The organism is Pseudoduganella sp. jia 9, from assembly GCF_055502615.1.
Genome location: NZ_JBUPWE010000011.1, coordinates 114,307 through 171,977, shown reverse-complemented (window position 1 = coordinate 171,977; position 57,671 = coordinate 114,307). Strand labels below are relative to the sequence as shown.

The following is a 57,671-nucleotide window of genomic DNA, read 5'->3' as shown; positions in this document are numbered from 1 at the left end:
GCGCTGGACGCGGCATTCCTGGCGGCCCAGGCGGAGCTCCCGATCGACATGGCGCAGATCGTGCAAGCGCTGGCGCGGCAGTACGCGAAGCAGGGCAGGATCCCGTCACCCGGCGAGTTCGGCCCTTACTATCGGCTGATCGGCGCGCGGGAGCAGCGGTGAGCGCCCAACCGGCCCGGACCATGGCTGCAGCCACGGGGAAGGAGCCTGCCGCGGGCAGGACGCCGGCCAGGACGCCGGCCGTGGCGCGGCCGGCACCGGCGGGCCACGGCGGCGGGCCGGACCTCCAGCCAGCGGGTAACCTGGCGGCGCAGGAACATCGCCGGCCTGGCGCTGCGGTACCGGGCCCCGTGCAGAGGCACTGCGCCGCCTGTGCCGGCGGCGCCGCACCGTGCCCGGCCTGCGCCGAGGAGGCCCGCCGGCACGAACAGGGCCAAGCCCAGCCGCCACCGCAGGTCCAGCAGCAGGCCGTGCAGCTGCGAACGCCGGTGGCGGGCAACCGCCTGGTGCAGCTGTGGGATTGTTCGGAGTTCGGCGAACCCACCTGCGTGCAGGCCGCCCCTGTCCAGGCCCGTTGCGATGCCTGCGAGGAGGCTGGACCGGTGCAGCGCGACGGCGATTCGCCCGGCGACCCGGACACCATCCAGCGCGAAGCGGGCAAGGGACTGGCCGGCGCCACCGGACCGCTGCCGCACGCCGAAACCCTGCAGGCGGCTTTCGGCCACCACGACCTGTCGGACGTGCGGACCGCCGTGGGCGGACCGGCGGCGACGGCCAGCCGGCGCATGGGCGCGCTGGCCTTCGCGTCCGGCAACCGCATCGGCTTTCGCGAGTCCCCCGGCCTGCACCTGGCCGCGCACGAAGCGGCGCACGTGGTCCAGCAGCGCAGCGGCTTGCGGTTGCCCGGCAATGTCGGCCGCGCCGGCGATGCCTGGGAACGCCATGCGGACAGTGTCGCCGATGCCGTGGTGCGGGGCCGTTCCGCCGAGGGCCTGCTCGACCAGGTTGCCCGGCCGGGCAAGCCGGCCAGCGGCGGCGCCAACGACGGCGCGAAGGCGGCGCCCGGGCCGGTCCAGCAGCGCCTGACCACGCCGCCGGCGCGCACCATGGAGCCGCCGGCGGCGCCGCCGCGCGTGCCGGGCGAGCGCGCGGCATCGAAGGAAGGCAAGGGTGCGGCCGGCAAGGGCGGCGCCGCACCGGGCGGCGGCGACACCGCGCCGGCGCTCGACGCGGCGGCGGACGATGGTGAAGCACCGCCCGAAGGCGTCACCACGGCCGCGACCGGGAAGCCCGGCGCTGGCGGGGGCGGCGCCGGCGCACCGCCCGGCGCGGCGGCAAAGCCGGCCGCGCCGGCCAGCGGCGGCGCGCTGGACGCGCCGTGCTACAACGTCGACCCGCCACCCAGGCCCAGCAAGACCAAGAAGCCGAAACAGGACAACGCCAAGAACGAGTCGAAGGGAGAAGAACGGGTGACCTTCGACGCCTGGCAGGATGTGCCGGACGCCTGCCCGGCGGAAGCGGCGATGGCGCAGGCCGGCACGGGCGGCATGGCTGCCGGCGCCGCGGCTGGCGTTCCGCCGGCTGGCGGCGCGCCGCCGGCGCCAGGGGGCGAAGCAGTACCTGGCGGCGCCGGCGGCAAGGCCGGCAAGGGCGGCGGCGGTGGCGGCCCAGGTGCCGGCGAGGCGGCGCCAGCGCCCGACAGTGCGTCGGCCGGTGGCCTCGACAGCGAGATCGGCCAGGCCGAAGGCCAGCGCGACGCGGCGGTCGGCGATTACGAACAGGCTGCCGCCGTGCTGGAAACGGCGCAGGCGGGCAGCGGACAGTTGCAGAGCGGCCTGGCGTTTACCGGCGGCGCACCGGGCACGCAGGACGAGGCGGCGCGCGACAGGGCGCTCGACCAGACCCGTGCGTTCCTCGACAACGCCGGGGACCAGATCGCCAACGCGGCCGCTTTCGGCCTGCAGCGCATGCCCGGGCGCATCGGCAGCCTGGCCGACGGCATCAACGCCAACACCGCGGCCGCCATCGAACTGGAGAAATCGGCCATCTCCGAGCGCATCATGGCCGCCCGCGCGCATTCGATGGGCGCCGCGCAGGCCGCGCGGGCCCACGTGCTGGCCGAACATGACGCCGGCGTGGCCACCGTCGACGCGGAGACGGACGCCGCGCTGGCCACGCTCGACGACGAGTACGGCACCGCGATCGAGCAGACCGACGAGAAGGAAACCGGCGGGCTGGAGGACGTCAACGCCCGCTTCGCCGCCGGCCGCAAGAGCCACGAACTGAAAGGCCCGCAATACGCCGGCCGTGCGCTGCGGCGCGGCCAGGAACATGTGCGGCAATACGAACGCTGCAAGACCCATCCGAAGACCGGCGTGGCCTACGACGACGACGGCTTCTGGGACGGTTGCCTGACCGTGCGGCGCGCCCGCGCCCAGCAGGACGTCGCCTGCAAGACGGCCGGCAGCTACCGCAACGCCTTCCTGCGCACCGCCAACAAGAAGGGCTACGACCTGCGCGAGCTGCGCAAGGTGTACCGCTGCGCGGTGATCGCCGGCGCCCGGCAGGTGCACCAGACGCTGGACGAGCTGTACGACAAGCTGACGTCGGGCCTGGAAAGCGCCCGCGGACAGGCGATCAAGGGCCTCGGCCTGGCGCGCGACCGCAACCTGGCCGCCATCGACGGTGCGCTGGCCGCTTCTCTGGGCGGGCTGGCCGCGCAGGAAGCGGCGCAGCGGCAGGCGGCTGCCGATACCGGCTACCTGAAGCAGCTGGCGGTCGAACAGCTGGCCCACAGCGGCGCGGCGAACCTGGTGCGCGGCGTGGCGGCCGCTTCGGCTTCGCTGCAGCAGGTGCTGGGCACGGTACGCGACCGGCTCACCGCCGGCGGCGTGCCCGACCCGGACTGGCTGACGCTGACACTGGGCACGCTGCAGACCGCGCTGGGCGGCGGCATGGAGTCGCTGCTGGGCAAGATGGAGGAAGGCGCGCTGGGCGCCGAGCGCGCGCTGGTGGACCTCGGCATGGCCTCGCTGGCGGCACTGCAGAAGGTCACGGAAGGCAACGACGCGCAGGCCGCGCAGGCCGAAGGCGGGTTCGCGGCGCAGATGCACGGCATGATGGCCGGCGCGACCGCGGCGTTCGGCCAGCTGACCGCGCGCCATGTCGAGCAGGCCCGTGACAGCGCCGCGCAGGGCAGCGAGGCGATGCAGGCGGCAGTCACCGGCTTCGCGACGGCGCTCGGCACCATCGGTGAAAAGGTGGATGCCGCGGTGGCCGCATCGCTCGCCGAACTGGTGAAGGACCTGGACGGCAAGATCGGCGAGCTGGACGACCAGATCGCCAGCGAGGCATGGAAGGCCGCGTCGAAGGAGCAGCCGGCCTGGAAGAAGGTGGTGGCGATCGTGCTGATCGTCCTGGTCATCATTGCCGCCGCCGTGATCAGCATCGTCACGCTGGGCGCCGGCGCCAGCCTGTTCGCGGTGATCCTGGTCGGCGCGCTGGTCGGCGCCGCCAGCGCGGGACTGATCCAGATCCTCAACAACTGGTCGTCCGGGGAGGCGTGGGACGAGGGCCTGGTGACGGCGATGGTGATGGGCGCGATCGGCGGCGCCATCGGCGGCGGCCTCGGTTTCGCCGGCGGCGCGCTGGCCTCGGGCGCCGGCGCGGCGGGCGCCCGGGTGGCCACCCAGCTGGCGATCCAGGTCGGCGCCGACCTGGCGGCCGAGGGCATCACGCAAACCATCGGCTACTACGCGTTCGGCCAGGAATTCAACTGGCAGGGGTTCCTGATGGCCGGTTCGATGTCCGGCGTGGGTTTTCGCGCCACTCCCGCCAAGCCGCACGTGGCGGCGCCCCATGCGCCGGCACCGCGCGGCGGCGCCCCGCATGGCCCGGCGGCACCGCATGCGGGCGGCCCGGACGCGCCGCGGCCCCATGCGCCCGACACCGCGCCGCCGCGGCCTTCGGAACCGGCGGCCGCGCGGCCGGGCGATGCCGCCGCCACGCCACGCCCTGCCGATGCCGCGCCGGGCCGGCCGGCCGATGGCGCACCGCCGGCCACCGGTAAGGCCGGCGCCGCGGCGGGCCGGCGCGCCGCCGTCGCCCAGGTGGCCGGCGGTGCCGTGCTCGGTTTCGCCGTGGAAGGCATCGCGGCCTGGCTCAGCGGGCAGAAATTCGACCTGACGCGTGCCGCCTCGGCCGCCGCCGGCGGTGCCGTCAGCGCCCGCGCGGCACGCATGGGCCATGGGAGCGCGCCGCGCGAGGCGCCCGACACCCGGCTCGGCCGTGCCGGCGACCGCCTGCGCCAGTTCGATCCGGGCGATGCCGGCGCCCGGCTGGGCAAGCGCCTGGAAGATACAGGCGCGCGGCTGTTCGGCCGCCCGGCGCCGGAAGCGCCCGGAGCCAGGCCCCAGGCCGATGGCGCGGTGCCGCGCCCGGCCGAGGCGCCCCGGACCGCCGATACGCCAGACGCGCCCACCACCAGGCCCGCCGCGCCGGGCGAAGCGCCGCGCAGTCGCCCCGGCGAAACGGAGGCGGCGCCGCCGATGCGCGAGCCGGACGCCGGCGTTAAAACGTCGCGCGTCGACGATGCCGAGCTGGCCGGACCGGCCAACCGGATGACGGATGCCGACCTGGCCGACGCCACCACCGTGAAGGCCCGCGTCGGCGATACCGATCACGATTTCCGCGTCACGCGCGAAGGTTGCGAGATCTGCACCGGCTGTACGCCGGTCAAGGCAAAGCTCGACCGGATGATGGAAGGTCTGCCGGAAGGGCCGCTGCTGGACCGGCTGGTCCAAATGCGGGCCCATGTGGATACGGTGGACGCGCGGCTGGCCGGCGGCGAATCGGGCGCGGCGATGGTCAGGGAAGCGGCGGCCATCGCGCGCGAGTTCAGGGCGCTGGCCCAGGATCATCCGGCGATGAAGCAGCGCATCGACGAACCGAGGTTGCTGCGGGAAACCGTCAACGGCGTCACCGTGACCTCGCCGCATCTGCAGGAGCTGAGAGCCACGGTCGTCAGCACGCACACGATTTCCGCGGCCGACTTCGCGTCCGTGCCGAAGGCGAAACGGGACAAGGCGATCTATATCCTGCGCGACCGCGCCAGCGGGGCGGTGCTGAAGGTGGGGATCGCCGAGAAACACCTGAAGCGCATTACCCAGTATTCGAACGCTGGCAACAAGCTCGGGCTGGACCTGGAACTGGACATCGCCATCGTCCGGCCGCATCGCGGCGTGACGATCGACGACATCGAGGTGGACCTGCGCAGACGCCTGACCCAGGAAGGCCAGATCCTGCCCTGGGACAATACCGATACCCGGCTGGGCAGGGCCGACCGGGGTACGCCGTTCGTCAACCCGTCCAACAAGGACCTGATGTGGGACATCAACGGCAATCTCGTGCGCAAGGATTCCGGCGCGGCACCGCCGCTGGTGCGCGGTGGCGTGCCCAGCGCCGATGAACTGGCCAGGCTGCTGCACGGCGGCGCCACCAACGCCGAGATCGCCCTGGCCAAGGGCGTGTCGCGGCGCACCGTGCAGCGCTGGCTCAAGGATGCGCGCCGCGAGATCCGCAAGATCATGAAGACGCTATGAGCGGCCGGGCCGCTCCCATCGACCGCCAAACGACAACCAAACGACAGCCAAACGAGGAACCCCGCATGGATACCGAAGCCTGGAAACAAGATGCCGACCCCGCCGAGTTCTGGGCGATGGTCGACCTCGCACGGCGCGACTACGGCGCCTTCACCGCCTCCCTGGAGGAGGCCGACCGGCGGCGCCTGATCCGATTCACGTGGTGGTTCGAGTATTTCCAGAGCACGCTGCGCGACCAGCCCTATGTCGACACCGGCGACCCGGCCCTTTCCGAGGATGCGCTCGACGACCTGGCGGACGACGTGGTGGGCAGGGGCAAGGCGTTCTACGACGACGTGCTCGCCCACCCGGAGCGCATGCCGGAAAACGCTGACTTCGACGATCCGGCCCACGACATGCAGTACGACGTCCACCAAGCCTACTTCGCGCGCTACGGTGAAGTCCCGCCGCCCTATGGCCACGATTACTAGGAGACCGCCATGAACGAAGCACTCGCCGAACAGCTCCTGGCCTGCACGCAAGGACACCGGACCGCGCGCAACCTGGCGCTCGGCGCAGCCGACCTGCGCGGCGCCGACCTGCAAGGCTTGCGCGCCGACGGCCTCGACCTGCACGATGCCGACCTGCGCGACAGCCGGCTGTCCAACGTGAAATGGCGTGCCTGCACGTTGCGTGACGCCAGGCTGGAGGGTGCGGACCTGGGCGCGGCGACGCTCCGGCTGTGCGTGCTGGACGACGTGCGCGGCGCCGGTGCGCACCTGGCCAATGCGCGCATCGAGAACAGCCAGGCGCGCGGGGCGCGCTTCGACCATGCCGATTTCACCGGCGCGGTGCTGACCGACACCGATTTCTCGCGGGCCAGCCTGCGCGGCGCGGTGCTGGAGAACGTGACCGCCACGGGCAGCGATTTTCGCGGCGCGGACCTGCGCGAAGCAAGGCTGCTGGGCGCGGTGCTGACCGATGCCGACCTGCGTGGCGCCGACCTGACGGGCGCGGACCTGCACGATGCCGACCTGACGGGGGCCGACCTGACCGGTGCTGACCTCACCGGTGCTGACCTGACCGGGTCCGGCCTGTCCGGTCCTGCGGGCGATTCCCTGCGCGGCGCGGCGTCGCCGGCCGACCGTGGGAAGGCGGATTTTCCCGAGGAACTGCGGCCACTGGTGGAAACGATGGCGCCGGTCGTCGCGCAGGTGCTGCGCACGGCCGGCCACCATGCGGTGATGGACCCGGAAACCGCCGTCAGGCTGGCCGGCGAGGCTGCGCGCCTGCGCGGGACCGGGCCGGAAAGCGCGATCGAAGCCGATACCCTGGCCGCCGTGGGCCGTATCCTGCCCCGGCTGGGCGGCGACCTGCTGCCGGCGTTGGCCCGGGCGCTGAAGCAGCCACCGGGGAGCGCGCCGCCGCCCGAGGCGCAGGCCGCCGTCCAGGCACTGCGCACCGAACTCGGCCTGGATGGCGCGGCATCGACCGAGGATGTCCTGGACTCCCTGGTGCGTGGCTTGCGCGGCGGACTGCACTGACAGCCGAGCGCCATGGCCGGCTTCTGGCTGTTTCCCCCTGGGCGTGGTACCCGCGCTCCGGCGCCGGCGGCGGAGCTTGACGCCTTGCTGCCGGAAGGCGAGGAACAGGCGCCGGGCAACCAGGCGCTCAGCCGGCGCGCGGCGGCGGCCGACGGCGCTGCCACGCGCGATGCCGGCCTGGCGGACGAGGAAGCCGGCAAGCCATTGCCGAACCGGCTGCGCGCGGCAATGGAAAGCCGGTTCGGCACCGATCTCGGCGCCGTGCGCATCCACGACGGCAACCGGGCGGCCGCCCAGGCAGCGGCGCTGCGGGCCCGCGCGTTCACCACCGGCGCGGCGATCCACTTCGGCACCGGCCAGTACCGGCCCGATACGGCGCCGGGCGCGCGGCTGCTGGCCCATGAGCTGAGCCACGTGATCCAGGGCCGGCTCGCCGCCGTGACGGACCGCGAAGTGAACCGCGAATTGAACCGGGAAGTGGGCAGGGAGGCGAGCGAACCGCACGATGCCGCCGAACGGGAAGCGCACCAGGTGGCCGACCGCGTGGCAGCTGGCCGCCCCGCACCCGTGATCGCCGCCCGTCCCGCGGCGCGCGTGATGCGCCAGGACGACGATCCAGACCATCCGCCGCTGCCGCCCGGCCCGGCACGCGAGCCTGACGTGGCGCTGGAACCGCTGGCGGACTGGCTGCCGGTCGTCGATCCTGCGGACCCGGCGCAGTTCCGCACGCCGGCCGGCACCACGCGCGACCAGGTTGCCACCCGCCTGTACGGCAGCACGGAGCGCCATGGCGGCTTCGACTTCGTCGGCGACCAGCTGGTGCGCATGCGCAGCTTCGAGGGCCTGGCGAACGACGTGGCCGGACCGCTGCGCACCGCGCTGGAGACACAACTGGCGGCGGACGTGGCGAGCGTGATCGGCATCCTGTCGGAACGGCTGATCGGCGACGCGGACGAGCGGCAACTACTGCAAACGACGGTGCGCTGGAGCGGCCGCTCGGGCCTGGCGGACGCCCACGGCGTCAGCTACTTCGACCGCTACCTGGATGCGCTCGACGCCAGGCGGCTGACGATGGAGCGGCCCTGGCCGTTCAGCGATATCACGCACACGGCGCTGGAATGGCTGCTCGACGAGGCGGAACGGAAGGCGTGGGAAATCCGCCGGCTGATCGCGCGCGGATCGACGCGCGCGCCGGCGGCCGGGGCAGGGCCGGACGACCGGAGAGTGACCGGGCCGATGGCGCGCGGCACGGTCGTCGGCGGCTATGCCTACCGCACCAGGCGCGCCGCGCTGGCGATCGGCGAGTGGGACTACGGCACCGGCCAGATCCGCATCAGCGAGCGCATCGTCGATGAGAACACGGCGCCACTGGCCGAAATCTCGCTGCGCAACGCGCCGCATGCGGGGCCGCGCGTGATGATCCCGGGTGGCGACGGGCATTTCTACGGCTACACGGTCGATTTCCCCCGCCTCGAACAGGGCTATGTCGAAGGAACCGACAGCTGGAACACCAACCGCCCGCCGGAACACATCGACAACTGGTGGTGGCAATACACGGGGACGGTGGCGATCGCGGGCGGCGAATTCCAGCCCGAAGCGGGCACCAGCGGCGGCGCCGCCGGTGCCGACGAGCGTACGCGCCGCGCCGAACTGCTGTCGCGGGCCCTGGCCGGCAGTCCCGCCGACCAGCGCGGACTCGATTTCGACGTGCTTGCGCTGGCCACGCTGGAGCAGCGCGTGACGCTGATCGATGCGGCCGTCGCGCGCCATGAAGACGCCGATGCGACGCTGATCGCCCGCATCCTGTACGCCACGCCCGGCGCCGATTTCCCGCTGCTGGAACGGCGCCTGTCGACCAACGGCACGATGGACCGGCTGATCCGGATGCCCGATCCGGGCGGCAGGGTGGCAATGATCGGCCGGATATTCACCGTGAAAGCGGTGGCGACGATGCAGGTGGCGGGCGAGAACCTGCAGGACCTGCCGGAACTGACGGCGGGCTTCGACGAAGACGGCTTTTTCCACGGCGCCGACTTCTCCAGCGCGACGGCGGCATCGCGCACGGTGTCGGATGCCGACTTCGCGGCGCAGGCGGGCGGCCAGGTGGCGCTCGGCCACGAGCGCACGGTCGGCGGCGCGGCGCCCGGCGCCTTCAACCGCTCCACCATCACCATCCAGCCGCAGATCATCCGCGTCGGCAGCCTGGCCGGCAACGTGTGGCGCAGTGCCCGGGGCACGATGCTGCAGAGCGGCGGCCCGCCGGTCGGCCCCTTGCTGCCGACGCAACTGGTGCGCGTGCGCATCCTCGGCAACCCCGGCGAAACGCGCGTGGTCACCGCGCTGGAGGCGGTCGGTTTGCTGACGCCGCCTTCCGGCGAGATCCTGCAGCGGGCGATTTCCTCGACGCTGCACGGCTATATGTGGATCATGGCCGGTACCGGCCTGCTGCGCGCGTTCGGGCCCGCGCTGGCCGGCGCGCTGGTGGAAGGCGGCGGCATGCGCGCCGCCGGCGCCGCGCTGGCCGAAGCCGCGGCGGGCACGGTGGGCCGCGCGGCGCTCGTCAACGCGGGCCTGATCGCCGGCATGGAAGCGGTGGAGGGCAACCGCACGGCCATCGCCGCCACGCCGGAAGGCCGCGACTTCCTGGAGATCTACGACGTGGCGGTGGCGGTCTGGATCTCGCGCGACGTGGCGCGGCTGATCGGTTCGGGCCTCGTGCCGCGGCTGGTGAGCGCCGCCGACCGGGTGGCCGCGCTGCCCGGCGCGATCCGTGAAGCCATCATGCCGCTGCGCGCCGAAGCCGAGGCGATGCGGCGCACGATCGCACGCTACGCCACGCCGGCCGAAGCCGCCGCCGCCGCCACGGCCGATGGCGCGACGATGGCGGCCAACACGGTGGCCGAAGCACGGCCTGGCTTCTTTGCGATGCTGCGTGTTTCGCGCGGCGAAGTCGCCGCCGAGCGCCTGACCGGCAAGCTTGCCGGCACCGCCGGCGAAGCCGCGGGCAGGCGGGTGCTGGGGCGGCTCGAGGGTGCCATCGGCAGGGCGGAGGGCGAGGCCGCGGCCATTACCGGCACCACTCCGGAAGCGGAGCAGGCGCGGGCGGCGGCGGCACGGCGTGCCGAGCAGGCGGCCAGCGCCCGGTTCGCGGTGGCCCAGCGCGCCGCCCAGCTGCGCCCCGACGCCCGTGAAGCGTTCCTGAACGCCGTCGACGGTGTCATCGCACGGCGCCCGAACGCGCTGGCGTCGCTGGCCGACCTGCTGACGGCCGCGGCGCAGTCGCGTTCGCCGAACCTGTTCATCGCCGAGGTGCGCCAGTTGGTCAACCGGCCCGGCGTTTCCGATGAAGCCCTGGCCGTGCTGGGCGCGAAGGCCCGCGAAGGCCGCGAAGTGCTCGACCTGGCATGGCTGAACCGCACGCGGATCGCCGACGAAACGCTCGATTTCCTCGGCCGCGACCGGCGCACGCCATGGAACCTGTACCGGCGCACCGCCGCCGATCCCGCGTCGGGCAGCCTGATCGTCAGCTTCCGCACCGCCGCGCGCGGCGCCGGCGCGGAGCTGGTGGCCGCGGAGAACGCTGCGCAGCTGGGCAGCAACGTGCGGCGGCAGGTACGCATGGGATCGAGCGAGATCGACTACGAGATCACCGTGGCCAGCAGGCGCCATGGCTTCGAGATCAAGGGCTGGACGCCGAACACATGGGACGACGCGCTGGACGCGGCGGTGCAGCGGATCAACCGCCGCGGTCTGACGGATGCGCAGAAGGAAGCGGTCAGGAAGATCGATACGATGCTGCGGCAGCTCGGCGACGCGCAGGCGGCCACCGGCAACGTGCCGTACCTGGGGCTGACCGATGCGCTGTCGGCCGAACAGCTGGCGCGGCTGCGTCGCGTACTGGGTGCCAACGGGCTGGCCGCCACGCGCGTCGTGCCGCTCTCCGAGACGCGCATCCGCGAGGCCGCCGCGGGTACAATCGGCGAAACCCTGGGAATTCCCCGGCCATAGGCGAAAGGACGATCATGACATTGCTCGACGCTTCGATCTGCTGGGCCGTACTGGCACCGTTCTCCGTCGAAGAGCTCGACCGCATCGCCGCGCGGGAATGGGCGCGCGAAGCACCCCATGCGGTCGATCCGCCGCCATGGCAGGCCGTGGCGGGGGAGGCCGACTACAACGCGCTGGTGTCGCGTTCGCCCGGGAGCGAAGGCGGCGACCGGCGTTTTGCCCGGATTCTCTCCAGCCTCGCTGCGGGCCACAATGTCTACGCGCTCTGGCTCGATCCGGAACGCCGGCATGCGTTCGTCTGGAAGGAGGGCAGCGAGGCCGGTACGCCGGTGGCGGGACCGGACGAGATCGCAACCCGTGCGGGTTTCTCGCTTGCCCCCGTTACAGTCCCGGCCGCGCCGGAGATGTCGGCGGCATATGTGGAAGGTGCGTCGATCGACGCGGTGCGCAGTGCGCTGGGCGATTTCGCCGGCGAATCGTGGCTGCAGGTGGAGCAGGGCGCTGGCGGCGTGGTGATTATCGCTAGGGAGGGGCCGCTGGGCACGCAGGCCTGGGATGTCGCCGAAGCGATTCCCGCCGCCACGGTTTATTTCGTGCAGCGCGGCGCGGACACGTTCGAGGTGCTCGTGCTGCGAGGGATGGAACAGACGGGTCTCTACCGGGTTCCCGCATTCGAAGGCGAGCCGGGCACGCTTGCCGATATCAAGGGTGAAACGGAACCGCTGGCGATCATGCGGGCACTGGGGATGCCGGGTTGACCGGCACCAGGTGCAAAACGGCGCCGGGCTCGCATTCGATCCAGCCGGATACATCGATCGGGCCGACAACATCTTTTCCATGCGTCGACGCGATGGTCTGCATGACAGGCGAGCACAACGAATAGAACGAACGCTCGTGCTTAAACTCGACATTACAGGATGTATTGTCGAGTTTGATTCAGGGCGAACGGCGGGTGGCGGGCCGACTCCCCGCTCCGGCATCCTCGCCCCTCTCCTGTCAAGCCGGGAGGGGAATAGGGCCCTGCTCAACTTTATGGGGACCCATCTTGAGATATCCGATCAGATACCTGATTCTTGCAGGCGCGCTGATTGCCAGTGGCGTGGCGCGGGGTGTCCCGGCAAGCACGGACGCGCCGGTGACCGCCGATCCCGACACACCGTCCGCATCGCGCGTCGAGGTAAAGGGAATTCGCAGCCCCGCGCGCTGGCCGTACCGTGCCTTCCTTGAAGGCCTCGATACCTTCGAAGACAAGCACAGTCTGGCACCGCACGGGGTGCTGACGTTCGTCCTGCGGCCCACCACGCCATTGCCGGAGCACGCCACCGTGGCGATCGACAGCGAGACGGGCCGCGAAATCCTGCCTCGCGACGGCATGCGCTTCGCCGTGCCGCGTATCGACCGGTTCGACCGGCGCGACGCCGAATTCACGGTTGCCGTGCGGGATACCCAGTTCTCCCAGGATCGCTCCGGCGCAAAGCCCGCGATGGTGGCCAGGCTCGTGGAGATCGGCAATCTGCGATTGGCCGACGTGCGCAGCCCCGGCCGGACAACGTCTTCCGGCTCGGCGATCTCAGGCTGGCGTGCCAGGTCTCCGTCGCCGTGTTCAAGGATCAGTCGCCCTGGTGGTTCAATACGCTGGCTACGGGATTTTTTCGCACGTCCAACTGGTGCGACGGCGCGGACTCGTCGTCGTTTTCTCCGCGTTCCGCGCAACGCTTCATCGCGCTGACGATGCGCGACGGCGCACGTGAAGAACGCTTCACCTATGATGAAGCGCGCGATGCGTTGCCGCTGCCGGCGCATCAACGGAACTGGAGCGACGAGACGTTCGTCACGATCGAGCCGGCGCCTGGTGAGCTGGGGCCGTAAAGCAGCGCATTGCTCCATGCCGACGCTGCTTGGCGGATGTAGATGGCGGCGTCGGACGATAGCGAACAAAGTTCGAGGTGAGGGAGGCTCACGGTCTGCGGCGGTTATGGGTGCTTGAAAGAAGCTGATGGACCGTGCCACAGTTCGCATTTGACATAATATAGATTATGCGAAGTACGAAAGCTCGCGGCCCTTTGCGCTTTTCCAGCCTTCGTGCTACGGCTCTCGAGCTCTCGGAAGCTTTCGAAGGTAAATCTGTAACGGAAATATTATGCGCCTTCCTTGCAAATTTCATTCGCTGGTCGACAAGACGCTCTTGCAAGTCTCTCTCATACCACCAACCGACGTATTCAGGAAGATTCGCACTTGGCGGTGCCGCAATCGGCGGTCCGAAGCTCTTCGTGATCCATGTAGAGCTGCCGGTCGCGAGCTGGACAAGCGCCATGGCATCAGACGTTGCATATTCCAGCGCGCCAGACTGGAATCTGCCGATTGAAACAGCAACGCTTTTGTATCCCGGTCGATACCAGCTTTGCATGCAGGATCTGAACGTCCTGACGCTCGGCTTTGCGCCGTTCGTGCTTGCACTCGACCACAACGAGGAAATCAGCGCCGAGCGCGCGTAACCGGGCCGGGGCATCGAAAATGTAGGATTGGTCCGGTGCCTGGATAGGCTCAAAGTGTTTCGAGGCATATCCCTGGACGCCAAGGCCGCTGTCATCCGAGATCCCTTGACCGCGAGCCCGTCTTGCTGCGGCGTCAAAGTAACGTTTCGTCGAGGAATCGCATCAAGTAATCGCAAGAGGAAAGCGTGTCCAGATTGACGAAGGGCGGCCAAGACCGCCCTTCTCTTCTAATTAGCCGTCGCCTTTCCTGAAGGCCTTGACCAGCAGGACCGATGTAGCCGCATCCGCCTTGAAGGCGGACTTGATGCCATCGTCGCAAGCCAGCGGCGCTGCAATTACCGCTGGCGCTGCGGTGGCAGCCTCATCGTGGCTGCGTGCACATCCGGCCAGTGCGGCAAGTATCGCGCCAACGATGGCCGTTGAAAGAAATGTCGTTTCTGATGTCGTCTTCGAGTTATTTGTCGTCATCCTCGTTTATGCCTTCGCCTGCACGCCGACGGTACGTTCCGTTGCCGATGCCGACCGGCCATGGCGAATCAGCGAGACCGCGATCGTCGCGACCACGGCGGGCACCGCGATCGCGGCGAAGTTCTGCTGCAGCGGCAAAGCCATGCCAACCAGCGTGCCGATCACGATGGGCGCCAGGATGGCGCCGCTGCGGCCGACGCCGGATGCCCAGCCAATGCCGGTAGCGCGCACCGTTGCCGGATAGAATTGACCCGCATAGGCATACGTGACGATCTGCGTGCCGATCGTCGACGCGCCGGCCAGCCCTACCAGCAGGAACAGCACAGGCGTAGAGACCGGGTAGCCCAGCAGCGTGATCGAGACGGCAGCCAGCGCATACATCGCCATCAGTACGTACTTGATATGGAAGCGGTCCGCAAGCCAGCCCCCGCCGACCGCCCCGATCACGGCGCCGAAGTTCAGCACCAGCACGAACGTCAGCGCCGAGCCGAGGCTGTAGCCGGCACCCGCCATCAGCTTCGTCAGCCACGAGCTCAACGCATACACCATGAACAGGCACATGAAGAACGCGACCCAGAACATCACGGTGGAGAAGCCGCGGCCCTCCTTGAACAGTTGGCTGATCGGCGTGCCCGCTGCGGCGCCGCTGGAGGCGAGCGCATAGGAATCGTCTTGCTGCGGCACGAACGACGGTTCCAGCTTGCGCGCGATTTCCTGCACTTCCTCGATGCGGCCCTTGCGGACCAGAAACGCCATCGATTCCGGCAGCGACTTCAGCACGAACGGAATCAGCACCACCGGCACGCCGGCGGCGAGGAACACCGATTGCCAGCCCCATGCTTCCAGCATGCCCTTGCCCAGCAACGCCGCCAGCATGCCACCCACCGCGTAGCCGGAAAACATCAGTGTAACAAGCGTGGCGCGGATCTTTTTCGGTGAATATTCCGTCATCTGCGCCACCACGTTCGGCATTACGCCGCCGATGCCGAGGCCGGCCAGGAAACGCATCGCGCTGAATACGTAGGGATCGTTCGTCAGGCCAGCCGCCGCGGTGAACAGGGAGAACAGCGCCAGGCAGATGGCGATGGCGGCGCGGCGGCCGATGCGATCGGCGATGGTGCCGAGGAAAATGGCCCCGAACATCATGCCGAACAGCGCCGAGCTGACCATGAAGCCGGCGCTTTGTGCCGTCACACCCATGTCCTTCATGATGGAAGGCAGCGCGATACCGGCCACGGCCAGGTCGTAGCCGTCGCAGATGATGATGATGGCGCACCAGGCCAGTACGCCGGCATGGAAGCGGTTGAAACTGGCCTTGTCCGCCAGTTGTTGAAGGTCGATTTGGCGCATGATTCGTGTCTCCTTGGTTTTAGATAGATACTGTGTCGAATCTTTGTGTGCGAATGAGTGTGTTGGTGCTCCTTATTTGCGAGTCAGCAGCACATGCGCGGCGATGCCGATCGCAATGCCCCAGAAGGCCGCGCCCAGGCCCAGGAACGTCATGCCGGAAGCGGTGGCGATGAAAGTGACCAGGCCCGCATCGCGGTCGCGCGCAGCCATCATGGCGCCCACGTTGGCTGCGATTGGCCCGAGCAAGGCGAGCCCCGCCACGGTGGCGACCAGTTCCTTCGGCAGCGCCGCGAACAGCGTGACGATCGAGCCGGCGCACAATCCGGCGAGCAGGTAGAACACGCCGTTGGCTACCCCGGCGATGTATCGTTTGCGGGGATCTTCATGCGCATCGGGGCCGGTGCACATGGCTGCCGTGATCGCGGCGATCGCAATCGTGATGCCTCCGGTGGCAGCGACCAGCAGGGAAACCAGGCTGTTGGTCACCATGACCGGCCTGGCAGAAAGGTCATAGCCGGACGTCTTCAGCAGTGCCATGCCAGGCAGGTATTGCCCGGTCAGCGTGACCAGGACCAGCGGCAGCGCGAGGCTGAAGGTGCTGCCCAGGGACCATGCCGGCGCAATCAGTTCCGGCATGGCCAGCGCAAAGCCGACGTTGCTGAAATCCGTCCTGCCCGCTGCCAGCGCCAGGGCGACGCCGACCGCCAGCACGGCGACGACCGTGTAGCGGGGCAGCATGCGCCGGCACAGCAGATAAGCCGCGATCATCCCGATCGCTACCACCGGCAGGCTGCCGACGCTGCGAAATGCATTCAAGCCGAATGGAAGAAGGATCCCGGCCATCATGCCGGCGGCGACGCCCTGCGGGATATGCCGCATGATGCGGTCAACGCTGCCGGTCAGCCCGAGCAGCAGCAGGATCACTGCTGCCGTGATGTAGGCACCGATCGCCTCGGCCACGGAGAGTGCCGGGAACAGCGTGATCAGCAGTGCCGTGCCGGGAGCCGACCAGGCGGTGATGACGGGTACCCGATAGCGGATGCTGAGAAAAATGCCGGTGACACCGGCCCCGATCGAAATGCCCCAGACCCACGAGGCAAACATCGCGGCATCGACCTGTGCCGCCTGCGCTGCCTGGTAGAAGATCGCCAGCGGTCCCGCAAACGACACCAGCACCGCCAGGAATCCCGCCACGATGGCGGGTAGCGGCAGCCCGGGTGTCGTCTCGCCGGCCTGGCCGGCTCGTGCCGTGTCTCTCATGGCGGCCTCAGGACTGGAGGAAACCCAGCACTTCACCGGCGAACGCTGCAGGTGCCTCGATGTTCGAGAGGTGCGATGCGCGCAGCACAGCCAGCCTGGAATCGGAGATTCGGGAGCACAGCGCGCCGCCGTCCTTGACTGTCGTCACCGGATCCGCGTCACCGGCAACGACCAGGACCGGCACGGTGATTGCGCCGATGTCGTCGCGCAGGTCGGCAACCGCCAGCGCGTCACAGCACGCCGCGTAGCCTTCGGGGGACTGCCTGCGCAGCGTGTCCTGCATGGTGCGTACGATGGCGTTCTCGGCAAACGCCGGCGTAAACCAGCGGCTCGGCGACGAATCGGCAATGGCCGCCAGCCCATCGGAACGAACAGACGCTGCACGGTTTCGCCAGCCTTCCTCCGTACCGATGCGGGCGGACGTATTGGCCAGTACCAGCCGCTCGACGCGTTGGGCGGCGCGGATGCCGAGCCATTGAGCGATGGCGCCGCCCATCGACAGGCCCACCACGTGCGCGCGTGCGATGTCGAGATGATCCAGCAGGGCCAACACATCGTTACCCAGCAGGTCCAGGCTGTAGGGGCCTGGCGGACTGCCGGAGCCGCCATGGCCGCGCGTGTCATACCGGACCACGAAGAAGTCCCGTGAGAGCGCCGCCACCTGCCCGTCCCACATCGTGTAGTCGGTACCCAGGGAATTCGACAGCAGCACGGCGGGACTGCGGCGGCCTCCGTCAGTTCGGTAGCGGCATGCCGCCCCATTCAGCTGAACGGTGGCGGCGCTCATCCCTGGTCTCCGCCGCCCACCGGCAGTACGCTGCCGGTGATATAGGACGCGTCATCGGATGCCAGGAACAGGATGGCGCCTACCTGCTCGTCGATGGTGCCGTAGCGATGCATCGGGCTGCTTGCAATGGTCTGGTCGACGATGCCCTGGTACCACACTTGCTCCTGCGCGCTGAGCGGCTTTGGATTGCGCGGCACCACGCGCGGCGGCGCCTCCGTGCCGCCAGTGGCCACCGCGTTGACGCGGATGCCGTCCTGCGCATGTTCGAGGGCGAGGCTGGCGGTCAGCGCGTTGATGCCGCCCTTTGCCGCCGAATAGGGGATCCGGTAAATGCCACGCGTGGCGATCGACGAGATGTTGACGATGGTGCCGCTGCGCCGTCGGATCATCGCCGGCAGCACGGCGCGGCAGCACCACAGCGTGGGGAACAGCGAGCGGCGGATCTCCGCCTCGATCTGGTCTTCCTCGTATTCCTGGTAGGGCTTGGCCCAGATCGTGCCGCCGACATTGTTGATCAACACGTCGACGCGGCCGAAATCTTCCAATGCCTTGTCGATGACGGCGACAGCGCCGGCGTAGGTCTCCAAGTCCGACTGCACGACGGACACCTGCGCCTTCAGGTCGGTACACTCCGCGGCCACCTGCTTGACCACGTCGGCGCGGTCGGCCAGCACCAGCTGCGCGCCCTCGTGCGCGGCGGCGAGCGCCACGCCGCGGCCGATCCCCTGGGCGGCACCAGTAACGATCACTACCTTGTCGCGAAAACGTTCACGTTGGTTCATCTCACACTCCTGACGACGAAAACTTCTCGTAGTGGAAACTGGCGGGGGTAACATTCGTCTCGGTCAACCAGCTCCGAACCGCTTCCACCATCGGCGGCGGGCCGCACAGGTAGGCGTCGACATCACCGCCATTCATCCAGGCAGGCTCGACGTGCGCGGTGGCATAGCCCTTGCGCGGGTGCGGGCTGTCGGCCATCGCCACCGTCGTCACATAGGTGAAGTTCGGATGCTCCGCGGCGATGCGGTCCAATTGCTCAAGTCCGACCAGGTCATGGTCGTTGGTCACCGCATAGACCAGCCGCACCGGATGAGCGAATCCTTTTACGGCAAGCACATCGAGCATCGACAGGAACGGCGCGATGCCGGTGCCGCCCGCCAGCAGAAGTACCGGGCGCACGACGGGCCGCAGGTAAAAGCTGCCATACGGTCCGGTGAAGGAAATCGTCTGTCCCGGTTGAGCGACCTGGGACAGGAACTGGCTCATCTGGCCTCCCGGCACGTTGCGCACCACGAAACGCGCCTGCGTGGAACCGGGCGGAGAACTGAACGAATACGAACGGGTCAGCGCTGTGCCGGGAATGCCGACATTGACATACTGCCCCGGCAGGAAATCCGGCCCGGTGTCGTCGAGATCGATGGCGAACGTGATCGTCGATGCCGACAGGTGATCGACTGCGGCGATCTTGCCGGTGAACGTGTGGGCCCCCGACTTGCAGGCCTCTGACGTGGCGAGAATGCGCACCACGCAGTCCGACGTCGGCTTCATCTGGCAGCCCAGGATAAATCCCTTGGCGGCATCCTCGGGCTCGAGCGCGTCCTCGATGTAGCTCGACTCAGGCATGTCGTAGCTGCCCGATTCGCAGAAGCCCCGGCAGGTGCCGCAAGCGCCATCGCGGCAATCGAGCGGAATGTTGACTTTTTGCCGATATGCGGCGTCCGAGAGCTTTTCGTTGTCGTTGCAGGTGATGAAGCGGGTTATCCCGTCTTCGAACTGCAGTGCGATGCGATGAGTGTTCATCACCTGTCTCCTTCTTGCTTGTTGAATTGACTAAATGTGATACACGTCGATTACCTGGTTGATGTAATCGTTTTTCAGCACGACGTACTTGTCGAGGATGCGCGGCTGGTCGCCGCTAAAGTCGATGACGTAGCGCGACATGCCGAAATAGGCGAAATCCGTCTTGTAGCGGTGGCTCAGCGTGTTCCAGTTGAAGCGCACGGTGACCGTATCGCCCTCCTCGCTTACCACTTCGATGTTGGCGATGTTGTGGCTGGTGCGCGTATCGGGAATCGTGGCGCTCGAGCGCTCGGTCTTGATGCGGAACACGCGGTCCTCCAGGCCCTGGCGGGTCGGGTAGTAGATCAGCGAGATCTCGCGCTGCGGGTCGGTTACCAGCGTACCGTCGTCATCCCAGGACGGCATCCAGAAGCGGGAGTCCGGGTGGTAGCATTCGAGCCAGTCGTCCCACTGCTCGTCGTCGAGCAAGCGGGCCTCGCGGTACAGGAAGGCGGCGATTCTTTCGATGGCGACGCTGCTCATGACTGGTTCTCCTTCATTGCCTTCTGCATCACATCCAGCCAGTAGCGGTGCTGCACGGTGTACAAGCCTTCATCCTCGGTGCGCACGCCGGACATCAATGGCTGCAGGCCGATTTCCTTCGCTGCATCATCCGGGCCCTTGATCCAGTGCGTGGCGCCGCGGCACATGTCGTTCCATTCCATGGCCGCGCCGGCATAGCCGGTCTGGCAGGCGCGGAACTCTTCCAGGTCATCCGGCGTGGCCATGCCGCTGACGTTGAAGAAGTCCTCGTACTGGCGGATGCGGCGGGCGCGCGCCTCGTCCGATTCGCCCTTCGGCGCGATGCAGTAGATCGTCACTTCCGTCTTGTCGACCGAGATCGGGCGCAACAGCCGGATCTGCGATCCGAACTGGTCCATCAGGTACACGTTCGGGTACAGGCACAGGTTGCGCGAGCGCTGGATCATCCAGTTCGCCGTCGCCTCGCCAAACTTCTCGGCGTACTCTGCGTGGCGCGGATAATTAGGCCGGTCCTGCGGATTCGACCATTGCGTCCACAGCAGCATGTGGCCGTAGTCGAACGCATAGAAACCGCCGCCCTGCTTGCCCCAGGTGCCAGCATCCATCGCACGGATCTTGTCCTCGCGGCCGGGCTGCGCCTGCGGTTCCTTGCGGCGGTTGGTGGTGGCCGCATAGTTCCAGTGCACGGCCGAGACGTGGTAGCCGTCCGCGCCGTTCTCGGCCTGCAGCTTCCAGTTGCCGTTGAACGTGTAGGTGGACGCGCCGCGCAGCACTTCCAGGCCATCGGCCGATTGGTCGACGATCATGTCGATGATCTTGCCGGCGCCGCCGAGGAATTCCTCCAGCGGCACCACGTCCGGATTGATGCTGCCGAACAGGAAGCCCCGGTAGCTGGCGAACTTCGGCACCTTCTTCAGGTCGTGCGAGCCTTCCTTGTTGAAGCATTCCGGATAACCGGCGCCTTCCGGGTCTTTTACCTTCAGCAGCTTGCCGTTGTTGTTGAACGTCCAGCCGTGGAACGGGCACGTGTAGGTGGCCTTGTTACCCCGCTTGTGGCGGCACAGCTGGGCACCGCGATGGCTGCACGCGTTGATGAAGGCATTGAGTTCGCCCTGCTTGTTGCGCGCGATGAACACCGGCTGACGGCCAATGTGCGTGGTGTAGTAATCGTTGTTGTTCGGGATCTGGCTTTCGTGGGCCAGATAGATCCAGTTGCCTTCGAAGATGTGCTTCATCTCCAGTTGGAACAACTCCGGATCGGTGAAAGCGCTGCGGTGGACGCGGTAATCGCCCTTTGCTTCGTCTTCGATCAGCAGACCGTCGACCGACAGCTTTGCGGGATGGATCGGGATAGTGATGCGCTGGTTCATGGCGATACTCCTTACGCGGCGGCGCGGGTGCGTTCGACTTCGGTGGCCGGCGCGACCGCGCTGTCGGCATGCAGGCGGAAATCGAAATCGATCGATGCAAACGGCTTCTGCAGGTCCTTCGCTTCGATGGCGGCCGGGTCTTCCACGCGCACCACTGGTGGCACCAGGCCTTCGCGGCTGGCGAATGCGAAGTCGTCCCACAGGTATTCATCGCCGTCGATGTTGATCTGCGTGGTCAGCTTGCGGTGCCCGTCGGCACTGATGAAGAAGTGGATGTGCGCCGGACGCTGGCCATGGCGGCCAAGCAGGTCGAGCAGCTGCTGCGTGCTGCCGCCCGGAGGACAGCCATAGCCCTTCGGCATGATGGTGCGGAACTGGTAACGCCCACGTTCATCCGCGATGATCGTACGGCGCAGATTGAAGGCCGACTGCGTCTTGTCGAAGTGCGAGTAGTTGCCCAGCAGGTTCGCGTGCCACACTTCCACCTGGGCGCCAGGGACCGGCTGGCCGTTTTCGCCATACACGGTTCCCTGCATGAACAGCACTTCGGCCTGCTCGCTCTCGGTACCGTCGTCGAGCCGCGCGCTGCCCTGGCTTACCGGGGCGCCGGCCACATACAGTGGGCCTTCGATGGTGCGCGGCGTGCCCCCTTCCAGGCCGGCTTTGGCATCGGCTTCGTCGGCGCGGATGTCCATGAAACGCTCCAGGCCCAGGCCCGGCGTCAGAAGGCCCAGTTCATTGTTCGCACCGGCGGCCGAGAAGTACTCGAGACCTTTCCAGAATTCGTTCGGGGTAATGTCCAGGTCCTCGATCGCCTTGCACAGGTCGCCCACGAGGCGCACCACAATCTGCTGCACGCGTGGGTCGGCCGGGCGGATCGCCGATTCCACGATCCAGCTGTTGACGAGTTTGTCGATGTCGTTGTGAGTCATGATTGTCTCCTGTGTTCTGTCTGCGGATTATTGATGCGGGTCGTTGGTGCGGATCGAGGACGGGTGCCGGCACAGCGGCGTGACGTCGATCTTCATGTAGGGGAACAGCGGCAGCGACATCAGCAGCGCGTGCAGCTCTTCGTTGCCGCCGACATCGAAGATGCTGACGTTGGCGTACTGGCCGGCGATGCGCCACAGGTGGCGCCACTTGCCCTCTTCCTGCAAGCGCTGCGCCAGCGCCTTTTCGTCGGCCTTCAACTGCGCGGCCTGGTCGGCCGGCATCGAGGCCGGCAGATGGACATCCATTCGGACATGGAACAACATGGGTTTCTCCTCAGTCGATTCGATTGCTTGCGCTGCCTTACTTGCGTGACATCCGATGCAGCTTGTCGGTGTCGATGGTCACGCCCAGGCCAGGCCCGGTCGGCACCTGCAGCATGAAATCGCGGTAGACCAGCGGCTCGCGGAGCACTTCCTCGGTCAGCAGCAGCGGGCCGAAGAGTTCGGTATCCCACGACAGGTCGGTGAACGTGGCGCAGAGCTGGGCGGTCGCGGCAGTGCCAATGCCACCTTCGAGCATCGTGCCGCCATACAGGCCAACGCCGGCCTGCTGCGCTATTGCTGCCACCTGCTGGGCTGGAATCAGGCCGCCGGACTGGGCGATCTTTACGGCGAACACGTCGGCGCCTTCAATGCGGGCGATGTTGTAGGCGTCGACCGGACCATGCAATGCCTCGTCGGCCATGATTGCCACATCGAAGCGGCGGGCCAGGCGGCGCATTGCTTCGCGGTTGTCTGCACGCACAGGCTGCTCGATCAGGTCGATGCCGCCATCCTGCAGCGCAGCGATGCCGCGCACCGACTGCAATTCGCTCCAGGCCTGGTTGACGTCGACGCGCACGCTGGCCTTGTCACCCAGCGCGCGCTTGATGGCCAGCACGTGGGTTACGTCTTCGCTGACGCTGCGGGCACCGATCTTGAGCTTGAAGATCCGATGGCGGCGCAGTTCCAGCATTTTTTCCGCTTCAGCGATATCCTTCGCGGTATCGCCGGAAGCCAGCGTCCATGCGACCGGCAGGCTGTCGCGTACGCGGCCACCCAATAGTTCGCTGATGGGGACACCCAGGCGACGGCCCTGCGCATCCAGCAATGCCGTCTCGATCGCGCACTTGGCGAACCGGTTTCCCTGGATGGCCTTGCGCACCTTGGCCATCGCTTTCGCGACCGCGCTTCCATCCACCCCGACCAGCAGCGGCGCGATGTGCGTGTCGACGTTGGCCTTGATGCTTTCCGGGCTTTCCTCGCCGTACGCCAGGCCGCCGATCGTCGTGGCCTCACCCCAGCCTTCAACGCCGTCGGCGCAGCGAATGCGTACCAGCACCAGCGTCTGCGTATTCATCGTGGCCACGGAGAGCTTGTGGGGACGGATCGTCGGCACATCCACGAGGTAGGTTTCAATGTTGGAAATCATATCTATTCCGTATGGGTGGCTGCGATATGAGTACAATATCCCCCACGGATTCACCCGTCCAACACCGATTTGGTATATTTACCATACCCTTTAGGTATCAAGAAATGGAATTACGGCATCTCAGATACTTTGTCGCAGTAGCCGACGAACGCAATTTCACACGTGCCGCCGCCAGGCTGAACATTGCGCAACCACCGCTCAGCCGGCAGATCCAGCAGCTCGAGGAGGAACTGGGCGTAACTCTTATCGAGAAAGGATCTCGCCCCTTGCGCCTGACCGAAGCTGGAGCGTTTTTCCATTCGCATGCGCAGGAATTGCTGAACCAGGCCGCCGACCTGACGACCATGACGCGCCGCGTCGGCAAGCTCGAGAGAAAGCTGTCAATCGGCTTTGTCGCGTCCACGCTCTATGGCTTGCTGCCGGAAATCGTGCGGCGGTTCAGGGACCAATACCAGGGCGTGGAGATCAGCTTCAACGAGCTGACGACGATGGAGCAATTGAAGGCGCTGAAGGATGGCCGCATCGACGTGGGATTCGGCCGGCTGAAGTTCGAGGACGCGGCGATCCGCCGAATTGTGCTGCGCGAAGAACCCCTCATCGTTGCGTTGCCGGTCGGGCACAGGCTGACGCGCACGGAGACGCCGCTGAAGATGTCGGACCTGCTGCAGGATCCGCTGATCGTCTACCCGAAGGCACCGCGCCCCAGCTTTGCCGATCAGGTGCTGGCGGCGTTCACGGATCGCATGCTGGTGCCACAACAGGTACTCGAGGTGCGCGAGCTGCAGATCGCCATCGGCCTGGTCGGCGCTGGCCAGGGTATCGCGATTGTGCCCGACAGCCTGCAGGGGATGGTCCGCACCGATGTCTGCTACCGGCGGATCGACGATCGCCAGGCCGTTTCGCCCATCATCTTCAGCGCTCGGGCGATGGACCGTTCGCAGGAGCTGGTCAACATGCTGGCAATCATCTACGCCATCTATGACGAACGCGGAATTCCTTACGCGGCTGAAGAACTTTGATGGAAGCGAGCAGTTGAGGTATTCATTGAAAGGACCCGGCGCGTCCGACAGAGCCGCCTCGGGCCGCGCTAACCAGCAGGTACAGCAACCCTAGCAGCCGGACATTGACTCTACTTTAGTGTCGCACTGACTCGTTCCAAACGGATGTAAGCGATGTGCCAGCCAATAGTGCGCAGGAGTGCGTCGGTACTCGCTAAGCGAGCTCTGACTATCCTGGCGACACTGCTCAATAGCCCCACCGGACAAACGCCGCCGAATCATTGGATATCGGCCGACACTTGTTAGCCATCCATCACGGGAAGGTCAAGTCATTCCCAAGCATCCTGAGCAGGCCAAAGGCGACAAGCCCCAGGGCCAGCAGCGATACCGCAAAGGCTGCGGCTACCGTGCCTCCAACCCGTAGCAATGCGCGCTTATCCTTCACGTACGCTTTGCCTTTCTTCCCTTGATCGTAATGCCACTTGATGGCGTAGAACATTCCCGTGCACAACGCGAGAACCTTGAACGTGCCGGCGACTATAGGGAACCATTCCATGATTTGGGTACTTTCTGGCTATTAATGATGCTGTCCATCGTGAGGAGCACGACTTCGAAACACTGCTGCGGCAGCTTCATTTCTTGTTCAACAATCCGGATGACAGCGGAATGTCCGGGAGGTGTGGATTTGCTGCAGGCTTCGAGGCATTCTACTCAAAAGCAATTTCCATACATTGAGACAAAATGCCCTAGATGAAAACCATGCAAGATGACAATGTTCCAATCTAGTCGCTGCGACTAGTCATATAGGACAGGCTGTATTTTCCCGAGTTGCGGGTGCCTACCAGACGTCGGTGCTGGCCGTATCAATGAAACCGAGTGACCATATATCACTGCAGCACCAGTTGACAGAATAGAAGGACGTCCACCGGACGAAGTCGCGCGCATATAACGAGCCTAGCCGGTCCAAATGTGGCTATACAACCGCACCGCCATACGCATCAGGCCGCCGCTCCAGCAACTGAAACAGGCGCTGCAGGGCTGCCTTCAAGTGTGCGCGGTCACTGACGTTGCCCAGCGAGATCCGGATCGCGTTCTCGGATTCGCCATCGGTTGCGAATGCCTCCGCCGGTGTGACCGCCAGCCCTTCGCTCTCTGCGGCTTGCGCGAGCTGGTACGACCGCCAGTAGGTCGGCAGCTCGACCCATATGTGCAGCCCATCCCCAGGCCGGGCATAGCGTTCTCCCAGGACGTCGCTGGCCATCTTGCGCCGCACGCGGGCCTCGTTTTGCACGCCTAGCATCAACGTGTTTGCCGACCCGTCGAGGATCCACTGGGTAGCCAGCGCAGCCGTCAGGGGCGCGACCATCAATGCGAAAGACCTCAGGGCCACGAGGAAGCGGTCACGCTCGACCGGGTCACGCACGAGCACGAAAGCAACGCGCAGCCCAGGCGTAAGGCATTTCGACAAAGTGGAAATGTAATAGACGTGTTCCGGCGCGTAGGTAGCAATGGGCGGCGGTGGCGACTCGGCGAGCAGCCAGTAAGGGTCGTCCTCGATGATCCGCGCGTTGCAGCGTTTTGCCACGCCGGCCAATTCCTTGCGCCGCTTCTCTGGCATCGTGACTGTTGTCGGATTCTGTAGTGTCGGGTTGAGGTAGACAACTTTGGAGCCATGCTGCCGGCAAGCTTCTTCAAGGGCCTGAGGTAGCATTCCATGCTTGTCCGTCCCGACCGGAGTGACACGGCGTCCAAACTGGGTCGCGGCTGCACGCAACCCGGGATAACTCGTCGGTTCCACGAGGATGGCATCGCCGGGCTCGGTCAGTACCAGGATCAGTGCTGCAATCGCTGCCTGTGCGCCAGGACAGACAACTACCTGGTCCGGATGCATGCTTCCAAACATCGGCTCTATCCACTTGGTCGCGGCTTCGCGGTCGGCGGCGCTGCCGCCGCCCAGATGGTACGTCATCAGCAGTTCGTTATCCGCCCGCATCAGCACTTGCGCGAGACCTTGTTTCAGCAGATCGCCGAAGTCGACGCCTTCCGGCGACGGCGGTGTGTTCATGCTCAGGTCAAGTACCGACGTCAGATCCGCCTTTGGCGCCGCAACATAGGTACCGCGAGCGCCACGACCTTCCAGCAGATTCCTGCGCCGGGCTTCATCGTATGCCCGGGTGATCGTCGTCAGGTCCACGTCTAGCTGCGCAGCCAACTCGCGCTGTGGAGGCAGCCGATTGCCCGGCTTGAGCAAACCATCGGCCACAGCCTGCTGCAAGGCATCGGCGATCTGGAGAAAACGGGGACCAGCGCCCCGTTGCAATTGCGGCAGCCATGATGGTTCAGGTTGATCTTGCACGGTTTTCAACTGGGACATTTTGCCCTAATGTATGGATTTTGTTTCGACGTAGTATGGCGCAGAAGTCGGGGAAGAACCAATGATACACGGCTCCCAACACGTACTTTCCCCTCCTTATCCGTAAGTACTTGGTGAACCTCGACAGGTTTGCCATGTTTATCTCAAAGGCAGACCAAATGAAAGACGTAAACATTTTGCAGGGCATGACAGGCCTTCCAGCTCATGTGGAACAGGCTAGGTCACACGACCTCATGAAATCGGTTAAACGTATCGGTATGTATGCGATGCTGGTTATGCTGATCGGTTACGCCGTACAACTGATGAATTCTGTAAGCACTATTAGTGTCCAGGAAAAGAATCTGATCTTCTTCGCCTGCGCTGTGACGCTGCTAATGGCCCTCCCGATAATTGTGCTGAACATATATTTCATCTCGCGCCGCCGTGCATCCAATGCAATGAGCGAGTATGCGTCATCACGTTTGCACTGGATCAAACAGGAAGCTGCTGCATGGGCTAGTCCGCTCATCACCATCGCCGTATTCATCTTTCTGGGTTGGGGTGTAACCCACTAGATCAACCTATACAAGCCAGTCGAGTCACAGGTAACGCCTCACGCGTCGCAGGTGTGGCAAGCACCTGAAACGGTGCGGGTGGACACTGGTGGCATAGTAAGTAAGAACAATATGCAGCATGCGTTCAGATAGATCGCGCGGGCGCTACGGAGCACGTCCGTTGGCACGCCAGGGAACCCTCCGGATCGGCGCAGTGGCGGTTGCCGCCATGAACGCAGGTCGGCTACTATGGACCGCCGCTTCGCCTGGCCGATGCAAGTGGTGCCAGCGCGTCACGGGGCCCCTGCAGTCCGATCGCAAACACCGCTCCGTTGTGCAGCACGCAGCGCGCAGGAGCGAGGGCGCGGCAGTCCGCTCTGCCCTCGAGCACTCCCGAAGGATCTGCGCTTACATGCATCAGCAGGAACCGCAACGGCCCGGCTGCGAAGTCGCGCGCTACCCAGTACGTGCATCGGGAGCGGTAAAGCGACAGGCTGGCGGGAAGAGCATGCACGATGAAGGCGAGGAGGAACGATCAGCCCCCAGCCTAAAGGAGGCTGCGACAACTGGTGTCGCGTGCGATGCGACACGGGTGATGCGGTCGCCCTGGCATACACGGCGACCTTGCTGCCATGCGGTCCGCATTCTTTGTCGCGTATAACATGAACCAAGCCCTCTTTCGCGCGATGTCGCCATGAATAACGCGCTTCGAGCTGAGTACTCGAATAGAAAGAGTAATCGGCCAGCAAGTCCTAGCGGGCCGCCCCCGCCCCCGCCCGCGCCTTGTGCAATTTCCTGTAGCTGTCGATCAGCCGCTCATGCCGGTCGAGTCCCTCCAGTTTCATGCTCGTCGGCGTGAGGCCGAAGAAGCGCACGCTGCCGTCGACCGAGCCGAGCACCGCGTCCATGCGAGTATTGCCGAACATCCGGCGGAAGTTCACCACGTAATCATCCAGTTCCAGGTCCTCGTCGAGCACCACTTCCAGCACCACGTTCATGGCCTGGTAGAACAGCCGGCGCTCGGCCGTGTTGTCGTTGTACTGCAGGAATGCTCCCACCAGTTCATGGGCTGGTTCGAACTGTTTCAGGGCGAGATGGATCAGCAGCTTCAATTCCTGGATCGTCAGCTGGCCCCAGTCGGTGTTCTCGTCGAAATCGATGCCGATCAGCGTGGCGATGTCGGTGTAATCGTCCAGTTCGCTCTCTTCGAGGCGCTCGAGCAGGGCTTCCAGTCCAGCGTCGTCCAGCCGGTGCAGGTTCAGGATATCGGCGCGGAACTGCAGCGCGACGTTGGTGTTATCCCAGACCAGGTCGTCGACCGGATACACTTCCGAATAACCGGGTACCAGGATGCGGCACGCGGTGGCGCCCAGGTGATCGTAGACCGCCGTGTAGACCTCCTTGCCCATGCCTTCGAGAATGCCGAACAGTGCGGCGGCTTCCTCGGCGTTGGAATTTTCGCCCTGCCCGGAAAAATCCCACTCGACAAACTGGTAATCCGACCTGGCACTGAAGAAGCGCCACGACACGATGCCGCTGGAGTCGATGAAGTGCTCGACGAAGTTATTCGGCTCCTTCACGGCGTGACTGGCGAAGGTGGGCTGTGGCAGGTCGTTCAGGCCTTCGAAACTGCGGCCCTGCAGCAATTCCGTCAGGCTGCGTTCGAGCGCGACCTGCAGGCTCGGATGTGCACCGAACGAGGCGAACACGCCACCGGTGCGCGGATTCATCAGGGTGACGCACATCACCGGGTATTGTCCGCCCAGCGACGCATCCTTCACCAGCACAGGGAAGCCCTGCTCTTCCAGCCCCTTGATGCCGGCCACGATCCCGGGATACTTCGCCAGCACGTCGTCGGGCACGTCGGGCAAGGCGATCTCGCCCTCGATGATTTCGCGCTTGACCGCCCTTTCGAAAATCTCCGACAGGCATTGCACCTGCGCTTCGACCAACGTATTCCCGGCGCTCATGCCATTGCTGACGTACAGGTTCTCAATCAGGTTGGACGGGAAATACACGGTCTCCCGGTCCGAGTGGCGCACATAGGGCAGCGAGCAGATGCCGCGCTCCACGTTGCCGGAATTGGTGTCGACCAGGTGGGAGCCGCGCAGTTCGCCGTCCGGATCGTAGATATCCAGGCAGTATTCATCGAGGATTTCCGCCGGCAGCTTGTCGCCGCGGCCCGGCTTGAACCAGCGTTCCTCGGGATAATGCACGAAGTCCGCATTGGCGATGTCTTCGCCCCAGAAGACGCCGGCATAGAAGTGATTGCAGCTCAGGCGCTCGATATATTCGCCCAGTGCCGACGCGAGCGCGCTTTCCTTCGTCGATCCCTTGCCATTGGTAAAGCACATCGGCGAGTGTGCATCGCGGATATGCAGCGACCACACATTCGGCACGATATTGCGCCAGGAAGCGATTTCGATCTTGATGCCCAGGTTCGCCAGCACGCCGGACATGTTGGCGATGGTCTGTTCCAGCGGCAGATCCTTGCCGGGGATGTAGGTGCTCGCCGAGGCATCCGGATTCACGGTCAACAGCGCCTGGGCGTCGGCATCCAGGTTTTCCACTTCTTCGATGACGAATTCCGGCCCGGCCTGCACTACTTTCTTGACGGTGCAACGGTCGATGGAGCGCAGGATGCCCTCGCGGTCCTTGGCGGAAATATCGGCAGGCAACTCGACCTGGATCTTGAAGATCTGCTGGTAACGGTTCTCCGGGTCGACGATATTGTTCTGCGACAGTCGGATATTTTCGGTGGGGATATTGCGAGTCGAGCAATACAACTTCACGAAATACGCTGCGCAAAGGGCCGATGAGGCCAGAAAATAGTCGAACGGACCGGGCGCCGAGCCATCGCCCTTGTAGCGAATCGGCTGGTCGGCAATGACCGTGAAATCATCGAACTTGGCTTCGAGGCGAAGCTTGTCGAGAAAGTTGACCTTGATTTCCATGGGAGTGTTCCAGATAGTGCTCAATTGAGTAGGCCGCCATTATCCGTTGTTTCAGCCGTATGGCATAGGTCGTCGGCGTTCCCGCTCCACTCCCGCAAGCATGGCGCTTCACTATTGCTCGGGCCTCTGCCCTGTAGACATATTGCTTGATGTGTCAGCGGCTATGGCGTTATGTTTGAGATCGCATCTTTCGGTTAGTTGCAAACTTATTCCTCAGCACACACCGGTTACCTGTCAGGATTCGACTTCTTATTGTTGAGTACGCCGTATGGTACAGAACTTTCATTGCCTGTATGGACAAGAGTATTGGTTCGGGGTGGCCATTCCCTGTCGCGCGCCGTCCATGGGCAGGAGCTGTTTCTTTCACACGTTCAGGTCCCTGAAAGGACGGTTCTACAACGCCAGCAATTGTACGAAGGCCACCGTTTCGATTGGATAACCGCCCTGCTTCCCTTCTTAGTCCCTTGACTCGGAAATACCGATGCGTAGCCAGAAATCCCGGAGCCGTGAAGGCCACCGCTCCCATGTTTGCCCGCGTTCGCGGAGCATGGCTGGATGGGCGTCGACCTGTTCTTCGTCCTCAGCGGTTACCTGATCGGCTGGCAAGTCCTGCGTGAGTACGCACGGGGCGGTACGCCAGACTGGCGCCGCTTCATGCTCTCCCGGGCGTTCAGGATACTGCCGGCGTACTATGCGGTGCTTGCACTCTATATATTGCTGCCGGGATGGCGCGAAGGCAGAGCGCTGCAGCCGGCATGGAAGTTCATCACCTTTACACTGAACCTGTCACCCGACTGGGAACGCGGAACCGCGTACTCGCACGCCTGGTCGCTCTGCGTCGAGGAACATTTTTACCTGCTGTTCCCGCTGGTTGCCTGGCTGCTGGCGCGCACATCGGGCATACCGCGCGGCACACTGGTTGGCGCGCTGGCGGTCGGCATCGTTGCTGCGGGAATGGCGCTGCGCGGATGGCTGTGGCACCACCAAGTGGCGCCCCTCTTCGACACCGGCGACACCGCCATGGCCATGCGCCGGTTTGTCGCGGCGATCTACAACCCGACGTGGGCGCGCCTGGACGGCTTGCTGGCGGGTGTGATGCTGGCGGCGGTGCGCGCTTTCCGGCCCGCATGGTGGTCGCGGCTCATGCGGCACGGGTGGCTGCTTCTGCTGCTCGGCGCCACGATCGTGGTGGGCAGCACCCGCGTGCAAGCGATGAGCGCCCCAGGCGCCGTATTCCTGTTTCCGCTGGTCGCACTGGGCGGCGCCTGCCTGCTGGCGGGTGCCGCCAGCCCGCGCACGTGGCCTGGCCGCTGGAAGCTGCCCGGCGCGCAAACGCTGGCAACGCTTGCCTTCAGCCTTTACCTGACGCACAAGGGCGTGTACGGATGGCTCGATGCCGCGCTACCCGGCCTGGGCCGGCAGGCGCCGGTGCTCGCCCTGGCGATCTATGCAGGTGCTTCGGTAGCGGCCGCCGCCGTGCTGTACCTGGCGGTCGAGCGGCCCGGGCTGCGCCTGCGCGAGCGCTGGCTGCGCGGCGGAATCGCGCCACCGGGGCACGCAGCCCGGCCACGCGCAGCCCAGTGGCCCGCTACGGCGTCCGCGCCTTGCCCACCGGTTGCAGGATCGCCTCGGCCTGCGCCAGCTGATCGCCCGACAGCAACGGACGAATCTCCCTGAGCGCCGCGTCGGCCTTCGCATGGCCACGGGTCTTCGCCAGGCTGCACCACACATAGGCCGCCGGCAGGTCCTTCGGACCGCCCTCGCCGTTCATCGACATCACGCCCAGGTTGAACATGGCGTCGGGCTGGGCCTGCAATGCGGCCGCGTTGAACAGCTTGCGGGCGGTCTGCAGGTTCTTCTCCACCACCTCGCCCTGGTAGAAATAGGTGGCCAGCGCATTCTGCGCGTCGGCCACGCCTTTCACCGCGGCTTCCTTGTACAGGCCGATTGCCCTGTGCTGGTCCGCCGGCACGCTTTCGCCCAGGTCGTACATGCGGCCGGCCGCATACTGGGCCAGCGGGTGCCCTTCCTTCGCCGCGGCGGCGAAATACGCGCCGGCCATGTTCAGGTCTTCCGCCACGCCTTCGCCTGTGTAGTACAGCTTGCCCAGCTGGTACATCGCCGCCACGTAGCCTTCCTCGGCTGCTTCCTTCAGGTACTGCACCGCCTTCGCCGGGTTGCGCTCGCCGGCGAAGCCGGACAGGTAGCCCAGGCCCAGCGCGCTGGTGGCGGGCGCGTAGCCCGATTCGGACGCCACCTCGTACCACCTGCGCGCCTCGCGCGCATCCTTCGGCACGCCATGGCCCACCAGGTGGATCTTCGCCAGTGTCATCGCCGCCTCGGCGCGCTCGCTCATGACGCCCGGTGCCCTGGCGTCGAAACGCATGCGGTCTCCCGGCCCGAAACGCGCATCCACCACCTTGCGCAGCCAGACGATCGCCTGCGCGGTATCGGCGGGAACGCCCTGGCCCAGCAGGTACTGCTTGCCGACCATCAGCGCGGAGATGTCGTAGCCCAGCTTTTTATAGTTTTCCTTGAACTTGGCCATTGCCATGCCGAAGTCGCCACGGTCGAAGGCGGCGAAGCCCTCGCCCAATGTCTTGTCCTTGCGGGCGATGCGGTGCGTGCCTGCGGCAAAGCGCAGGTCGTTCGGCGAACAGGCCACCATCGGTGCCATCGGATCCGCCGCGGCGCCTCTCAATTCATTGGCCAGGGCGCCCAGTTCGGCATTGCTGGCCGAGGACACATCGCCCAGCGGCGCGGTGTCGCGCACGACCTGCACGGGCGCGCCGCTCAGCGAACTGATGGCGCTGCCCTCGAGCGAATGATTGAAATGCCGCATGTAGTCCAGCACCAGGTCGTCTTCGTTCGGGTTGTAGCCAGACATGAAGTTGCACGACGAAGCGCGCTTGCGGCTCAGTATCCGGTTCTCGGCGCCGAGGAATTCGGCGGGATCGGCGCCCTGGCGGCTGCCCTTGACGGTCACCGCCGGCGTGGCGGCCTCGCCCTTCTGCTGCTGCGCCATGGCTGCCGGCAACGCCATCGCCGCAGCCGCGGCAAGCACGATACAGGCCCGCACTCCGCGTAGTCCTGGCTGGCGATGGCGTGCAAACATGGTTTCTCCTGAAATAAAGGTAAAACCGTCTTTATAAACGCTCGGGCCGCCCGGCATTGAACGCTCCGACGAACAATCACGCGGATGATCGGACGCCGAAACCGACTATCGAAAGAGAATTCGGCCCCGCGACAGCGGCTGCGCACCGGCCTATCGATCCGGGTCGCAGCGCTGCTTCAATCCGGCCCGCTTTCCGGCTGCCCGCCCAGCGTCACGGCCGTCAGCCGGGCCCGCGCGAACGTGAGCACCACGGTTTCCATCATCGCTGCCTCGCGGCGCGGACCGCTGGCCACGTTGGCGACCGTCACGTTCTCCAGTTCGATCTCGTAGCACTTGACCGATGCGCCATCGGCCGCCTGGCGCAGAAAATCGAAACGCGCCCCGGCCAGCATGGTGGCGCTGATACAAAGCCGTGCCAGCACGGGCGAGGCCGCATCTTCCGGCTTGACGAAGCGGATCTCGGCCAGGCCATGCCCGGCGCCGGCGTGGCGCAGCGACCAGCTGACCGAATCGCAGGCGATCCATCCCTCATACCCGCTGCTGGTCGAACCGCCCGCGACGCCGTCGATCCGCAGGTAAGAGTGCATATTCATCCACGCCTCCAGAAGTAAAGATAATTCCTATCGTCTGTAAGGAAATTCCTACATGACACGATGATATCGTTATTCAAGCCACAAGATACGAAAACTTCACCGCATTGTCGGCCAACGTCCCGCGCACCAATCACCAAGTTGATTGGTCTGTCCACTCACGTCAACTGGTCTTGCCACATAGATCGATTGGACCTACCATCGGCGTAGCCGCCGCCAACGTTGAACTCTCTCCAGAGGAGTGATGGCGCGGCGCCCCACCACTACCAATGGAGACACTTTGATGAGCGAAAACAATGCCGGTCCGTTCGATCGCCGCACCGTCCTGAAGGCCGCGGGCGCGGCCGGAATCATGATGGCGACGAGCGCCTTTGCCGCCACCCCGCGCAAGCGCTATGCGGTGGTGGGCGTGGGATCGCGCGCGCGCATGTTCACTGGCGCCATCACCGGCAAGTACCGCGACGGCAACGAGATCGTGGCGGTATGCGACAACAACCCGGGCCGCGCCGCGCTCGCGGTACGCACGATCGCCGCCACCGGCGCCAGCCAGCCGAAGGCCTACAAGGCCGCCGATTTCGACCAGATGATCCGCGAGACGAAGCCGCAGTACGTGATCGTCACCACGCCCGATGCGAAGCACGACGAATACATCGTGCGCGCGCTGGAAGCGGGCTGCGATGTGATCACCGAAAAACCGATGACGACGACGGCGGAAAAGGCGCAGCGCATCCTCGACGCCGTCAAGCGCACCGGCCGCCATATCCGGGTGACGTTCAACTATCGCTATACACCGCCGCGCTCGCAGGTGAAGGATATCCTGATGAGCGGCGAGATCGGCGACGTCATGTCGGTCGATTTCACCTGGCTGCTCAATACCGTGCACGGCGCCGACTACTTCCGCCGCTGGCACAGCAAGAAGGCCATGTCCGGCGGCCTGATGATCCACAAGTCGACCCACCACTTCGACCTGGTCAACTGGTGGCTGGGCGCGCAACCGGAACTGGTGCACGCCTTCGGCTCGCGCCAGTTCTATACGCCGGCGACCGCTAAACGCATGGGGCTGACGGGGGCGCACGAACGCTGCCTGACCTGCCCCGAGAAGCAGAAATGCACCTTCTACTTCGACCTGGCGGCCGACCCCGGCCTGAAGGCGCTGTACCTGGACAACGAGAAGCACGACGGCTATTACCGCGACCAGTGCGTGTGGCGCCCGGAAATCGATATCGAAGACACAATGAACGTGATGGTCCGCTACGACAATGGCGCGCAGCTGAACTATGCATTGTCGGCCTACGATGCGTGGGAGGGCTACCACGTGGCGTTCAACGGCACCAAGGGCCGTCTGGAACACCGGATCGTCGAGCAGGTGGGCGCGGCCGGGGCCAGCGAGGTGCAGAGCAAGAGCAATGTGGTGGAAACCCGCGTGATCCCGCTGCGCGGCGCGGTACGCGACATCGAACCCTGGACCGGCACGGGCGGCCACGGCGGCGGCGATGCCGTAATGCTCGAAGAGATCTTCGGCACCGCCCCGGCCGACAAGTACAAGCGCCTGGCAGACGAACGTTCCGGCGCCTACTCGATCCTGATCGGCGTGGCCGCCAACCAGTGCTTCGAAACGGGCCAGTCGGTGAAGATCGCCGATCTCGTCACCGGCCTGAATCCGCCGGACCGCGCGCCGATGCCGACGCGCGAAACACCGGTGCCGATGCCGCTGCGGCGCAAGATCCCCTGAGCGGCTCCATCGCGCAACCACGGAAGGAGACGCTCAGGCGTCTCCTTCTGCGTCGATACGGCTGATCAGCACCGAGGTAATGCGGCGTTCGCGCACTTCCGCCACCTCCAGCCGCAAGTCGTCCAGCGCCAGCACCTGGCCCACGTGCGGCAGCGTGCCGAAACGTTCGAGCATGAAGCCGGCCAGCGACGTGTAGTCGTCGGTGGCGATGCCCAGCGCGTCCGATTCCAGCACCTGCTGCAGATGATGCAGGTCGGCGCCGCCATCGACGCGCCAGCGCCCCTCGCCCAGCGCCTGCACCACCGGCTGCTCGTCCTCGTCCGGGAACTCGCCGGCGATCGCCTCGAGGATGTCGATCGGCGTCACCAGCCCCTGGATGGTGCCGTATTCGTCGGCGATCAGCACCAGCTGGCCATGCGAGCGTTTCAGCGTTTCCATGACCTGCAAGACGCCGGCCGTATCGGGCATCACGATGGGCGGGCGGATACTGCGCGCCGGGTCGATGTGGCCGCCGTCCATCAGGTCGGCGATCACGTCCTTGGCGCGGGCCACCCCGACGATATTGTCCAACTGGCCGCGGCCGGCCGGGTAGAAACTGTGCGGCGCGTCGAGCAGCTGGGCGCGGACCGAGGCGGCATCGTCATCCAGGTCGACCCACGAGATATCGGAACGCGGCGTCATGATCGAACGTACCGGCCGCTGGGACAGGCTCAGCACGCCGCTGACCATGTGGCGCTCGGCCGACTCGAACGCGGGCGGCTCCGCGGGCTCGCCTCCGGCAGCCGGCGCCTCGGCGGCGCCATCGGCGGTGGTCTCCCCCATCATGCGCAGCACGGCGTTGGCGGTGCGTTCGCGCAGCGGCAGGTGTTCCTGCTGGCGGACGAAATTGCGCCGCGCCAGCTGGTTCAGTGCCTCGATCACCACCGAGAAACCGATTGCCGCGTACAGGTAGCCCTTCGGGATGTGGAAGCCGAAGCCTTCGGCGATCAGGGACAGGCCGATCATCAGCAGGAACGACAGGCACAGCACGACCACCGTCGGGTGGGCATTGACGAAGCGCGTCAGCGGCTTCGAGGAAAACATCATCACGGCCATCGAGACAATGACCGCCACGATCATCACCGCCAGTTCGTCGACCATGCCGACCGCCGTGATGACGGAATCAAGCGAGAACACGGCGTCGAGCACGATGATCTGGCCGACCACGGCGGCAAAGCTGGCATACGCGACCGGCCCGCTCTTGACGTGGGCCTGCCCTTCCACCCGCTCATGCAGCTCGATCGTGGCCTTGAATAACAGGAATATGCCGCCCAGCAGCAGGATCAGGTCGCGGCCGGAGAATGCCATCGTACCGACGGTAAACAGCGGTTCGGTCAGGGTAACGATCCAGGAAATCACGCTCAGCAGGCCGAGGCGCATCAGCAGCGCCAGCGACAGCCCCAGCAACCGGGCCTTGTCGCGCTGGTGGGGCGGCACTTTCTCGGCAATGATCGCAATGAAGATCAGGTTGTCGATGCCGAGCACGATCTCCAGTACGATCAGCGTCAGCAAACCAATCCAGATATTGGGGTCGGCCAGCCATTCCATGTTATCTCCGGTGAATGACGCCGATTGTAGGGGAAGCCCGTCCAGCGCCGCTGTTCATTAGACATGGCAAGCCGTTGCCATTTCAACACAATTCACGCTTCGGCGATGGTGATTTCCGTGCACCAGGGAGGCAGGCGGCATACCATCGGCGTATTGCCAGCACGCATTGTTCAAAGCGGAGGAACCGTGGACAAGGAAAAGGTTGCCGTCATCGCCGTGCACGGAGTCGGCGATCCCTCCGCCGGGGACACATCGCTCCGTATCATCCGGCAACTCCAGCATTTCCATCCCCAGCGCTTCGGCCAGTTTTCCTGCACGCCGGTGCATATCGCAGTCGATACCCGGGAACTGTATTTCCCGCCGCAGCCCGACACCGCGGCGCCGGCAGTCCAGCCCACTCTGCCGTATGGCATGCGCGCGCGGGCCCGTACCGCGACGCCGGAGCGCGAGGGCACACGCAGCGCCGACCTGGCGTTTACGGCGATGACGCTGGCGGGCGGCGAGGATTACCGCGGCAGTTACACCACCACCCGGCTACGGAAGGAAGGCCACGCAGGCGGCCATACCGACGTCTATGAAATGTTCTGGGCCGATCTGTCGCATGTCGGCACCAGTGGCTGGAAGGTGCTGCAGCAGATGATGCAGCTGTTCCTGCATATGGCCAGCCTCGGCCGGACCGCCCTCGCCACACAACTGGCCAACTGGCCGAAGCCCGGCGCCCCGCGGGCGCTCTCGGCGGCATATGGTGCCGCGGCGGCGTCCTACTGGCTGCTGGCGGTACCAATCATGCTCGGCAACCTGCTTCTGCTGTGCTATGGCGTTGCCTTCCTGGGGCTGCTCGTCCCCCCGACCGGCGCGGGACAGGATGGTACTGCGCTTGCATTCGCCGCCGCCGTGGGTGCGCTCCTCGGCTGGGCCGTGCGCACGCAGATGCGCCGCCCGGCGCCGCCCGCATGGATCGACCGTGGCGGCCTGCCGTTGGCCTGGCTTGGCGCTACCGGCACGGCGGTTGCGGGGCTATCGTCATGGCCCGATGGCCTGGCGCCATCGACAGTCGCGTTTGCCATGGCACTCGCGCTGGCGCTCGCCGCTGCGACCTGGTTCGTTCACGGCCACGAGCGCGTGCGCCCGGGTGTCATCGGCTGCTGGCGCGCCATGCTGGCGGCGGCGTTCTTGTGGGGCATGGCGATCTGGTTCGGGCCGGCAGGGTTCGGACCGCCGACAAGCCTGGCGGGCTGGTTCATCTATTTAGTGGAAGGTACTTTCCTGCTCCTGATCGTCGCATGGACCGTGCTCGCACTGAGCAATCTCTGCCTGCTCGCAGCGGGAACCCTGGCGACCAGGGGCCGTGATGGAGCGACCGCGCAGCCCCCGGTCACGACCGCGCTCATCGCCGCAGCCCTGCCTGCGCCGCTGCTGCTGTTCGCGGTGCTGGCCGTGTGGCTTGCCGCTCTGCATGCGATCAAGTCGACCGGAGCGCCGTTGCTGGACACCCCGGCGTTGCCAGGCCTGTTCGGCGACGACCCGATGAGCCTGGCAGCGCGCTTCAAGCTCCTGATCGACCTGTCCGCGAGTCCAGCGGCGGTGCCGTACCTGGTGCTGCTGATCCTGGCGTTTGCCTGCGCCGTGCTCGCCATCGTGCCCTCCGTACTGGCCGAAGTCGCGCCGCCGGACCGACCGGGCGACCCGGCGGCATCGCGCGGCCTGTGGCGCTGGCTGGACGGTGGTTTTCGGCTGATGGGACTGGCCAAATGGCTCGTCGTTGCCGGCTTCTTCATCGTGCTGCCGTCCGCCGCCGTGTTGCAGTACATCGAGACGCCGACGGCGCTCGACGGATTCCGTGCATCGTTCGTGGCGCGCTTTCCCGGCGCACTCCGTAATGTGTCGGACCTGGCCCAGTACCTGAACTTCACCGTCGGTGGCGGCGCGCTGGCCCTGGCGATCCTGCCACGGTTGCTTGGCGCGATCTCGTTCGGCAAGGTCAGCCAGACATTCGCCCGCCTGCGCGTCGTGGTCGACACGGCGATCGACGTCGACAACTGGCTGCGCGAGCGCCCGGTGGGCGATACGCCACGGCTGCACATCATGGCACGCTATGTCTCGCTGCTGAGGTACGTGCGCGACCTTGGTTACGACCGCGTGGTGCTGGTTTGCCACAGCCAGGGCGCGGTGATCACGCTGGACCTGCTGCGTTACCTGAAAGGCAACGACAGCACCCTGCTGCAGGACCTGAAACGGATCGACCTGCTCACGGTAGGCGCGCCGATACGCCAGCTGTATGCGGCGCGGTTCCCCGCCATTTACGGGTGGGCGAACCTGCCGGACCCGGCGGCGGCCGGCCTCGCCAGCTGGCGAAACGGCTATGGCAGCGGCGATTACGTCGGGCGGAACCTGTGGCCCGATACTGCCCAGGACCCGTGGACACCGGGCCCGGTCGGCGCGCAGGAGTTCTGCACCGGAGCCCTGGCGCACACGCGCTATTTCGACCGGTATTCGCGCGACGTGGCCGATGCGATCGCCGGACTTGCCGAGGGTCAGGGCGGCGAACCGTATCCGATAGCGGATCAGATGCGGGACCAAGAACAGGCGGGCGCCAGTCCGCTGCATGACAGCGGCCGCCCCGGCGGCTATAATCTCCGCCTTCGCCCAGGCTTACCCAGGATCCCGCCATGTCTCTCCTCGCCCACGAACTCGAACTGCTGTCGCCGGCCAAAACCGCCGAGATCGGCCGCGAAGCCATCCTGCATGGCGCCGACGCCGTCTATATCGGCGGCCCCGCGTTCGGTGCGCGCCACAATGCGAGCAATCCGCTGGAAGACATCGCCGCGCTGACCGCGTTCGCGCACCGCTACCGTTCGCGCATCTTCGTGACGATGAACACCATCATGCACGATAGCGAGCTCGACCTGGCCCGCAAGCAGATCTGGCAACTGTACGAAGCCGGCGTGGATGCGCTGATCATCCAGGACATGGGCCTGCTGGAACTGGACTTACCGCCGATCCAGCTGCATGCCAGCACGCAGTGCGACATCCGCACCGTCGAGCGGGCGAAATTCCTCGGCGACGTGGGCTTCTCCCAGCTGGTGCTGGCGCGCGAACTGACGATCGAGCAGATCCGCAAGATCCGCGCGGAGGTCGACACGCCGCTCGAATACTTCATCCATGGCGCGCTGTGCGTGGCATTCTCGGGCCAGTGCTACATCTCGCACGCGGACACGGGCCGCAGCGCCAACCGCGGCGACTGCTCGCAGGCTTGCCGACTGCCCTACACGCTGTCCGACGGCCAGGGCCGGGTGGTGGCGTACGACAAGCACCTGCTGTCGATGAAGGACAACGACCAGAGCCGCAACCTGGAGGCGCTGGTCGATGCCGGCATCCGCTCATTCAAGATCGAGGGCCGCTACAAGGACATGGGTTATGTCAAGAACATCACGGCCCACTACCGCCTGCTGCTGGACGAGATCCTGGAACGGCGCACCGAATTCGTGCGCGCATCGAGCGGCCGCACGCAGGTGATGTTCACCCCCGACGTCGACAAGAACTTCCACCGCGGCCATACCGATTATTTCGCCGGCGGCCGGCAGGACGATATCGGCGCCTTCGATTCGCCGAAATACCTGGGCGTCAAGCTCGGAACCGTGACCCGGCTGGGCGGCGACCACTTCGACCTGCTGACCGACGCGCCGATGGCCAATGGCGACGGCCTGAACTACATGGTCAAGCGCAACTCGGCCGGCGTGCAGGCCAATACGGTGGAAAAGCTCGGCGAGAACGAGGAAGGCCAGCGCTGGCGCGTGTTCCCCAACGAGCCGATGGCCAGCCTGGCCGGCCTGAAGGTCGGCACCGAGATCCACCGCAACCGCGACAATCAGTGGGAATCGGCGCTGGCCAAGAAATCGTCGGATCGCAAGGTGGCCGTGCAATTGGTGCTGTCCGAGCATGCCGGGGGCTTGACGCTGGCGGTCACCGACGAGGATGGCATCATGAGCTCGACGTCCACGGCGCTGGCGCTGCAGCCTGCCCAGCAGGCCGCGCAGGCCGAAGCGGCGCTGCGCACCAGCCTGGGGAAGCTGGGCAACACGATGTTCCAGGCAGGCAGTGTCGAGCTGAACCTGTCGCAGCCGTGGTTCGTGCCGTCCGGCGCGATCAACGCGCTGCGGCGCGATGCCATCGCCGCCCATGAGGCGGCCCGCCTGGCGGCATGGCAGCGCCCACCCCGCAAGGCGCCGGCCGAACCGCCGGCGATCTATCCGGATACGCAGCTGACGTACCTGGCCAACGTCTACAACGAGAAGGCGCGCGCGTTCTACCACAAGCACGGCGTGCAGATGATCGCCGCCGCCTACGAGGCGCATGAGGAAGCGGGCGAAGTGCCGCTGATGATCACCAAGCACTGCCTGCGCTTCTCGTTCAACCTGTGCCCGAAGCAGGCCAAGGGCGTGCAGGGGGTGCAGGGCCAGGTCAAGGCGGAGCCGATGACCCTTGTCTCGGGCAGCGAAACCTACACGCTGCGATTCGACTGCAAGCCGTGCGAGATGCATGTGGTCGGCGCGATGAAGCCGGGCATCCTGAATTCGCCGCCGCCGTCGGCCGTACCGTACAGCCCGATGGTGTTCCACAAGCAGCGGCCGCGCGCTTGATCCGCGATGCCCGGCCGGGCGATGCCGCGGCCATCGCCGCGATCTACAACCCGTATATCGTCGACAGCACTGTCAGCTTCGAGGAGGTGGCGCTGTCCGCCACGGACATGCAGGGCCGGATCGCCACCGTCCAGGATGGCGGCCTGCCATGGCTGGTGCTGGAAGGCGCGGACGGCACCATCGCCGGCTATGCCTATGCCACGCAGTGGCGGGTGCGGCATGCCTACCGCTTTTCGGTGGAGACGTCGGTCTACCTGGCGCGGGGCAGCGAACGCAAGGGTTTCGGCACGGCGTTGTACCAGGCGCTGCTGGAGCGGCTGCGTTGCCAGGGCTGCCATCTTGCCATCGCTGGCATCGCCCAGCCGAACGATGCCAGCGTCGCTCTGCATGAAAGAATGGGATACAGGAAAGTAGCCCACTTCGCAGAGGTGGGCTACAAGTTCGGCCGGTGGCTCGACGTGGGGTACTGGGAACTGCGGCTATAGTGCGCCGCTGACCTGCCGGCCTACTTCTTCACCGCCACCTGGTACAGCGGCGTCACCTTTGGCAGCATCCCGGTCAGGTCGGCGATCCGCGTTTCGTTCGACGGATGGGTGGACGTGAATTCGGCCGACTTCTGCTCGCCCGACTTCCTGTCCAGCGCCTGCATCTTCTTCCAGACGGCCACCGAGGCTTCCGGCTTGTAGCCGGCGCGCGCCGCCAGTTCCAGGCCCATCGCGTCGGCTTCCGATTCGTTCTGGCGCGAGTTCGGCAGCATGTACAGGTAATGCGCGACCGTGTTCGCCGCCTCCACCTGCGCCTGGCTGTTCGGCGCCGCCATCAGCGCCGTCGTGGTCAGCGCATTTTGCGCGTAGGCGCGCGAAACGCGCTCGCGGCCGTGTTCGCGCAGTGCATGGGCGATCTCGTGGCCCATGATGATCGCAATCTCGTCGTCGTTCAGCTTCAGCTGGCGCAACAGGCCCGTATAGAACGTGATCTTGCCGCCCGGCGCACAGGTGGCGTTGATCACCGGCGCGTCGATCAGCGCGAGCTGCCACTGCCATTTCGCCGCATCGTCGCGGAAAGTTGTCACCTGTGACTGCAGGCGGGCGGCAATCTTCTTCAGCCGCTCGTACTCGGCGCCCTTGGTCACCAGCTTGCCCTTCACCTGGGCTTCGCGGTTCTGCTGCGTGTAGTTCACCAGCGCCATCTGCTCCACCTTCTCGGCCGACACCAGCATCAGTTGCTGCCGCTGGACGCCGACCATGCCCGGCTTGGTCGTCGAAGCGCATGCCGTCAATACTGTCACGGCGGCGCAGATCATCATCGTGTGCTTGTTCATTGGGGACTCCCTGTCATGTGGGACGATCACTGTCCGGCATTGCCAACAGGCAGTCAATTTCCACTCAGCAATTTCTTTATCGCCATCAAGCGTGCACCAGATTCAATGAAAAAGCGCAGCATGCTTGAGCTATCGCTATAATTGCCGCGCTATTAACAATCTGGGGAAAATGGCATGAAACACGCAATGCTGGGTGCCTTGCTGCTGCTTGCACAGGCAGGAGCGCAGGCCAATCCGTTTGCTGTCATCGAATCGCAGCCACGCAGCGAACTGTGGGTGAATCCCGGCTTCTATTCGTATCACTTCGACCGCGACGCCGGGCTGGACGATACCAACCCCGGCATTGGCGCCGAGTACCGTTTTTCAACGGTGGCATCGGCCACGGTGGGGCGTTTCCGCAACAGCGACCGGGCCATCTCGAACTATGCCGGCATTTACTACCAGCCGTTTTCGCTCGGGCCGCTGCGACTGGGCGCTGTCATTGGTGCGTTCGACGGCTATCCGAAACACCGCGACGGCGGATGGTTTCCCGCATTGATTCCCGTCGTCAGCGTGGAGTACCAACGGGTGGGGGTTAACTTTGCTATCGTACCGAAGTACAAGGATCGCCTGCACGGCGCATTGACCATCCAGCTCAAGTTCAAGCTCACGGACTGAGCCGCCCTCTTCCCAAAGTGGCAAGACGGCGCCGGCGCCGGGTGTCACGATGGGACGATGCAAAAAGAATGCCTATATGAACAATATCGCCCCCCAGGAACAACGCGCGCTGCCGGTCGAGGGTGAGCCGGACCATTTTGCGCCGGAACTCGTGCGCCTTGCCGGCTACCTGTGCGGCGGCGTACCGCCGCAGGCGCTGGATGACGAAAACGCCCTGCTGGCCTGTGCGCCGCCGGCCATGGGCGCCGAGCAGCGCCAGGCTCTGGCCGACCTCGCCGCCACGGCGGCGGCCTGCCGTCAACTGAAGCGCAAGCTGGCGCGCGCGGAAAGTTTCCTGTCCGGCTTTGCCGAACATTCGCCCTCGCCCCTGTGGATCAAGGACCGCAACGGCAGCTACGTGATGGGCAACGCGGCGCTGCACGGCTTCTTCGGCGTGCCCACCGTGGTCGGCATGGACGACAGCCATTTCTGGCCGGAGGACATCCGCCACAGCCTGGAAGAGCAGGACCGGGCGGTGCTGGAGAACGGCGAAACCATCAAGACGATGGAAACCTCGCACGACGGCACGCGCCACTGGCTGGTGCACAAGTTCCCGATCGATGTCGATGGCGAGCCTTTCCTGGGCGGCTCGGCGATCGACATGACCACCGAAGTCGAGAAGGAGCGCGCGCTGATCCGGCACGATAACTTCTACGTGCTGCTGTCGCGCCTTTCCGCGATCATCACCCGCGCCAAGACGCTTGAATCGCTGTGCCTGGATACCTGCCGGTTCGCCTGCCACCAGCCGGGGCTGGAGATCGTCGCCATCAGCCGCGTCGACGACACGACCGGCGCGCTGGAACTGTTCACCTCCGCCGCACGGGACGGGGCCGAGCATCCGTGGCAAGGCACCAGTGGCTCCGGCGACGAGCCGCCTGCCGTGGCGGCCTGGTTCCTGCCCGAACTGGCCGGTGCCGCCGTCGCCAGCGGCCGGCTGCAGGTGTCGAACAACCTGCCCGGCGCGCCGCACCGCGTGGCCGCGTGCATGGCCATCCCGCTGTTCGTCAACGGCAAGTGCTGGGGCGTGATCTCGTTCTACTCGTACCGGGCGGAATTCTTCGACCATTTTTACCGGGAACGGGCGGGCGAACTCGGCAACGAACTGAGCTTCGGCCTGGAGCGGCTGATCAATGCCCAGGAACTGTTCCGGCTGGCGCGCACCAATGCGCTGTCCGGCTTGCCCAGCCGCCTGCATTTCGACGAGGAAATCGCCGCGCTGGCGGCCGTCAATGCCAGCGGCACGGTACTTCTCATCAACATCAACCGCTTCGACGAGATCAGCTCGGCCTACGGCAACACCGCCGCGATCGGCCTGATGCGGCAAGTGGCGCAGCGCCTGAAAACCGAGGTGGCGCAGCGGATGGCGCTGTCCCACGTAGGCATCGGCCGGTTCGCCCTGTTCTATCCGGTCGACGAGGAGCGCTCGCCGCGTGCCTATGCGCGCGACACGATCATTCCGATGCTGGAAGGCTCCTACCAGGTGGACCAGCACAAGATCTGGTGCACCGTGAACGTGGGAGCGGCCATGCTGCCGGAAGACGGCACCAGCGCCGACGAACTGCTGGTCAAGGCCTGGGATGCGCTGGCCGGCTCGCGCACCCAGGAAGAACAAATCGGCTTCTACGACCGCGATGCCGACCATGCGCTGGCGCGCCAGATCAGCATGGAGGCGGAGTTGCGCGAGGCGGTCGAGCGCGGCGAGTTCGTCAACTTCTACCAGCCGAAGATCGACCTCAGGACCGGCAAGCTGGCCGGCGCGGAGGCGCTGGTGCGCTGGCGCCACCCGCAGCGCGGCCTGATCCAGCCGACCGAGTTCGTGCCGGTGCTGGAGCGCAGCGGCCTGGTCACGCAGGTCGGCCGCAGCGTGATGCAGCGCGCCATGGAAGACTGGCGCGCATGGCACGACGCGGGCCTGAAGCCGCCGCAGATCGCCGTCAACGTGGCCCCTGCCCAGTTCCGCTGCGATTCGCTGTTCGACGACATCGAACGGGCGCTGAACACGGCCGAGGCCAGCCTGAAGCCTCTGTCGATCGAGGTGACGGAAAGCGGCCTGGTGGCGGACCAGCGGCGCGTGGTCGATATCCTCAACCGGGTGCGCGAGCTGGACGTGCCGGTGGCGATCGACGACTTCGGCACCGGCTACTCGTCGCTGGCCTACCTCGTCACGCTGCCGGTCGACGTGCTGAAGATCGACCGTTCGTTCGTCATCAAGATGACGCAGGATGCGAACTACATGGGCATGGTGCAGACCATCGTGCAACTGGCGCACACGCTGGAGCTGAAGGTGGTTGCCGAAGGCATCGAGACGGAAGAAGAAGCCAAGTTCCTGAAACTGCTGCGCTGCGAGCAGGGGCAAGGCTACCTGTACGGCAGGCCGTTGCCGGCCGAGGAGTTCGCCAAGTTGCTGGGACGGTAGCAGAACGGCAAAACCGGGGACGGACCCCTGTTTTTTTTCAGGCCCTGATCTTCGACGTGGCGATCTGGTCGAGGATATGCTTCGGCACGCCGGCGTAATGCTTGAACTCCATCGTGTACGTGGCGCGGCCCTGCGTCAGCGAGCGCAGCGTGGTGGAGTAGCCGAACATCTCGGCCAGCGGCACCAGTGCACGCACCAGCTTGCCGCCACCGCCGGGGATCTCGTCCATGCCCTGCACCATGCCGCGCCGTGTCGTGAGGTCGCCCATCACGTTGCCCATGAATTCCTCGGGCGTTTCCACCTCGACATCCATGATCGGCTCGAGCAGTTGCGGATCGGCGCGGCGCATGCCGTCCTTGAACGCCATCGAGCCGGCCATCCGGAACGCGTTCTCGTTCGAGTCGACGTCGTGGTAGGAGCCGAACGTCAGGGTGGCGCGCACATCCACCACCGGGTAGCCGGCCAGCACGCCCGAGCGCAGCGTCTCGGTGATGCCCTTGTCGACCGCCGGGATGAACTCGCGCGGCACCACGCCGCCCTTGATCGCATCGACGAATTCATAGCCCTTGCCCGGCTCCAGGGGTTCCAGCTTCAGCACCACGTGGCCGTACTGCCCCTTGCCGCCGGATTGCTTGATGAACTTGCCCTCGACGTCGGACACCGCTTTCTGGATCGTTTCGCGGTAAGCCACCTGCGGCTTGCCGACCGATGCCTCCACGCCGAACTCGCGCCTCATCCGGTCCACCAGGATTTCCAGGTGCAGCTCGCCCATGCCGGCCATGATGGTCTGGCCGGATTCCTCGTCGGTATGCACACGGAACGACGGGTCTTCCTGCGCCAGGCGCGACAGGGCGATGCCCATCTTTTCCTGGTCCACCTTGGTCTTCGGCTCGACCGCCTGCGAGATCACCGGCTCCGGGAACACCATCTTTTCCAGCACGATCACGTGATCGGGATTGGACAGCGTGTCGCCGGTCGTCACGCCCTTCAGGCCGACGGCCGCGGCGATGTCGCCCGCAAAGACCTCCTTGATTTCCTTGCGCTCGTTGGCATGCATCTGCAGGATGCGGCCCAGCCGTTCGCGCTGGCCCTTGGTCGGGTTGTAGACGGTGTCCCCCGAATTCACGACGCCGGAATACACGCGGAAAAAGGCCAGCTGGCCGACGAACGGGTCGGTCATGATCTTGAACGCCAGCGCGGCAAACGGGTCCGAGTCGGTCGGATGCCGCTCGATCTCGTTGTCGTCCTCGTCATGGCCGGCGATGGCGGGTACGTCGAGCGGCGACGGCAGGTATTCGATCACCGCGTCCAGCATCGCCTGCACGCCCTTGTTCTTGAAGGCGCTGCCGGCCAGCATGGGCACGATTTCACCGCGCACCGTGCGGGCCCGCAGCGCCGTCTTGATCTCGGCCTCGGACAGCGTCTCGCCGTTCAGGTACTTCTCCGTCAGCTCGGACGTCGCTTCGGCGGCGGCTTCCACCAGATTGTCGTGCCATTTCTGCGCGAGGTCCTTCAGCTCGGCCGGAATGTCCTCGTACGTGAACTTCACGCCCTGGCTGGCATCGTCCCAGATGATGGCGCGCATCTTCACCAGGTCGATCACGCCCTGGTAATGGTCCTCGGCGCCGACCGGGATCTGGATCGGCACGGCATTGCCCTTCAGGCGGTCGCGGATCTGCTGCTGCACGCGGAAGAAGTCGGCGCCCACGCGGTCCATCTTGTTGACGAAGGCGATGCGCGGCACCTTGTACTTGTTTGCCTGGCGCCACACGGTTTCCGATTGCGGCTGCACGCCGCCGACGGCGTCGTAGACCATCACGGCGCCATCGAGCACGCGCATCGAGCGCTCCACCTCGATCGTGAAATCCACGTGGCCCGGCGTATCGATGATGTTGATCCTGTGTTCCGGGAAGTTGCCGGCCATGCCGCGCCAGAACGCCGTCGTCGCCGCCGACGTGATCGTGATGCCGCGTTCCTGCTCCTGCTCCATCCAGTCCATGGTCGCCGCGCCGTTGTGCACCTCGCCGATCTTGTGGTTCACGCCCGTATAGAAGAGGATGCGCTCGGTGGTGGTGGTCTTGCCGGCATCGATGTGGGCGCTGATGCCGATATTCCGGTAGCGCTCGATAGGGGTCTTGCGGCTCATGGCATTCTCCTTGGATGGCGCAATCATGTGATCGCGCTCAAAAATTGTAGCAGCATCGGGTTGGCGCAGTTGATGCCCCATTTCTTTTTTTCAAGCCCTGCCGTGCGACCGGCGGGCGCGCTCGCCCCTTATACTGGCGCGATGCCAAAAAACAAGATCATGACAATGAAAAAACACTTTGCCCCCTGCCTTTCGGCCATGCTGGCCCTCTCTCCTTGCGTAGTCGTTGCGCAGAATGTCCCGGCCGCGGTCGACCCTGCGCTGGGCCGCTGCTCGATGCTGGCCGATCCGACCGAACGCCTCGGCTGCTACGACGCGCTGGCCAACCGGGCCCAGGATCCGGCGCCGGTCGCCGCGGCGGGCACGCCTGCGCCGGCGTCCGCCAACGCCGACCAGCAACAGGGTGCCTTCCCCGGCGGGCCGGTGGCCAGGCCGGCCGAAGCCAGTGCGCCGGCCCCCGAACAGCAGATCGTTTCGGTGCAGGTGCCGCTGTGGGAACTGGACAAGGACAGCAAGCGCGGCGTGTTCAACTTCCGGCCGCACCGCGACAACTACCTGCTGCTGGCGAACTACAGCAACAGCACCAATACCGCGCCGTTCAACGAGGTCACGCCGGGCGGCATCGATGCGAAACACGTCGAGCTGGCGTACCAGCTGTCGTTCAAGATGAAGATGCTGGAAACGATCGCCGGATCGCCGGTCGACCTGTGGTTCGGCTATACCCAGCAAAGCTTCTGGCAGGCCTATAACCGCGATGAATCCAGCCCGTTCCGTGAAACCAATTACCAGCCGGAAGTGATGGCCATCGCGCCGATCGGCAAGCGCCTCGGCGGCTTCGATTTCCGCTATGCGGGCCTGGGATTCGTCCACCAGTCGAACGGCCAGACCGCCACGCTGTCGCGCAGCTGGAACCGTGCCTACGCGGAACTGGGTGGCGAATACGGCAAGCTGGCCGTGACGGCGCGGATCTGGAAGCGCCTGGACAATTCGGTGTCCGACAACGACAACCTGGACATCACCGACTTCATGGGCCACGGCGACCTGCGCCTGGTCTACCGCGACGGCGGCAGCGAATACTCGCTGCTGGCACGGCGCAACCTGCACACGGACCACGGCGCGCTGCAACTGGGCTGGGCAGTACCGCTGCGCGCGAACCTGAAGGGCTATGTGCAGTTCTTCTCCGGCTATGGCCAGAGCCTGATCGACTACAACTACTCGCAGATGTCGCTGGGCGCCGGCTTCCTGGTCGGCTTCTGAGGCGGATTGCCAACGCGTTGCCGGGTGCGCCTGGCGCACGGGGGTGGCGGCATCAGCGGCGGCCGCCGCCCAGCACGCGCGCGGGCAGCATCACCACTGCGCGCAGCAGCTCGAACACGGCATCGACACCGATGCCGATCAGCCGGAACGGCAGCAACAGCAGCCAGGCCACCGGGTACAGCAGCAGCGCCAGCAGGGCGAGCGGCCAGCAGACCAGCAACAGCAGCAACCACAGGATAAAGCTCATCATGGCGTCCTCGCGCAACGGTGATCGAAGCGCCATGGTGCCAGCGGCGGCGGGTTTGCTCAACGGCCGGGCGATAGAAGGCCGGATGCGGCGACCGGCTGTCGAAAAGCGGGAACGAATGGCGCAGGCCGGTCAGGCGTAGGCGACGACCTGCGGCTGCAACGCGGCCTGGTACAGCAGCCGGGCCGTCAGGCCCGCCTGCAGTGACGGGATCGAGCCGCCGGCGCGGTAGGCAAACGCCACCTGCAGCACGTCGCCTGCCTTGGCGTCCACCGGCTGTTCGAGCGGCAGCGACATGAAATGGTTCAGCCAGTCGATCGTTGCCGCCCGCTCCTGCACGACGGAAAGGATGGTCTTCGTGATGAAGCGGATCGCATTCACCGTGCCGTCGCGGTCGATGACGAACTTCCCCTCCCAGCGATAGCTGCTGTCGTTCGGCTGCGTGAAATCGATCACCGAATACACGGCCGGCTGGGCCATCTCCAGCGTACCGGGCTGCACGGCGCCAGGCTGCTGGAACTGCACGATGGGCGCATAAAAGCCTTCGAAATCGTATTCCTGCTGGATCGGCTGGGCTGCCATCAGCACCGCCTCCGGCAGGAACACCGGCAGCGGCCCGCCGAACTTCTGCAGATAGCGGCGCTTGAAATGTTCGATGACGTCGACCTGCTTCTCGCGCAGCATCGCGACATGGAGCATTTCGCAGATGACGACGTCCACCGGCTCGGGCGGCAGGTATTCGAACGCATCGGCGTGGATCACTTCCACCTTGTCGGCGCAGCGGTTCAGCGCCAGGAAGCGGCGCGCCTCCTGCACCATGTCCGGGTTGAAGTCGACGCAATAGACCTTGTCCGCCCGCCGTGCCGCGAAGAACGACAACGCCCCCGTGCCGCCGCCCAGTTCCAGCACCTTCATGCCGGGCTGGACGACATGATCGATCGCCGCACGGAAGCTGTGCATGCGGTTCGTGTCCATCAGCATGTTGTGGTGGTAGTGAACCGGGATGAACTGCCCCAGGTAGCAGCTTTCGAGTTCGCGTTCGGACAGCATGGTATTTCCTCTCGTGGCGACAGCGACATTATGCGCAACGAGGTGGCTTCCCAAAGCGCCGAGGTTGGCGGGAAATACGGCTCAATTCGAATTGCTGCTACGGGTGATACGGGTCCAGGCAGGGCCCCCCCGGCCCGCACCCGGGCGTCAGCGGCGCATGATCTGCTCGGCCTGGTGCTGGCGGATTACCTTGACGATCCACGGCTTGCCGGCCCGTTCGGCGAACTCGGCGGCATCGCTGTCAAAGCCGCTGTCGCGCAGGCTGGCGTCGGCGCCTTCCCGCAGCAGGAGCTTGACGGCGTCTTCCTGGCCTTCGCGGGCGGCCAGCATCAGCGGCGTGACCCCGGTCGGCGATTCCGCATCGATGTAGGCGTGCTGTTCCAGCAGTACGCGCATGATGTCGAGGGCACCCGCCGCGGCGGCATAATGCAGCGCGGTCCAGCCGGGCCGGTTGACCTGGGCGCCCTTGGCGAGCAGCGCTTTCACGGCCGGCATATTGTTCTTGAACGCGGCCATCATCAGCGCGGTATTGCCGTTGCCGGCCTGGGCCTCGAGGTCGATCTTCGGCTGCGCCAGCAGCAATGCAAACACGTCCATCGCATCGTTGCGCAGCGCGACGATCATGCCCGTCTCGCCCCGCTCCGGCTCGCGCACGTTCGGATCGAGGCCGCGCGCCAGCAGGGGCTTGATGCGGCCGGCATCGTTGACTTGCGCGGCACGGAAGAAGTAGACGGCATCGGCGGCCTGCGCCGCGGCCGGCGCCGGGGAAAACGCCGACGCGACGGCCACCGTGGCGATGCCGAGCCGCAGTCCAATCCGGCTGCGCAGCCGGCCGATCCGGTTGCGCAGCCGCCTGGCGAGGTCTCGCAGGCCGGTCCGCATCAGGCGCTCGCGGCGGTGTTAGCGGCAGTATTCGCGGCAGTATTCGCGGCAGTAAACAGCCGGAAGAAGTTGGCGCTGGTTGCCGCCGCCACCTCCTCGACCGTGACGCCTTTCAGCTTCGCGATGAACTCGGCCACGTGGGCCACGTAGCCCGGCTCGTTCGTCCTGCCGCGGTACGGCACCGGCGCCAGGTAGGGCGAATCCGTTTCGATCAGCATCTGTTCCAGCGGCACTTCCAGCGCGACGGCCTGCAGCTCCTTCGCGCTCTTGAACGTTACGATGCCCGAGAATGAGATATAGAAGCCCATATCCATCGACGCCCTGGCCACTTCCAGCGATTCGGTGAAGCAGTGCATGACGCCGGCGACGCCGCCCTGGCCGGTGCCGGCCCCCTCCTCGCGCATGATGCGGATGGTGTCCTCGCTGGCCGAGCGCGTGTGGATGATCAGCGGCTTCTTCGACGCGCGCGAGGCGCGGATATGCGTGCGGAAACGCTCGCGCTGCCATTCGAGGTCGCCCTCGAGCCGGTAGTAATCGAGGCCCGTTTCGCCGATCGCGACGATTTTCGGATGCCGGGCCAGCTCGACGAGCTGCTCGACCGTGGGCTCGGGCGTGTCTTCGTAATCGGGATGGACCCCGACCGAGGCGTAGATATTCGGATACTGCTCGGCCAGCGCCAGCACGCGCGGAAAGTCCGGCAGGTCGACGGATACGCACAGCGCATGCGTCACCTTGTTTTCCGCCATTTTCGCGCGGATTTCCGGCATCCGGGCTGCCAGGTCCGGGAAGTCGATGTGGCAATGTGAATCGATGAACATGGGTCGATTGTAGCCGACGTCACGCGATTGCGCAGATCCCGCTGATCGGTAAAATAAATCTCCAGTGAAACGTTTCCCGAAAAATGGGGACGTACCCTGTTTTTCGGGCAACTTTGGGCAAGTTGGGGCAACTTCTATTCAGCGACGCGCTTGCCGAGGATGATCAAATCGCGTTCCACGCCGTCCAGGTTGGCGACGCGCGGGAAGTGCGCCCATTCCTCGAAGCCGAACTTGCGGAACAGCGCCAGGCTGGCGCCGTTGTGGCCGAAGATGAAGCCGAGCACGGTGTGCACGCTGATCTGCGGTGCGAAGGCGATCGCTTCGGTCAGCGCGTACTTGCCGATGCCCTTGCCGCGCCATGCCTCGTGGATATAGATTGACACCTCGGCCGTGCCGGAATACGCCGGGCGGCCGTAGAAATTCGAGTACGAGATCCAGCCGAGGATGTCGGGCTGGCTGGACGTATCGTCGGCGCGTTCGATCACCCACAGCGGGCGGCGCCCGGGCTGGTGTTCGTGGAACCAGTTCAGCCGCGATTCGACCGATACCGGTTCGGTGTCGGCGGTGACTTCGCGCGAGGCGATGGTGCTGTTGTAGATGGCGACGATGGTCGGCAGGTCGTCGAGGGTGGCGATACGGTGGCGGAAAGACATGTGGCGTAAGGAAGTGACGGGTGGCTTTTACAGTGTATGGGTGGCGCGGGAGGAACGCAGGGCGGCGCCGAGGATTTCCTCGATGCGCGCGCGGGTGCGCTGGCCCGCTTCGTCGTCCGGGAAATGGACGCCGATGCCCTGCGCCTTGTTATTGTTGGCCGCCGCCGGCGTGATCCACACGACCTTGCCGGCGATCGGGTACTTGTTCTGGTCGTCCATCAGCGACAGGATCAGGTAGATCTCGTCGCCGATGCGGTAGCCCCGCGTGGTGGGCACGAAGATGCCGCCATTCTTCAGGAACGGCATGTACGCCGCATACAGCGCCGCTTTTTCCTTGATTGCCAGCGACAGCACGGCCGGCCGTGTCAGCGGCCCGGCATTGCCGGAAGCGTTGGGATCGGGTGGGCGCGTACTCATCGTCGACCGTCCATCGTCAGCGGCAGCAGGACGTATAGTCGAGCAGCATGTCTTCGAGGAAGAGCTTGGGCGACAGCGGATGGTCGGACGTGGCGCGCCGTTCGGCCGTGCTCTTGATCGCCGCCAGCAGCCCGGACACCGGCACCCGGTCCGACAGGCCTTTCAGTTCGCGCTGGTAGCGGGGGTAATAGCGGATCCGGCCCGACAGCTTCAGCGAAAACAGGTCGTACAGCCAGCGCTGCTGCCAGGCCACCACGGACGTGAGCGGCACTTTCTGCATCTTGTCCGCCGTGCGCAGCGCGTTCTCGACGGAGGGATGGGCCAGGTATTGCAGCAGCGTGTCCATTTCCTCGCGGCTGCCGGTTTCCGCCTGGGCCAGCGCGGCCAGCGGCGCACCGCCCTGCTCGCTCAGCCAGCCGTCCGCTTCCGCCACGCCCTGCGATTGCAGCCACGCCAGCGCCTCGGGCTGCGGCGGCATGGTCAGCGCGAACTTGCGGCAACGCGACAGGATGGTCGGTAGCAGCCGGTCCAGGCTGTTCGACGACAGCAGGAACACGGTGCCCGGCGGCGGTTCTTCCAGCGTCTTCAGCAGCGCGTTCGAGGCCGGCATGTTCAGCGCCTCGGCCGGATACAGCACCACCACGCGCAAGCCTTGCCGGTGCGTGGAAATGTTCATGAAATCGGCCAGCGCGCGCACCTGCTCGATCTTGATCTCCTTCGACGGCGCCTTGGTCTTCTTCTTTTCCTCGCCCTCGTCGCCGTCACCGGCGCCATCCTCTTCGAAGGCTTCGGGCCGGATGCGGCGGAAATCGGGATGGCTTTGCTGGACGAACCAGCCGCACGAGGCACAGGCGTTGCACGGATGGCCATCGGCGCGCACATCCTCGCACAGCAGCGCCTGGGCGAAATGCTCGATGAAGTCGGCCTTGCCGATGCCGGCCGGGCCGTGGAACAGCACCGCGTGCGGCAGCCGCTGGCGCACGCCCTGCAGCGCCAGCCAGGCGTCGCGCTGCCATGGATAGATGGCGGACGTGGTTTCCATCATGGCTCCAGCGCGGCGACGATGGCCGCCAGCTGCACGCGGATCGCTTCGATCGGCTGGGTCGAGTCGATGACGCGGAAGCGCTCCGGCTCCTGCCCGGCGCGGCGCAGGTACTCGTTGCGCGCGGCCAGGAAGAAGTCGGCCTTCTCCTGCTCGAATTTGTCGAGATCGCGGGTGGCGTCGAGCCGGGCCCGCGCCACCTCGAGCGGCACGTCGAACAGGATGGTGAGATCGGGCCACAGTTCCGGGTGCACCCAGTTCGCCAGCGTGTCGAGCTTGGCCAGCTCCAGCCCGCGGCCGCCGCCCTGGTAGGCAAAGCTGGCGTCAGTGAAACGGTCGGAAATGACCCAGGCGCCGCGCGCCAGTGCCGGCTCGATTACCTGCGCAATGTGTTCGCGGCGGCTGGCAAAGACCAGCAGCGCTTCCGTTTCCAGGTGCATGGCTTCGTGCAGCACCAGTTCGCGCAGCTTTTCGCCGAGTGGCGTGCCGCCCGGTTCGCGCGAACTGACGAGTTCCGCGCCGCGCGCGCGGATCAGCTCGCCTACGTACTGGATGTGCGTGGACTTGCCCGCCCCGTCGATGCCCTCGAACGTGATGAACTTGCCGCGTGCTGCCGGGGTACTCCGGGTCATGGACTTGCCGCTCATGAAACTTCCACTCATTGCCTGCGCTGGTACTGGTTGACCGCCCTGTTGTGGTCGGTCAGGTTATCGGAAAAATGGCTGGTGCCGTTGCCGCGTGCTACAAAATACAATGCCGTCGTCTTTGCCGGCGCCAGCGCCGCGCCCAGCGACTGTACGCCGGGCAGCGCGATCGGCGTCGGCGGCAGGCCGTTGCGCGTGTAGGTATTGTACGGGGTGTCCGTTTCCAGGTCTTTCTTGCGGATGTTGCCGTCGAATTTCTCGCCCAGCCCGTAGATGACGGTGGGATCGGTCTGCAGCATCATGCCCAGCTTCAGCCGGTTGACGAACACGGCGGCGATCATCGCCCGCTCGGACTTCTGCCCGGTTTCCTTCTCGACGATCGATGCCATCGTCAGCGCCTGGTATTTATCCGTGTACGGCAGGTCGGCCGCGCGCTGTTCCCACGCTGTGTCGAGGTGCTGCAGCAGCGCCACGTGCGCCTGCTTGTAGATCTGCAGCTCGGACGAACCCTTGGCGAACAGGTAGGTGTCGGGGAAGAACAGGCCTTCCGGCTGCTTGTAGGTGGAACCCAGTTTTGCCATCAGCTCGCTGTCGGACAGGCCGACGGTGTCATGCTTGAGGCCCTTGTGGGCGGCGATCGCCTGGCGCATCTGGCGGAAGGTCCAGCCTTCGATGATCGTCAGCGATTCCTGCGCGAACTCGCCGCGTACCAGCTGCTCGATCAGGCGCTGCGGCGTGGTACCCGGTTTCAGCTCGTAGGATCCGGCTTTCAGCTTGCCGCTCTTGCCGGAAAAGCGTGCCAGCAGGTTGAACAGCAGCGGCTGGATCGGCACGCCCGCCTCGGCGATCTGCTGGCCGGCCGCGTGGGCGCCGCTGCCCTTGATGATCGTAAACGGGATGCTGTCTCCCTCGCCCACGATCGGCTGCTGCGACCACCAGGCGAAACCGCCGGCCGCCGCCGCCGCGACCAGTACGCCCAGTGCCAGCGTCTTCGTAATGAATGCCATGTGTATGGTGCCCGCGCGGGGCCGCGCGACCCGTTTTGGGGGTGGCCGGCGCGTTTGGCGCGGGATCTTTATAATGAGCCCGTAATAATAATGCCTACACAGGCAACTTTGTGGTCCTTCGTGGGTAATTACTAGCCAAAGTAATCAAATATATGAACAACTGGAATCAACTCCTCGCCCCGTCCGCCGATGCGCCCTCGCGGACCGCGCTCGCCGCCGGGTTCGTCGCGCCCGTCACCGACCTGGGCGTGATCGCCTTCACCGGCGACGATACGGCTTCGTTCCTGCATTCGCAGCTGACCAACGACGTCGAACACCTCGGCGCCGGGGAAGTGCGCCTGGCCGGCTACTGTTCGCCGAAGGGCCGCCTGCTGGCCAGCTTCCTCATGTGGAAGGATGAACAGTCGGTGTACCTGCAGCTGGCGCGCGAGATCCAGCCGGCCATCCAGAAACGGCTGCAGATGTTCGTGCTGCGGGCGAAAACCAAGGCGGCCGATGTGACGGAACAGCGCGTTGCGCTGGGCCTGGGCGGTGCCCTCGCGGAAGCCGTGCTGCAAACCTGGTTCGACGCCCTGCCCGCCGCGCCGTACACCAAGCTCGATCATCCGCTCGGCACGCTGCTGCGCGTGGCCGATGCCTTCGGCGCGCCGCGCTACCTGTGGCTGGCGACACCGGAAACGGTGACGACCGTCGCGGCCGAACTCGCCGACCGGCTGGTCGTCGGCGGCAACGCGGCATGGCGCCTGGCGGAGATCCACGCCGGCGTGCCGCTGATCACCGCCGCGACACAGGAACAGTTCGTGCCGCAGATGATCAACTTCGAGCTGCTGGGCGGCGTCAATTTCAAGAAGGGTTGCTACCCGGGACAGGAGATCGTCGCGCGCAGCCAGTACCTGGGCAAGCTGAAGCGCCGCACGGCGCTGGTGTCGATCGACGACGCCACCGTTGCGCCGGGTACGGAAGTGT

General features: G+C 65.7%; 48 protein-coding genes (2 of these 48 only partly in view). 20 read left to right on the top strand and 28 right to left on the bottom strand.

Features of this window, described 5'->3' with window-relative positions:
- The 9 genes from ACY34H_RS16175 to ACY34H_RS16135 all read left to right on the top strand — a co-directional run.
- A protein-coding gene (locus tag ACY34H_RS16175; RefSeq protein WP_464978599.1) for an ATP-binding protein crosses the window boundary here: on the top strand, nt 1-162 show its end. The gene continues 2,067 nt to the left of window position 1, outside the view; only the last 162 of its 2,229 coding nucleotides appear in the window; its start codon lies beyond the left edge, outside the window; its stop codon occupies nt 160-162.
- Between the two features lie 20 nt (nt 163-182).
- Nucleotides 183-5,600 (top strand): eCIS core domain-containing protein, encoded by a 5,418-nt coding sequence (locus ACY34H_RS16170; protein WP_464978490.1) that lies wholly within the window; start codon nt 183-185, stop codon nt 5,598-5,600.
- A 65-nt stretch (nt 5,601-5,665) separates the two neighbouring features.
- Nucleotides 5,666-6,070, top strand: coding sequence for a DUF4240 domain-containing protein (locus ACY34H_RS16165; RefSeq protein ID WP_464978489.1), 405 nt, complete (start codon nt 5,666-5,668; stop codon nt 6,068-6,070).
- 9 nt (nt 6,071-6,079) lie between these two features.
- A complete protein-coding gene (locus tag ACY34H_RS16160; protein WP_464978488.1) occupies nt 6,080-7,123 on the top strand; it encodes a pentapeptide repeat-containing protein in 1,044 nt (347 codons plus the stop codon).
- Between the two features lie 12 nt (nt 7,124-7,135).
- Nucleotides 7,136-11,131, top strand: a complete 3,996-nt coding sequence (locus ACY34H_RS16155; protein WP_464978487.1) for an eCIS core domain-containing protein — start codon at nt 7,136-7,138, stop codon at nt 11,129-11,131.
- A 14-nt stretch (nt 11,132-11,145) separates the two neighbouring features.
- The gene (locus ACY34H_RS16150; RefSeq protein ID WP_464978486.1) at nt 11,146-11,889 is read left to right on the top strand and encodes a hypothetical protein; all 744 of its coding nucleotides are present in this window, start codon (nt 11,146-11,148) and stop codon (nt 11,887-11,889) included.
- Nucleotides 11,890-12,176: 287 nt separating this feature from the next.
- Nucleotides 12,177-12,860, top strand: coding sequence for a hypothetical protein (locus ACY34H_RS16145; RefSeq protein ID WP_464978485.1), 684 nt, complete (start codon nt 12,177-12,179; stop codon nt 12,858-12,860).
- 2 nt (nt 12,861-12,862) lie between these two features.
- Nucleotides 12,863-13,000 carry a hypothetical protein gene (locus ACY34H_RS16140; protein WP_464978484.1) on the top strand — a complete coding sequence of 46 codons (138 nt, stop codon included), beginning with the start codon at nt 12,863-12,865 and terminating at the stop codon, nt 12,998-13,000.
- Nucleotides 13,001-13,401: 401 nt separating this feature from the next.
- A complete protein-coding gene (locus ACY34H_RS16135; RefSeq protein ID WP_464978483.1) occupies nt 13,402-13,626 on the top strand; it encodes a hypothetical protein in 225 nt (74 codons plus the stop codon).
- Nucleotides 13,627-13,857: 231 nt separating this feature from the next.
- Here the strand turns inward: ACY34H_RS16135 and ACY34H_RS16130 are convergent, their stop codons facing one another.
- The 11 genes from ACY34H_RS16130 to ACY34H_RS16080 all read right to left on the bottom strand — a co-directional run bounded on the left by ACY34H_RS16130 (nt 13,858) and on the right by ACY34H_RS16080 (nt 23,586).
- Nucleotides 13,858-14,094, bottom strand: a complete 237-nt coding sequence (locus ACY34H_RS16130) for a hypothetical protein (RefSeq protein ID WP_464978482.1) — start codon at nt 14,092-14,094, stop codon at nt 13,858-13,860.
- 6 nt (nt 14,095-14,100) lie between these two features.
- Complete coding sequence (locus ACY34H_RS16125; RefSeq protein ID WP_464978481.1) at nt 14,101-15,444, bottom strand: MFS transporter; 1,344 nt, start codon at nt 15,442-15,444, stop codon at nt 14,101-14,103.
- Nucleotides 15,445-15,516: 72 nt separating this feature from the next.
- Nucleotides 15,517-16,704 carry a benzoate/H(+) symporter BenE family transporter gene (locus ACY34H_RS16120; protein WP_464978480.1) on the bottom strand — a complete coding sequence of 396 codons (1,188 nt, stop codon included), beginning with the start codon at nt 16,702-16,704 and terminating at the stop codon, nt 15,517-15,519.
- A 7-nt stretch (nt 16,705-16,711) separates the two neighbouring features.
- Complete coding sequence (gene pcaD / locus ACY34H_RS16115) at nt 16,712-17,491, bottom strand: 3-oxoadipate enol-lactonase (protein ID WP_464978479.1); 780 nt, start codon at nt 17,489-17,491, stop codon at nt 16,712-16,714.
- Nucleotides 17,488-18,273, bottom strand: a complete 786-nt coding sequence (locus tag ACY34H_RS16110) for a 1,6-dihydroxycyclohexa-2,4-diene-1-carboxylate dehydrogenase (RefSeq protein ID WP_464978478.1) — start codon at nt 18,271-18,273, stop codon at nt 17,488-17,490. Before ACY34H_RS16110 ends, pcaD begins: the two co-directional genes overlap by 4 nt.
- Nucleotide 18,274: 1 nt before the next feature.
- Entirely contained in the window at nt 18,275-19,291 is a 1,017-nt protein-coding gene (benC, locus tag ACY34H_RS16105) for a benzoate 1,2-dioxygenase electron transfer component BenC (RefSeq protein WP_464978477.1), read from the bottom strand.
- A gap of 30 nt (nt 19,292-19,321) precedes the next feature.
- Nucleotides 19,322-19,813, bottom strand: coding sequence for a benzoate 1,2-dioxygenase small subunit (benB, locus tag ACY34H_RS16100; RefSeq protein WP_464978476.1), 492 nt, complete (start codon nt 19,811-19,813; stop codon nt 19,322-19,324).
- Nucleotides 19,810-21,183, bottom strand: coding sequence for a benzoate 1,2-dioxygenase large subunit (gene benA / locus ACY34H_RS16095; protein WP_464978475.1), 1,374 nt, complete (start codon nt 21,181-21,183; stop codon nt 19,810-19,812). The genes benB and benA overlap by 4 nt, the downstream gene beginning before the upstream one ends.
- Before the next feature lie 11 nt (nt 21,184-21,194).
- Nucleotides 21,195-22,115 carry a catechol 1,2-dioxygenase gene (catA, locus tag ACY34H_RS16090; protein ID WP_464978474.1) on the bottom strand — a complete coding sequence of 307 codons (921 nt, stop codon included), beginning with the start codon at nt 22,113-22,115 and terminating at the stop codon, nt 21,195-21,197.
- 27 nt (nt 22,116-22,142) lie between these two features.
- Nucleotides 22,143-22,439, bottom strand: coding sequence for a muconolactone Delta-isomerase (gene catC / locus ACY34H_RS16085; protein WP_464978473.1), 297 nt, complete (start codon nt 22,437-22,439; stop codon nt 22,143-22,145).
- Nucleotides 22,440-22,476: 37 nt separating this feature from the next.
- Nucleotides 22,477-23,586 (bottom strand): muconate/chloromuconate family cycloisomerase, encoded by a 1,110-nt coding sequence (locus ACY34H_RS16080; protein ID WP_464978472.1) that lies wholly within the window; start codon nt 23,584-23,586, stop codon nt 22,477-22,479.
- A gap of 104 nt (nt 23,587-23,690) precedes the next feature.
- On the opposite strand from ACY34H_RS16080, the gene ACY34H_RS16075 reads away from it, so the two are divergent.
- On the top strand, nt 23,691-24,605 hold the full coding sequence (locus ACY34H_RS16075) for a LysR family transcriptional regulator (RefSeq protein WP_464978471.1): 915 nt from the start codon (nt 23,691-23,693) through the stop codon (nt 24,603-24,605).
- 292 nt (nt 24,606-24,897) lie between these two features.
- On the opposite strand, the gene ACY34H_RS16070 is transcribed toward ACY34H_RS16075, so the two are convergent.
- Together ACY34H_RS16070 and ACY34H_RS16065 are read right to left on the bottom strand one after the other, a co-directional pair.
- Nucleotides 24,898-25,140 (bottom strand): hypothetical protein, encoded by a 243-nt coding sequence (locus tag ACY34H_RS16070; protein WP_464978470.1) that lies wholly within the window; start codon nt 25,138-25,140, stop codon nt 24,898-24,900.
- A 417-nt stretch (nt 25,141-25,557) separates the two neighbouring features.
- Nucleotides 25,558-26,958, bottom strand: a complete 1,401-nt coding sequence (locus ACY34H_RS16065) for an aminotransferase-like domain-containing protein (protein ID WP_464978469.1) — start codon at nt 26,956-26,958, stop codon at nt 25,558-25,560.
- 158 nt (nt 26,959-27,116) lie between these two features.
- Between ACY34H_RS16065 and ACY34H_RS16060 the strand changes: the two genes are divergently transcribed.
- The gene (locus ACY34H_RS16060) at nt 27,117-27,512 is read left to right on the top strand and encodes a hypothetical protein (RefSeq protein ID WP_464978468.1); all 396 of its coding nucleotides are present in this window, start codon (nt 27,117-27,119) and stop codon (nt 27,510-27,512) included.
- A gap of 731 nt (nt 27,513-28,243) precedes the next feature.
- On the opposite strand, the gene ACY34H_RS16055 is transcribed toward ACY34H_RS16060, so the two are convergent.
- On the bottom strand, nt 28,244-30,445 hold the full coding sequence (locus ACY34H_RS16055) for an OsmC domain/YcaO domain-containing protein (RefSeq protein WP_464978467.1): 2,202 nt from the start codon (nt 30,443-30,445) through the stop codon (nt 28,244-28,246).
- 555 nt (nt 30,446-31,000) lie between these two features.
- Here ACY34H_RS16055 and ACY34H_RS16050 point away from each other — a divergent pair.
- The gene (locus ACY34H_RS16050; RefSeq protein ID WP_464978466.1) at nt 31,001-32,122 is read left to right on the top strand and encodes an acyltransferase family protein; all 1,122 of its coding nucleotides are present in this window, start codon (nt 31,001-31,003) and stop codon (nt 32,120-32,122) included.
- On the opposite strand, the gene ACY34H_RS16045 is transcribed toward ACY34H_RS16050, so the two are convergent.
- Entirely contained in the window at nt 32,034-33,560 is a 1,527-nt protein-coding gene (locus ACY34H_RS16045) for a tetratricopeptide repeat protein (protein WP_464978465.1), read from the bottom strand. The genes ACY34H_RS16050 and ACY34H_RS16045 overlap by 89 nt on opposite strands.
- Before the next feature lie 176 nt (nt 33,561-33,736).
- Nucleotides 33,737-34,153 carry an Hcp family type VI secretion system effector gene (locus ACY34H_RS16040; RefSeq protein WP_464978464.1) on the bottom strand — a complete coding sequence of 139 codons (417 nt, stop codon included), beginning with the start codon at nt 34,151-34,153 and terminating at the stop codon, nt 33,737-33,739.
- A 280-nt stretch (nt 34,154-34,433) separates the two neighbouring features.
- Here ACY34H_RS16040 and ACY34H_RS16035 point away from each other — a divergent pair, with 280 nt between their 5' ends.
- A complete protein-coding gene (locus tag ACY34H_RS16035; RefSeq protein WP_464978463.1) occupies nt 34,434-35,882 on the top strand; it encodes a Gfo/Idh/MocA family protein in 1,449 nt (482 codons plus the stop codon).
- A 33-nt stretch (nt 35,883-35,915) separates the two neighbouring features.
- Here the strand turns inward: ACY34H_RS16035 and ACY34H_RS16030 are convergent, their stop codons facing one another.
- Nucleotides 35,916-37,469, bottom strand: a complete 1,554-nt coding sequence (locus ACY34H_RS16030) for a TerC family protein (protein WP_464978462.1) — start codon at nt 37,467-37,469, stop codon at nt 35,916-35,918.
- A gap of 186 nt (nt 37,470-37,655) precedes the next feature.
- Here ACY34H_RS16030 and ACY34H_RS16025 point away from each other — a divergent pair, with 186 nt between their 5' ends.
- Genes ACY34H_RS16025 through ACY34H_RS16015 form a run of 3 tightly spaced genes read left to right on the top strand, consistent with a single transcriptional unit; the run spans nt 37,656 to nt 42,594 of the window.
- Nucleotides 37,656-40,301 (top strand): hypothetical protein, encoded by a 2,646-nt coding sequence (locus ACY34H_RS16025; protein WP_464978461.1) that lies wholly within the window; start codon nt 37,656-37,658, stop codon nt 40,299-40,301.
- On the top strand, nt 40,193-42,109 hold the full coding sequence (locus ACY34H_RS16020; RefSeq protein WP_464978598.1) for a peptidase U32 family protein: 1,917 nt from the start codon (nt 40,193-40,195) through the stop codon (nt 42,107-42,109). Before ACY34H_RS16025 ends, ACY34H_RS16020 begins: the two co-directional genes overlap by 109 nt.
- Nucleotides 42,106-42,594 (top strand): arsinothricin resistance N-acetyltransferase ArsN1 family B, encoded by a 489-nt coding sequence (locus ACY34H_RS16015; RefSeq protein WP_464978460.1) that lies wholly within the window; start codon nt 42,106-42,108, stop codon nt 42,592-42,594. Before ACY34H_RS16020 ends, ACY34H_RS16015 begins: the two co-directional genes overlap by 4 nt.
- 20 nt (nt 42,595-42,614) lie before the next feature.
- Here ACY34H_RS16015 and ACY34H_RS16010 read toward each other — a convergent pair whose 3' ends face one another.
- Nucleotides 42,615-43,430 (bottom strand): M48 family metallopeptidase, encoded by an 816-nt coding sequence (locus ACY34H_RS16010; protein WP_464978459.1) that lies wholly within the window; start codon nt 43,428-43,430, stop codon nt 42,615-42,617.
- 174 nt (nt 43,431-43,604) lie between these two features.
- On the opposite strand from ACY34H_RS16010, the gene ACY34H_RS16005 reads away from it, so the two are divergent.
- Together ACY34H_RS16005 and ACY34H_RS16000 are read left to right on the top strand one after the other, a co-directional pair.
- Nucleotides 43,605-44,087: a hypothetical protein gene (locus ACY34H_RS16005; protein ID WP_464978458.1), complete on the top strand. Its 483-nt coding sequence runs from the start codon at nt 43,605-43,607 to the stop codon at nt 44,085-44,087.
- A gap of 76 nt (nt 44,088-44,163) precedes the next feature.
- Entirely contained in the window at nt 44,164-46,542 is a 2,379-nt protein-coding gene (locus ACY34H_RS16000; RefSeq protein WP_464978457.1) for a bifunctional diguanylate cyclase/phosphodiesterase, read from the top strand.
- A 37-nt stretch (nt 46,543-46,579) separates the two neighbouring features.
- On the opposite strand, the gene fusA is transcribed toward ACY34H_RS16000, so the two are convergent.
- The gene (gene fusA / locus ACY34H_RS15995) at nt 46,580-48,688 is read right to left on the bottom strand and encodes an elongation factor G (protein ID WP_464978456.1); all 2,109 of its coding nucleotides are present in this window, start codon (nt 48,686-48,688) and stop codon (nt 46,580-46,582) included.
- A 165-nt stretch (nt 48,689-48,853) separates the two neighbouring features.
- Here fusA and ACY34H_RS15990 point away from each other — a divergent pair, with 165 nt between their 5' ends.
- Entirely contained in the window at nt 48,854-49,945 is a 1,092-nt protein-coding gene (locus ACY34H_RS15990) for a phospholipase A (protein WP_464978455.1), read from the top strand.
- A 52-nt stretch (nt 49,946-49,997) separates the two neighbouring features.
- On the opposite strand, the gene ACY34H_RS15985 is transcribed toward ACY34H_RS15990, so the two are convergent.
- The 9 genes from ACY34H_RS15985 to mltG form a co-directional block, all read right to left on the bottom strand.
- Entirely contained in the window at nt 49,998-50,195 is a 198-nt protein-coding gene (locus ACY34H_RS15985) for a hypothetical protein (RefSeq protein ID WP_464978454.1), read from the bottom strand.
- A gap of 129 nt (nt 50,196-50,324) precedes the next feature.
- Nucleotides 50,325-51,242, bottom strand: coding sequence for a methyltransferase domain-containing protein (locus ACY34H_RS15980; RefSeq protein WP_464978453.1), 918 nt, complete (start codon nt 51,240-51,242; stop codon nt 50,325-50,327).
- Nucleotides 51,243-51,389: 147 nt separating this feature from the next.
- Nucleotides 51,390-52,124 carry an ankyrin repeat domain-containing protein gene (locus ACY34H_RS15975; protein WP_464978452.1) on the bottom strand — a complete coding sequence of 245 codons (735 nt, stop codon included), beginning with the start codon at nt 52,122-52,124 and terminating at the stop codon, nt 51,390-51,392.
- Nucleotides 52,124-52,942, bottom strand: a complete 819-nt coding sequence (locus ACY34H_RS15970) for a TatD family hydrolase (RefSeq protein ID WP_464978451.1) — start codon at nt 52,940-52,942, stop codon at nt 52,124-52,126. The genes ACY34H_RS15975 and ACY34H_RS15970 overlap by 1 nt, the downstream gene beginning before the upstream one ends.
- Nucleotides 52,943-53,076: 134 nt before the next feature.
- Nucleotides 53,077-53,595, bottom strand: a complete 519-nt coding sequence (locus ACY34H_RS15965) for an N-acetyltransferase family protein (protein ID WP_464978450.1) — start codon at nt 53,593-53,595, stop codon at nt 53,077-53,079.
- Nucleotides 53,596-53,622: 27 nt separating this feature from the next.
- Nucleotides 53,623-54,012 (bottom strand): PilZ domain-containing protein, encoded by a 390-nt coding sequence (locus tag ACY34H_RS15960; protein ID WP_464978449.1) that lies wholly within the window; start codon nt 54,010-54,012, stop codon nt 53,623-53,625.
- A gap of 16 nt (nt 54,013-54,028) precedes the next feature.
- Nucleotides 54,029-55,054 (bottom strand): DNA polymerase III subunit delta', encoded by a 1,026-nt coding sequence (locus ACY34H_RS15955; RefSeq protein WP_464978448.1) that lies wholly within the window; start codon nt 55,052-55,054, stop codon nt 54,029-54,031.
- Nucleotides 55,054-55,701 carry a dTMP kinase gene (tmk, locus tag ACY34H_RS15950; protein ID WP_464978447.1) on the bottom strand — a complete coding sequence of 216 codons (648 nt, stop codon included), beginning with the start codon at nt 55,699-55,701 and terminating at the stop codon, nt 55,054-55,056. Before tmk ends, ACY34H_RS15955 begins: the two co-directional genes overlap by 1 nt.
- An 11-nt stretch (nt 55,702-55,712) precedes the next feature.
- Complete coding sequence (gene mltG, locus ACY34H_RS15945) at nt 55,713-56,705, bottom strand: endolytic transglycosylase MltG (RefSeq protein WP_464978446.1); 993 nt, start codon at nt 56,703-56,705, stop codon at nt 55,713-55,715.
- 152 nt (nt 56,706-56,857) lie between these two features.
- Here mltG and ygfZ point away from each other — a divergent pair, with 152 nt between their 5' ends.
- A protein-coding gene (ygfZ, locus tag ACY34H_RS15940; protein WP_464978445.1) for a CAF17-like 4Fe-4S cluster assembly/insertion protein YgfZ crosses the window boundary here: on the top strand, nt 56,858-57,671 show its 5' portion. The gene runs 194 nt beyond the window's last position; only the first 814 of its 1,008 coding nucleotides appear in the window; it begins with the start codon at nt 56,858-56,860; the stop codon falls past the right edge of the window.

Bases quoted from the DNA above. Each gene is read 5' to 3' on its own strand.
- ACY34H_RS16170 (WP_464978490.1), top strand. From the start codon at position 183: ATGGCTGCAGCCACGGGGAAGGAGCCTGCCGCGGGCAGGACGCCGGCC.
- ACY34H_RS16165 (WP_464978489.1), top strand. From the start codon at position 5,666: ATGGATACCGAAGCCTGGAAACAAGATGCCGACCCCGCCGAGTTCTGG.
- ACY34H_RS16160 (WP_464978488.1), top strand. From the start codon at position 6,080: ATGAACGAAGCACTCGCCGAACAGCTCCTGGCCTGCACGCAAGGACAC.
- ACY34H_RS16155 (WP_464978487.1), top strand. From the start codon at position 7,136: ATGGCCGGCTTCTGGCTGTTTCCCCCTGGGCGTGGTACCCGCGCTCCG.
- ACY34H_RS16150 (WP_464978486.1), top strand. From the start codon at position 11,146: ATGACATTGCTCGACGCTTCGATCTGCTGGGCCGTACTGGCACCGTTC.
- ACY34H_RS16140 (WP_464978484.1), top strand. From the start codon at position 12,863: ATGCGCGACGGCGCACGTGAAGAACGCTTCACCTATGATGAAGCGCGC.
- ACY34H_RS16130 (WP_464978482.1), bottom strand. From the start codon at position 14,094: ATGACGACAAATAACTCGAAGACGACATCAGAAACGACATTTCTTTCA.
- ACY34H_RS16125 (WP_464978481.1), bottom strand. From the start codon at position 15,444: ATGCGCCAAATCGACCTTCAACAACTGGCGGACAAGGCCAGTTTCAAC.
- ACY34H_RS16120 (WP_464978480.1), bottom strand. From the start codon at position 16,704: ATGAGAGACACGGCACGAGCCGGCCAGGCCGGCGAGACGACACCCGGG.
- pcaD (WP_464978479.1), bottom strand. From the start codon at position 17,491: ATGAGCGCCGCCACCGTTCAGCTGAATGGGGCGGCATGCCGCTACCGA.
- ACY34H_RS16110 (WP_464978478.1), bottom strand. From the start codon at position 18,273: ATGAACCAACGTGAACGTTTTCGCGACAAGGTAGTGATCGTTACTGGT.
- benC (WP_464978477.1), bottom strand. From the start codon at position 19,291: ATGAACACTCATCGCATCGCACTGCAGTTCGAAGACGGGATAACCCGC.
- benB (WP_464978476.1), bottom strand. From the start codon at position 19,813: ATGAGCAGCGTCGCCATCGAAAGAATCGCCGCCTTCCTGTACCGCGAG.
- benA (WP_464978475.1), bottom strand. From the start codon at position 21,183: ATGAACCAGCGCATCACTATCCCGATCCATCCCGCAAAGCTGTCGGTC.
- catA (WP_464978474.1), bottom strand. From the start codon at position 22,115: ATGACTCACAACGACATCGACAAACTCGTCAACAGCTGGATCGTGGAA.
- catC (WP_464978473.1), bottom strand. From the start codon at position 22,439: ATGTTGTTCCATGTCCGAATGGATGTCCATCTGCCGGCCTCGATGCCG.
- ACY34H_RS16080 (WP_464978472.1), bottom strand. From the start codon at position 23,586: ATGATTTCCAACATTGAAACCTACCTCGTGGATGTGCCGACGATCCGT.
- ACY34H_RS16075 (WP_464978471.1), top strand. From the start codon at position 23,691: ATGGAATTACGGCATCTCAGATACTTTGTCGCAGTAGCCGACGAACGC.
- ACY34H_RS16070 (WP_464978470.1), bottom strand. From the start codon at position 25,140: ATGGAATGGTTCCCTATAGTCGCCGGCACGTTCAAGGTTCTCGCGTTG.
- ACY34H_RS16065 (WP_464978469.1), bottom strand. From the start codon at position 26,958: ATGTCCCAGTTGAAAACCGTGCAAGATCAACCTGAACCATCATGGCTG.
- ACY34H_RS16060 (WP_464978468.1), top strand. From the start codon at position 27,117: ATGAAAGACGTAAACATTTTGCAGGGCATGACAGGCCTTCCAGCTCAT.
- ACY34H_RS16055 (WP_464978467.1), bottom strand. From the start codon at position 30,445: ATGGAAATCAAGGTCAACTTTCTCGACAAGCTTCGCCTCGAAGCCAAG.
- ACY34H_RS16050 (WP_464978466.1), top strand. From the start codon at position 31,001: ATGGGCGTCGACCTGTTCTTCGTCCTCAGCGGTTACCTGATCGGCTGG.
- ACY34H_RS16045 (WP_464978465.1), bottom strand. From the start codon at position 33,560: ATGTTTGCACGCCATCGCCAGCCAGGACTACGCGGAGTGCGGGCCTGT.
- ACY34H_RS16040 (WP_464978464.1), bottom strand. From the start codon at position 34,153: ATGAATATGCACTCTTACCTGCGGATCGACGGCGTCGCGGGCGGTTCG.
- ACY34H_RS16035 (WP_464978463.1), top strand. From the start codon at position 34,434: ATGAGCGAAAACAATGCCGGTCCGTTCGATCGCCGCACCGTCCTGAAG.
- ACY34H_RS16030 (WP_464978462.1), bottom strand. From the start codon at position 37,469: ATGGAATGGCTGGCCGACCCCAATATCTGGATTGGTTTGCTGACGCTG.
- ACY34H_RS16010 (WP_464978459.1), bottom strand. From the start codon at position 43,430: ATGAACAAGCACACGATGATGATCTGCGCCGCCGTGACAGTATTGACG.
- ACY34H_RS16005 (WP_464978458.1), top strand. From the start codon at position 43,605: ATGAAACACGCAATGCTGGGTGCCTTGCTGCTGCTTGCACAGGCAGGA.
- ACY34H_RS16000 (WP_464978457.1), top strand. From the start codon at position 44,164: ATGAACAATATCGCCCCCCAGGAACAACGCGCGCTGCCGGTCGAGGGT.
- fusA (WP_464978456.1), bottom strand. From the start codon at position 48,688: ATGAGCCGCAAGACCCCTATCGAGCGCTACCGGAATATCGGCATCAGC.
- ACY34H_RS15990 (WP_464978455.1), top strand. From the start codon at position 48,854: ATGAAAAAACACTTTGCCCCCTGCCTTTCGGCCATGCTGGCCCTCTCT.
- ACY34H_RS15985 (WP_464978454.1), bottom strand. From the start codon at position 50,195: ATGATGAGCTTTATCCTGTGGTTGCTGCTGTTGCTGGTCTGCTGGCCG.
- ACY34H_RS15980 (WP_464978453.1), bottom strand. From the start codon at position 51,242: ATGCTGTCCGAACGCGAACTCGAAAGCTGCTACCTGGGGCAGTTCATC.
- ACY34H_RS15975 (WP_464978452.1), bottom strand. From the start codon at position 52,124: ATGCGGACCGGCCTGCGAGACCTCGCCAGGCGGCTGCGCAACCGGATC.
- ACY34H_RS15970 (WP_464978451.1), bottom strand. From the start codon at position 52,942: ATGTTCATCGATTCACATTGCCACATCGACTTCCCGGACCTGGCAGCC.
- ACY34H_RS15965 (WP_464978450.1), bottom strand. From the start codon at position 53,595: ATGTCTTTCCGCCACCGTATCGCCACCCTCGACGACCTGCCGACCATC.
- ACY34H_RS15960 (WP_464978449.1), bottom strand. From the start codon at position 54,012: ATGAGTACGCGCCCACCCGATCCCAACGCTTCCGGCAATGCCGGGCCG.
- ACY34H_RS15955 (WP_464978448.1), bottom strand. From the start codon at position 55,054: ATGGAAACCACGTCCGCCATCTATCCATGGCAGCGCGACGCCTGGCTG.
- tmk (WP_464978447.1), bottom strand. From the start codon at position 55,701: ATGAGCGGCAAGTCCATGACCCGGAGTACCCCGGCAGCACGCGGCAAG.
- mltG (WP_464978446.1), bottom strand. From the start codon at position 56,705: ATGGCATTCATTACGAAGACGCTGGCACTGGGCGTACTGGTCGCGGCG.